This window comes from Nonomuraea sp. NPDC003804, from assembly GCF_040610675.1.
GTDB lineage: Bacteria > Actinomycetota > Actinomycetes > Streptosporangiales > Streptosporangiaceae > Nonomuraea.
Genome location: NZ_JBEXMT010000033.1, coordinates 57,672 through 111,674, shown reverse-complemented (window position 1 = coordinate 111,674; position 54,003 = coordinate 57,672). Strand labels below are relative to the sequence as shown.

Here is a 54,003-nt window from a genome sequence, read left to right as displayed (position 1 = left end):
AGAATGCTGCCATGCGGCAGCGTGACCTCGACTCGGGCGCCCCCGCTTCCTGGTCCGATCGCCTTGGGTGCCGTGGAGCGAGGTGGAAGGGGCCAGGCGGTGCTGGGCCGACTTCTTCCACACCCGCAGCTCGGCCGCCGACGTGGCACGGCTGACCTCGGCGCCGCGCATGGCCTGCCACAAGGACCAGCCGGACACCGCCCACCCCTTCCGCCTGTGCGCCGGCTGGCCGGCCGTGGTCGGACCGGAGCACATCGGTGTCCGGATGAGCCTGCTGCGCGGACGGCTGCCCGGCGGCGCCGTCGATCCGGACCGGCGCGACTGGCCGCCGCTGCACGCCTCGCTGCACGAACTGCTCGCCCGCCGCGATGCCCAGTTGGCCGCCGGTCCGGCCCGGCGTGACACAGGGGGCGGCACTCGAGCAGCCGGGCGGCCCCACACCGCCCAGGACAACAGATGATCAGCCGATCCGGGGCACCGCCGACCTCGGCCGTCATCTCCGCCGCGGCGCCGACGGGTCCGGCGAGCGGCGATGTGATCGAGCCGACCGCGGTACATGCCCCCGGCAGCGCTCCGGAAGCTGGGGACGGCCCCCCTCCGGATCCGACCACCCGCCGGACCGTCAACCTCCAGCCAGCATCGGGACTGGCGCCGCCGGCGCCGCTGGTGGCCGGCGTCGGCGACATCGCCGGGCTGCGGCCGCGCCGGGCCCGGCGCGACGGCGGCGAGGTACCCGGCGCCGACGTCGACCTCGTCGACGCCCTGGACCGGCTCACCTGGAACGTGGTGGCCGCCTGGCTGGCCGACTGCCCGCTGGCCAGCACCCGGCGGACCCGGCTGCAGGTGCTGACCGCGTTCCTGCGCTGGCTGCTGGGGTGCCGGTAAGAAACGTGTCATGAGCCCCACATGAGCGTGATCCGGACCTCGCCGCCGCCTGAGAACGACCTCGTTCAGGGAGAACCAGTACGTGTACCCAGGTCGTATCCGGTGGGCCGGGGTCGAGCAGGCTCGTCTGGTCATCACCACCTACAAGGGCGGGGCGAGGCTGCGCCAGAGCCTCGCCGTCGCCGGCAGCCCCTGCCGAGCCACCGGGCGCGCAGGTCGCGACCGGCTGGCCCGAGCACCGCGGCGACCTCGAGGACGCGTCTCACGCTATCGCCTGGCCGACGCTGTCACACATGCTGCGGCCGGTGGCCGGATGAGGCCACGGGACGGAGATGTTCACGGCAGTCCTCTTTCGAGGCTGATGGGGCGCGAGTGGCGGAGCCGATGCGATCTCCCCCGTGCGACCAGGCCGAGGCTTAGGCGCTTTCGACCCGGACCTCGCGGTTCGCGCCAAGGAGACAAGTCCGTGCGGGGCGCTGCTGGTCGCGGCCGAGCGGAAGGCCGAGACGTAATGGGCGGCCCGCAATTGAAATGTGAGTCCCACTCTGTTTGTTTCGGTCCAGCCTGGCAGATGGTGACTATTGTGAGCGCAGTTGTGGCTCTTTAACGTCAGCGGCGTGGGCCCTCCCGGGCCCCGGTCAGGAGGCGCAACGGTGGGGCTTCTACGAGAAGACGGCGGCGACGTAACCGGCCTAGTGAAGGGATGACGTCGCGTGTCACAACCAGACGAGAGCGTAATGGTCAAGAGTCTCGGCTCGACATACTGGCGCTGGCGTCAATACCAGGAAAAGACACTCTGGTGTTGGAACGCGACGACGATCAGCATCGCGAACTTCTACGCCAACGCGCAGGTTTGGACCCAGTGCGGATTCGCCGCCGCAGTCCTCAACAGGGACGACTCCAGGCTCGCCGACCAGCGACCGTTCCGCTGCTGCCCAGATGGCGAGTTACGCGGGGACTGCAACCAGGGCTGGTGGCCGGATTTCGGGCCGCTGCAGCAAGCCGGGGTCCAGGTCCCTGTTGCCGACGGTGACAGATATTCCGTCGACGCGACGTGGGTGGGCAACAGGTGGGTGGAGGTCAGAAGGCTCAGGGAGTTGACGAAGAACGAGGTCAAAGCGGAGATAGACGCCGGACGCCCAGTCATGATGAACATCGGCTGGGGTGGCGGCCTCTCCGGCCACATCGTCAACATCTGGGGGTACAGCTACCGTCCGGAGACCGGTGAACTGGTGCACGTATGGGTGCATGACCCGTGGGAGGGTACTCACGGGACATACGCGGGCCAGGAGAACGATCCCATCATGTGGGTCGCATGGGAGACGCTCTTCGGCGGCTACCCGGGCGGCCCGAACGGCACCTGGAACAGGACCTTCAAGACTCGGCGAAACTAGCCTCAGGGAGCATGCGATGCCGTTGAACATGCCTGAACCGCCGGGACGGATTCGGGACGAAACACGGTCCCAGCTCGGCCTCATCGCCAGAGCCGGCGGAGAGGGCCCCAAACTGCTGGGCGAGGTCTCCCCGGATGACGTGGAGGTGTCCACCCCACACCGGGTGTTCGCCCTGCTCGTCAAAGACATCGAGGCTGGCGGCGGCCTGGAAGTGGCGCAGCCGGTGGGCTGGCGATTCCTGCTGGAGTCCGGCGGCAATGTGCTCGCCGGCGCCGAAGTCGCCGAAACACCGGACCGCACCTTCCCGCCAACGTTCTACAGAAGCTCATCCGTTGGAGCCACCGCGACCGCGGTCAGAGCCGCACGAGCCCTTCCGCAGCTCCAACTGGCCGGGTTCGATCTCCGACTCCTGCGGATCCCCGAGCTCTACCAGGTTGCCCTGTGGTTGCACTCACCCAACACCGATCTACTCATACCGCTGGCACCCTCCCCGATCGGGCGCGAGGGCCAGGTCACGCCACCACCGGTGTTCTTCCGGGAACTCGCTGCCCGTGCCCAGGAGTACAGAGCCCGCCAGCCCCGCGACCGGGAGCCGACCTAACGCCATACGCTTGACTTTCGGGCCTACGCTGTCGTGCCGGCGTGCCGGGCGCCTCTCGCTCAGACCGTGAGGTCCTGTGCGAGAGGCGGTGAGCGGTGGCCGGGCCGGGCCAGAAGCTCTGCTTGCGGACGCGCATGTAGCGGTCGCCCTTGACGACGTAGAACGCGGTGAAGGCGCCGACAAGGCCGGGAACCAGGCACGCGGCCGACAGGCCGGAGTCGAAGGTGGTGTCCTTCAGGTCGGGGAAGGCGACGGAACTGTCCCAGGGGTCGCCGTGGAGCACCGTTTCATTCATCAGCGGCCGCTCTGCCAGCGCGCCGAGTTTCTCCAGCCGCAGCCGGCCGCCGACGAACTGCACCGCGGTGTTGCCGCCGAGCCCGTCCAGCACTCGGGTGTAGGCGGCCTCCAACGCGCCGGCGAGCTCGGCCAGATGCCCGGCGGGCTTCCAACTCGTCAGACGAGCAGGCCGGCCGCGCACCACGTGCGGGAGGCGCTGGAGCCGGTCACCGAGGGGCCGGGTTCGGCTCAGCGAAGATCGCCGGTGATGATCCACAGATGGCCGAACGGGTCACGAATGCGGCCCGAGCGCTTGCCGTAAGGCCGGTTCTCGATCGGCACGACCACTTCGGAGCCGTGTTCGATCATGCGTTCACCGACTGCGTCCGGGTCGTCGACCTCGATCTCGAGGAGGACCGCGGAGCCGCCGAGATCGTCTGGCGACAGCCACCCCCACGAGGAGACGGCAGGCGAGACGCGGAAGGACGAATCACCGATGCGGTGGTCCACGACGGAGGGCCGGCCATCATCACTCAGTGGGGCCCGGAAACGCCAGAGCGGATTCGCCGGCACCGGCGGCCACGAGCCGGCCCCGGGCGGTCTCGAAGCGGACGAGCCGCTGGTATTCCTTCGGCGTCACACCGAACTCGGTACGCACCATGCTACTCAGGTGCCGCCGGGAGCACCCGAGCAGTTCTGCGGCTTCCCGCACCCGGGAAGTGCTGGACAGGGCCGCGAGCGTGGCCCGCATCCTGTAGTGGTCAGCGCGCTCGCCGTGCCGGGCCAGGCCGGCGAGCAGGGAGTGTTCGACAAGGGCGCGACGTTGTGGCCAGGACCGGCAGGCCATCAGACGCTCTGGCAGGTCGGCCATCGCCGGGACGACGTCGGCGAGGTCGATGACATGCCCGGCCAGCGCCGCCGCCGGGACTCCCAGCAGTGCGCTGACACCCGGTGGGCGGAGTGTCAGCCACACGCCGCGCGTGCACCTCTCTTGCCTGAGCTCGGCCGCGTTCAGATGGAGTCCGGCTACAACGGCTCGGAGCCGTGTGGAGGGCCCGGGCCGCCCGACCCATGCGATCTCGAGCGATTCCTCCTCGGGGATCGTGATCGACACCGTGGACGAGGGAAGCCCGCGATGAACGCCGACCGGCTTTGACCCGAGATCGTACGAATCCAGTGTCGCCACGAACGGCGCCAGGGCCGTGGACATCAGATTGGCACGCACAGTCACTCCGTCACCATATGTGCCGGAATCCATGGGGGGTGATCTGTGAGCGGTCGAGCGGTGTCAGTTCCGGATTGATCTCGCCCCTGATCGTGCTCCCGACCTGCAACTGGTCACTTCATGGCGGACGGATCGCGGCCAACTCTCCCCATGGATGTGGCCATTTCCTGGAGCCGAGTGGCTCGGCAAGCGCTCCGTCTCGATCCCGCGGCGAAGCCGTACATGTCCGGGCCGCGCGACGAGAAGGTCCTCGCCAGGACCGTCGCCCGGTACGGACGCGTTGACCTGCTCTGCATCGACGAACTCGGCTACGTGGGACTCGACCGGCACGGCGCCGCACTCCTCTTCCAGGTGCCTGGCCGCGGGTGTCGCGCAGGAGGGGCCAGGCCTGCTCGCCGCCGCCGTTGGGGTCGCCGGTGGTGGCGAAGCGGATCCAGGCGCTGATCAGCCGGTCACCGAGGTCGGCCTGCCGGGGCGACAGCTTCTCGAACAGGGCCAGGCCGAACAGGTACGGCAGCTCGGCCATGTGCTGGGCGGCGGCCGGGAAACTGGGCTTCGGGTAGCCCGCGAACCCTCGTCGTGGTTGGCGCCCAACAGCACGGGGACACGGTTGAACCGGCCTGTGCGCAGAGCCTCGTCGGCCGGGAGCGGCAGCGCGGGCGTCCCGCTGACCGGGCGCGGCTTCCGCGCCGTGCCGTAGACCTCCAGCAGCTTGCCGATCGGGACCTCACGCAGACAGGCCGCCACGTCGGCCACGTCGGCGCAGCCCGCCTTCTCGATCACCTCGTCGCTGTCGGCCTGGGCCGCGGCCTTGATACGGGAGGCGTTGCCCGGGGTGCCGCAGGGGGCGCGGTGAACACGGTCCCGACGGCCTGGTGACCAGAACGACAAGAGCCGTGTAACGAGAGATTGTTACGCACGGTTCTGTAGGAGCCCCGGGCTGAGACGCCCGGGGCGACCCGACCGGTGGCACCCCTTCAGTGCGCGCCCGTGGGCATCTCCAGGAGGTCGTCGACATCGCGGACGATGGGCGGTTCCTTGATCCAGGTCATCGTGAGGGCGGCGACCGCGAGCAGGACGCCGGCGAACATGATCGCGTTGGTCGGATCGCCACCGAGGAGGTTCTCGAAGATCCAGCCGAAGGTCACGGTCTGGATGAGCATCGGCACGACGATCATCATGTTGATGATCCCCATGTAGACGCCGTAGCGCGTGGACGGGATCATGCGCACGGCCATGATGTACGGCACGCCCATGATCGAGGCCCAGGCGATGCCGAGACCGATGATCGGGAGGAAGAGCAGGTACTTGTTCGTGAGGTTGGCGAAGATCAGCAACCCGGTCGCGGCGCACAGGAGGCAGAAGATGTGCACCCACTTGGCGCCGCGTCGGCGAGCCAAGGCGACCAGCGGGAACGCGACGCAGAAGGTGACGATGTTGTACCAGCCGTTGACGGCACCGGTCCATGAGACGGCTTCCGCGTACCTCGGATCGTCGGCGGTCACGCCGTAGACGGATTCGGCGATGGAGAGGGAGACGTACTGCCAGTAGCAGACCATGGCGTACCACTGGAACAGGTACACCAGCGCGAGCTTGCGCAGCTCGGGGGGCATCTCGACGATCGCCTCCCAGATCTCTCGAACAGCGCTGCCGAGGCCGCCCTTCTTGGCTCGGATCGCCGCCAGCTCCTCCTTGCTCGGAGGCAGCTCCGGTGTGGTCAGAACCGACACCAGAACGGTCGCGATGGAGCAGACCGAACCGAGAAGGAACGAGGCGACGACCCAGTAGGGGATGCCGGCGGACGTCGCTCCGCTGATGACGGTCTGGAAGACGAACAGCGAGACGTTGGCAAGAGTGATCCCGAACCCGGTGAAGAAGCTCTGCGCGAGAAAGCCCTTGGCCAGCTGCGACGGCGGCAGCCGGTCGGCGATGAACGCCCGATAGGGCTCCATGGCCGTGTTGTTGCTGGCGTCGAGGATCCACAGGAGCAGCACAGCCGTCCAGAGGGCGGCGACGAACGGGAACAGGAACAGGCAGACACTGCAGCCGATCGCCCCCACGATGAAGTACGGCTTGCGCCGCCCCCACCGCGGGCTCCAGGTGCGGTCGGACATCGCTCCGATGAGCGGCTGGATGAGCAGTCCGGTGACGGGTCCGGCGAGGTTGAGCAGCGGCAGCTCCTCAGGAGAGGCCCCGAGGAAGTTGTAGATGGGGTTCACCGCGGTCTGCTGCATGCCGAAGCTGTACTGGATGCCGAAGAATCCGACATTCATCAGCAGGATCTGCCGCATGGTCATCAGCGGTTTCTGCCGCACGATGGTGATGTGCGCAGTGGGGGCTTCCGTCGCCGTCATCAGGCCCCCTCTCGGGTCCGCCGCCGGGCCAGGTAGTCCTCGAGGCGGTCGAGTTCCAGCTCCCAGCCCTTGCTGTGGTAGCCGGCCACCTCAGGCTCGAAGGGGCCCTGGACGACGCGCACCAGGGTGTGGTCGCGTCCGGTCTTGGTGAACTCGACCCGCAGCTCCAGCGGCACGTCAGGGTCGATGTCAGGGTCACCCGTGATCCGCTGGCGTGCGACGAAGACATCCGGCTCGAAGTACTCGATGAACACCGCATTGGTCGTCACCCGGGTAGTGGGATCGTTGTCACGGACCTTGACGTGGTGGTGACGTCCGCCGAGCCGCAGATCGGACGTGACCGTATCCGGCTCCACGTGCCAACCGGGACTGCCGCGCCACTGCGCCATCTCCTCTGGAGCCGTCCAGGCGCGGAACACCTCCGGCCGCGGGTAGTCGTACTGCCTCTCCACCACAACCATCACGTTGGCGGCCATGGGGCCCTCCAGCCCGACAGTGACCGGCCATCGGTCGGATCGGCTCGGCCCCGCCCTGCATTCGTAGGATCCCTCCGGGTTGCGAAATCTGTCCAGCCCGCGAATGCCGTGGTCAGGGGGTTGGCGGACGGGCGAACGGCACCTTCGTCACACCTTGGTGTCGCCTCCGGACATGCCCCTTCCTGGCGGCGACACGGGCAGTATGAGCCGGCTGTCCAGGCGCATGCATTCCGAGCGTCGCCGCAGCTTCTGCCCCCTGAGCTCCGGAGCGAGCCGGCGGTCACGGACGGACACCGACAGGGCGGCCGTTCCGCTGCCGCAGGCGGGCTACAGCACCTCGTACATGCGGATCGCGACGACGTCCTCGCTCTCGCCTTCGGGGCGGGCGAGTCCGACGAACACGGTCTCGGCGAGCCATCGGTGGGCGGCGGCGTCGGTACGGAAGACGGGCGAGGTCCGGTAGTAGAGGCCGGCGTGCGTCACCTGGAGGCCCTCGTCGTGCTGGTCCAGGCTTTGCGGACCTGGCCGGTAGTAGCCGCGGTTGACGATGTCGATGACCGCGCCGTCGTCGGCCTGGATCAGGTAGCGCGCGTCCAACTCGCACACCTCGCCACGGGTGCTGTGCCAGTCACCGCCTCCGGAGAGCACCGTGCCGCGCAGCCGCGGGCCGGTGACGGTTCCGCCGACGATCGGGGTGAACTCGGTGCGTTCCCCGTCGCCGTGGCCGATGTGCAGCGTCGGCGCGATCTGGGCCCGAATCTCGAAGGCGAAGGCAAGCGACGGCGCGAAAGACACGGTGGAGACTCCCCGGCGTTGGACGTGCGAATGAGCACCCCAGGGTATTCACAGCCGCCGGACGCCCCCTCGCCGCACCCCCCGGGGCGATGTGCGGTGTGCCCCCGCGGTCCCTGGCCACCTGGAACCTCGCAGGCAGGCCGATCCTCCGCGCGAGATCGACGAGGTGCTGCGCATCTTGCCGACCCCGCGACAGCTGGCCGACACACCAGGGGTGATACCGCGATGCGGTCCGGCCAGCGAACGTGTGTGAGCCGTACCGACATCCACTCCGCGGGGCACTGACATCAGCTGAAGATCCCGCTGGTGGGAGTCGGCGCCCGGGACGCCTACCTGGCGATGGGAGAACCGGTTTGAGCCGTTCGTCCTGCCGCGATGGCAGACCGATGAGGAGGCGCGGTCACTGCTGGCCGGCTTCGCCGCGGCGTTCCGCTGCGCTCGCCGTCGCCGATCGCCACACCGGAGATGGCCGAACGCCTCATCACCCGCAGTGAAGGCACGATCGGTGAGCTGACCGCGCTGCTGACCAGCGCGGCCGCCCGGCGATCACCTCCGGCGAGGAAGCCGTCAACGACCGGACCCTGCTGCTGGCCGGCTCCAGCGGATCGAGCGAGCGGCGGAGGCTGTTCGAGCGTGAGCTGGCGTGATCGACCTGACGCTGCGGCGGTGGCCGCTGCATCCGGCACCCGCCCCGGGAAAGGCTCTGACCTCCTGGCTGGAGCGCCTGGCGGGGTGGCTACGAGATACAGGTCTCCTATCTGCCCCGGTACGGTCTCGGCGTGGACCCGCGGGTGCTCCAGGACTCGGCGTTGTGACCTGGGGAAACGTCGCTCATCGCGTTATCGCGCAGCCCTGGGCCGGACTCATCCCCGAACACCTGGCCCGAAACCCGGCCCCGCAGTGAGGATCGGTTACACGCTGCGACCTGTTGGGAACGCCCCTGCCCTTCCTTCGGTGATAGCTATCCGAGCAGTGGGTCTCCTTCTTGGTGACGCCGGTGAGGGGACGACGTGGCTCAGGTCCTGCGCCTGCTCACGTGGTGCACGATGAGGACGGCGACGCACACGATGGCGACGGCGCCCGAGACCAGGCCGAGCGACCAGGCACGGCCGATGCTGTTGGCGATCAGGTTGACGACCGAGCTGGCCATCAGGACGAGCCAGAGCAGGGCGCGCAGCGCGAGCGCGCCTTTGCTCAGCGGGGGCCTGCGCGCCGCGTGCCGGGAGGTGGCCCGCGGGGTGGCGGCGTCGGGCTCAGGGCTGGAGATGCGATAGGGATCGGTCATGGCCAGAACCCTAGAAACAGGCCCGATCTGCGGACATCCCGCACGCTAGCTGGCCGTGGTACAGCGGGCTGGAGCAAGCCGTGTCCCCTTTCACCTACTATGGCGCCAGTGTTGCGAGGAATCCTTGAAAGTCTGGAACGGCTGGCCGGCGGGCTGGGCACCGCGTTCATGGCCGTCGTCGTCGCGCTGTGCTGGCTGGTGGTGGCCGCGTTGAGCCTGGTCGGGGTCGGGCTGGCGCTGGTGCCGGCGATGGTCGCGATGACCAGGGGCGCGGCCGAGTGGGAACGCAGGCGCCTGGCCGGCGCGGGTGTCGAGATCGTCAGCCCGTACCGGCTGCCTGCCGAGCAGCTGCCCCGAGGCTGGGCGGCCAGGATGCGGGCGGCCCGTGCCGATCCGGCGACCTTGCGCGACCTGGGCTGGCTGGCCCTCTACGCCGTGGTGGGCCCGGCCTGCGGCCTGCTCGGGCTGGTCATGCCGGTGGCGGCGCTGCGGGAAGTCACCTACCCGCTCTACTGGCAGATGCTGGCGCGCGAGGATCAGCTCACCAACTTCGCCGTCCCGGTCACCACCTGGCCGGGCGCGATCGCCACCTCGGTGATCGGCCTGGCCGTCGTGGTCGTCCTGGTCCGCCTCTTCCCCGCGCTGGCGCGCCTGCAGGCGCTGCCCGCAAGGAAACTGCTGGTCCCGCACGCCTCGATCGACCTGTCGCAACGCATCGCGCAGCTGACCGTGACCCGCGCGGGGGCGCTGCGCGCGCACGCCGTCGAACTGCGCCGGATCGAGCGGGCCCTGCACGACGGCGCGCAGAACCGGCTGAACGCGGTCGTGGTCACGGTGGCCGCGGCCGAACGTGCTCTGCAACGCGATCCCGCCCTGGCGGCGCACGCTCTGGAACGCGCCAGGAACGCGGCCGAGCAGGCGCTGGCGGAGCTGCGCGGCGTGGTGCGCGCGATCCTGCCGCCGATCCTGGAGGACAAGGGGCTGGCCGGCGCGCTGGACGCGCTGGCCGCCGGATGCTCGGTGCCCTGCCGGGTGCGGGTGGGTGAGCTCGCCGTGGTGCCGTTGTCGGTGGAGAGCGCCGCCTACTTCACCGTGGCCGAGGCGCTGACCAACGTGGGCAAGCACAGCGGCGCCCGGCACGCGGAGGTCGTCGTCGAACGTGCGGGCCCGGTGCTGCGCGTCCAGGTGCGTGACGACGGCAAGGGCGGCGCCCGCGATGACGCGGGCACCGGGCTGGCCGGCGTGCGCCGCCGCGTCGAGGCCCATGACGGAACGATGACGCTGACCAGCCCCGACGGGGGGCCGACTGTGATCGAGGTGGAACTGCCGTGCGAGTCGTGATCGCTGAGGATGACGCGCTGCTGCGCGAGGGCCTGGTGCTGCTGCTGAGCGGGGAGGGCATCGAGGTGGCCGCGGCCGCGAGCGACCCCGAGGGGTTTCTGGCCGCGGTCGAAGAGCACCGGCCCGATGTGGCGGTGGTGGATGTGCGCATGCCGCCCACCCACACCGACGAGGGCATCCGGGCGGCCGTGGCGGCCAAGCGCCTGCAGCCGGGCCTGGGCGTCCTGGTGCTGTCCGCGCACGTCGAGCAGGCGTTCGCGACCGACCTGCTGGCCGACGGCACGCACGGGGTCGGCTATCTGCTCAAGGAGCGGGTCGGCAAGGTCGAGCAGTTCCTGGAGGCGCTGAACCGGGTCGCCGACGGCGGCACCGCCATCGACCCGGACGTCGTGGCCCAGCTGTTCACCCGCCGCCGCGACCCCCTGGCCGAGTTCACGCCGCGTGAACGCGAGGTGCTCGCGCTGATGGCCGAAGGGCTGGGCAACCTGGCCATCGCCGACAAGATGGTGATCACCGAGGGAGCGGTGCACAAGCACATCCGCAACATCTTCGCCAAGCTCGACCTGGCTCCCAGCGACCGTATGGACCGCAGGGTCGCCGCCGTGCTGCGCTACCTCGGCGCCTGAAGCCGGCCTCTGCCACCCGGCCTCCGGACGACGGCCTTGTGAACTGGACCGCGGGCGGCGTGCGGTAGCCAGCACCACCATCGACCGGCCAGCGGGCGGGATCGAAACCGTCCACGCCGCTCCCTACGTTGGTGATTGCTTCATCCGACACCCAACGTAAGGACCTGTCTTGTCGAGCAACACTCTGCGTCGTACCGTGCCGGTCACCCTGGCGCTGGCGGCCTGTCTGACGAGCCTGAGCGCTCCGGCATTCGCCACCTCCGCCTCCGCCGCCGCCGGCGTCTCCACGATGGCCGCCGACGCCGGCCAGAAGCGGGTGGTCGCGGACCTGGAGCGCAACGCCCAGGAACTGCGCAGCACCGTCCCGGGCGGTGAGTCCGGCGACCTGCGGGCGTTGTCGGCGATGACCAAGGGCGCCACCATCGTCGGGATCGGCGAGGTCACGCACGGCTCGAAGGAGCTGTTCACGCTGCGGCACCGGATGTTCCGGCACCTGGTGCAGACCCAGGGCTTCACCACGCTGGCGCTGGAGGCGACCTGGTCGGCCGGCGTCCGCCTGGACGCCTACGTGCGTACCGGCAAGGGCGACCTGCGCACGATCATGGCCGAGGAGTTCCAGCAGTCCTACGGCGCGTGGAAGACCCAGGAGTGGATGGACCTGTACGAGTGGATGCGCGACTACAACCGCACCGCCTCACGCAAGCTGCGCGTGATGGGGTTCGACATCGGCGACGTCCACCCCGAGCAGTACCGGCGCATCCTCGCCTGGGCCAAGAAGCACCAGCCGTCGCTCGAGCCCGAACTGCGTCGCCGCTACGCGGGCCTGCTCGCCCTGCCCGCCGGCGTGGAGCAGCGGATGAACACCCTGGCCGAACTGCCGGCCGAGCGGCGCGCCGCCCTGGCCGGTGACGCTCAGGCCGCCTACCGCCTGCTGGATGACAGCGGCAAGGTGAGCCCGACGGTCCTGCAGGAGGCCCGCGTCATCGTCCAGATGACCACCATGTACGCATCGGAGGGGTCGGCCCTGCACCGTCACCGTGACCGGGCCATGGCCGAGAACACCGTGTGGTGGCAGCGCCACACCGGCAGCAAGACCGTGGCGGCCGCGCACAACGGGCACGTCGGCTACGTCTCGGCCTGGCCCGACCTCTACCCGGTCACCCAGGGGGCCGTCCTGCGCTCGCTGGCCGGCACCTCCTACGTGGCCATCGGCACCACCATCCACAGCGGCCGCTTCCGCGCCATCGACCCCAAGACCGGCAAGGTCGCGGTCTTCGACACCGGCACTCCCGTCCCGGCCAGCAGCGAGGCCGTCCTGGACCGGGTGCGCTACCGCGACTACTACGTCGACCTGCGCCGCGCCGGCCGTACCCCGTCCACCCGAGCGTGGCTGGACACCGCCCGTCCGACCTTCACCATCCCGGCCACCTACGTGCCCGAGCAGTTCAACCGGCCGCTGGCCCTGGGAGCGGCCTTCGACGTGATCGTGCACCTCAACCGGGTCGAGGCAGCCACCCCGCTGCCCTGACCCTCCTTCCTGCGGGCCGGCCGGCCGATGGTGGTGCGGTAGCCAGCACCATCGGCCGGCCAGCCCGCGGGATCGAACCGCGCCCCCGCCCATCCCTACGTTGGTGATCACTTCACCCAACACCAGCACAAGGAAATTGTCAGATCAGTGAACTGGACTTCGGGAATCAGTGCAGAGGACTAGATCGCTTCCCACAGACGGGGTGATCGTTTCCCACCGCCGATCAGCTGTGCAGACGGCTTGCCGGAACAGGCCGTCGCCGGGCACGGGATGCGTGCCCGGCGGTGGCTCGTTCATACGGTCGGGGCTTCGACCAATGTCCGAATGGTCAGGGGTTCGGCGAGGATCTGGTCGAGTACCTGCTGAGCGTGGTGGAGGTGGGGGGTGGTGAAGTGTTCGTCGAGGGCTTGCCGGTTGGCCCATTGCTCGACGACCACCATGCGGGCGGGGTTGTTGGGATCGGTGTAGGGCTGGTAGGCCATGCAGCCGGGTTCGTCCAGGGATGGTTCGATCATGGCCTCCAGCGCTGTGCGGAGCCGGTCGTGTTGCCCGGGTGCGGCGAGGAACTCAGCGATGACGAGGAGAGACATGGCCCCGGTCTCCTTCATGCGTGGCGGGCGGGGCCGCTGCCCGCGCCGGAGACCGTGATCGCGGTGGCGATCTCCTCGATGTCGGCAGAGGTCAGCTCGAACGATCCCGCGCCGATCCAGCCGTCCACCTGGGCGGTCTTGCGTGCGCCGACGATGGCTCCGGTGATGCCGGGCCAGGCGAGCACCCAGGCGATGGCCACTTCGGCCACGGTACGGCCATGGCGTTCGGCGATCGGCCACAGCGCCTCGGCCAGCTGGAGGTTGGCGGTCAGGCCGGTCGTGAAGTCGGCGTGCGCGGTCCGCCAGTCCTCGGCGGGCAGGCCGGCCACGCGCTCGGCGGAGAAGGCCCCGGTGAGTAGGCCGGACTGAAGCGGAGAATAGGTGATCACGCCGGTCTCATGCGCGCGTGCCCAGGCGATCTCGGCCGCGGACGATCGGTTGATCGCCGAGAACGGGGGCTGGATGACGTCGACATGGGCGATCTGCTCGGCGGCTTCGAGCAGGTCGGGCGCGTGATTGGACAGCCCGATCGCCCGGACCTTGCCCTCGGCCTTCAAATCGGCCATGACCTGCCAGTACTCCTCCAGAGGCGTGGCGTTGGGCGACACCGCCCCGAAACCGCCACCGGCGTACTCCAGCGACTCGCCGGTGTCGGGGTAGTGCACCTGGTACAGGTCGATGTGGTCGACGCCCAGCCGCCGCAGCGAGTCCTCGAGTTCGCGACGGACGCTGGCGGGCTTCATGATCCGCCGAGGTGCGGCCGACGGGTTGTCGGGGTCCCAGACCAGGCCGACCTTGGTGAAGATGTACGGGCGGTCGGCTTGGGGCAGGTCGGCGATAGCTTTGCCGACCAGTTCCTCCGAGTGGCCCAGGCCGTACACCGCGGCGGTGTCGATCCAGTTGACGCCCGCGCCCAGCGCGTGGCGGATCGCGGCGACCGACTCGGCGTCGTCGGTGGCGCCCCAGCTGAAGGTCCAGCCCGAGCCCGACACGGCCCACGAACCAAAGCCCAATCGGGTGATCTCCATGCCGGTACGGCCAAGTAGGACAGTCATGAGTGATGCGCTCCTGTGAATCGGAAAGCCGGAACCGTTCCGGTGGGTTCCCACCCTCGGCGTTTCACGGCGGCTCAGACAGTGCCCAGCACTGCCTAGGCACACCCTGACCAGGATCACTTGGGTCTCGGCCGGTGATACTAGGAGGCATGGTCTTGGATCGACGCGCCGAGCTGGGGGAGTTCCTCCGATCCCGTCGGGCCCGGCTCCGGCCCGAGGAGCTCGGCCTGTCCTCCTACGGGGCGCGGCGCCGGGTCCCTGGACTGCGCCGCGAGGAACTGGCCCAACTGGCCGGAGTAAGCGTCGACCACTACATCCGGCTGGAGCAGGGACGCACCCTGCATTTCTCAGTGGAGGTCCTCGACGCGGTAGCCCGTGCGTTGCGACTCGATCCGGCCGAACGCGCGCACCTGCACCGGCTGGCCCGCCCTGCGCCCGCCGCGCCCCCCGAGACCGCGGACGACCGCCCGCCCCTGCGGCCGAGCATTCGCCGGTTGCTGGCCTCGATCGACAACGCCCCTGCCTACCTGGTCGACCGCAACACCAACGTGCTGGCCTGGAACCGACTGGCGACAGCTTTGATCACCGACTTCGGCGCCATCCCCGCCGCAGAGCGCAACATGGCCCGGCTGGTGTTCCTGGACGAGGGCGTGCGCAACCTGTTCGCCGACTGGCGGGCGCGGGCCCGCGACGTCGCGGGCTTCCTCCGGATGGACGCTGCCCACCGACCGGTCCCCCCGTCCACCCAGACCCTGATCGACGAGCTTTCCAGCGTCAGCGCCGAGTTCCGTGAAATCTGGGCTGAGCATGAGGTGAGGGACAAAAGACACGGGCACTACCGGTATCGGCATCCGCTGGTCGGCGAGATCGAGCTCACCTACGAGACCCTGCGGCTGCCGGACGACCCCGGATTGGCCCTGATCGTGCACACCGCCGAGGAAGGATCACCCGCCGAAACAGCGCTCCAGCTTCTTGCCGTCTGGGCCGGGCAGGGCGAAGAAGAAGGTCACAGATCGGGGTCCGGTGGCTCGTGATCGGTCGGGGTGGGCGTGAGGAGGTCCGCGCACGGCTCGCACACCGAGACGCGGACCGGGTAGACGAGCCCGGCACGGGCGGGCTGGAGGGTGACCAGGGTCTGCCCGGTGTGCAGGCACACCTCGGCAGTGTCGGGGTGCAGGGTGACGGAGACGAACGTCTCCTGCGGCGCGGTCGTTGCCGTGCGAGGCGCCTGGAGGTCCGGGAGCTCTCGTGCTGGCCAAGTCGGCGTCCACCTCTGCGAGTCCTGGCTTCGGCGCGTCCGGACCCACGGCCAGTCGGTCACCTGGCTGGGGTCGCGTCGAGCGCCGCGACCGGGTCGCCTCCGGCGGCTACCGCTTCGACCACGGCGGCGGGGCCTTGTTCGGCCGTACCGCGACCCGGGCCGATTCCCGCCAGTGTCTCGGCGAGCTGCCCACGCATTTCTCATCGCGGCCAGGCCGGCGTCGACCTCGGCTGGCCAGGCGGGGCGCTCCATCGGGGGGCGTTCACCGCGGGGTAGAGGCGGGCGTACGCCTGCCACTGCTCGGCGTAGTGGCGGGTGCCGGCGTCGGTCAGCCGCAGCAGGTACGGGCCCTTTGAGCAGTCCTCGGTGCGCTCGGCGGCGACGTACGGGGGTTCCCGCTCGGTGAGCCGCTCCCACGCGCCATCGGCGTACCGGTGTGCCAGCCCGTCACTTGCTGGTCAACACGCGGAACCCGCGGGCCGCCCGGCCAGACAACGAGGTGACCAAGGGCTGGACGACCTGGCGGCCCCGGGCACGTCCACGGCCCAAACTCCGCCCGGCGTCGTGCGCTGAACCCCTTTGCGGAGGGCATGTCGTCAGATTGGCTGTGGGCGGCCGAACAGCAGGTCGTAGCCGGGCGGGAGCTGCAGCAGGATCCGCTTCATCAGGTCCTCGCCCGCGGTGTCGGCCACGACGCTCAGCACGGCGCTGACGTCCCACGTCGCGGTCTTCTCCGTGGCGCCCTCGATCCAGGCCGCGGTCGCCCGGACGAACCGCTCGGGCGTCAGCGGCTCGTAGGCCGGCAGGGGGTTGAGCAGGACCAGCGCCAGCGTCTCGGGGAGCCAGGCGGCCAGCTCGTTGCGCACCTCGCCCACCAGGTGCGCGCCCAGCAGGGCCAGGACGACGCGGGAGGCCTGCTCCGCCTCCTCCCGCGAGGGATATTCGCCGCGCTCCTGGATCGCGGACAAGAACGCGTCCCACCGCATCCGCATGATGCCCCCTTCCGATCCGACGGCCGCCGCAGCGGCGGCCTGGCACGCGGGACGGGAGCCCCCATCCTCGGTTCCGGCCCGTCACGGCTGACCGGCACAAGCCCGCACAGTAACGCCGAGCCATCACCCAAGTCCGATACGTCCCCTCACCGGTGACCGCTAACCGCTACCGACCACATCACCCTGTCCACCGTGGCCGGCGACGTCATCCGCCGGGCCTGCGCCGACCTGGAATTTGGTGCCGCGGTCGTCCTGGACACCGAGACCACCGGCCTGGACGGCGTCGGCATCGAGCTCGCGGTCATCGACGCTGCCACCGGTCACGTCCTGCTCCGACCTTCACCGCGGTCAGCAAGCACTACGGCCGGGTGCGCGCGCTGAACGACGTCACTTTCCACGTGGCCCCAGGCGAGACCGTGGCGCTGCTCGGCCCCAATGGCGCAGGCAAGTCCACCGCCGTCGACCTGATGCTCGGCCTCGCCGGGCCCGACGCGGGCGAGATCACCGTCCTGGGCGCGGCGCCGCGCCGGGCGGTGGCCCAGGGCCGGGTGGGCGCTCGCCGCAGTCTGGAACGGCACCGTCTTCACCGTCACCAAGTTCGACCGGTTCGCCCGCAACATGGCCGAAGCCAACGACATCTTCAGCATTCTGCCGGCGATCACTGCGGCGATCGCCGGCAGCGTGAAGTCGTACGGACCAACCACCGCCACGCCATCCGTGATCCCCTCGCTGTTCGGCTGGCGGATTCTTCGGGAGCACGGCCCCAGGTTTCCGGACCATCCAGCCACGCGAGGCCCCGGGGCCGGCGCCCCTGAAGGAGGGCCATGCCCGAGGACCTCCTGACGGCCTTGGTCCAGCATCACCCGAGGTCATCCACGTGTAGGCGGGCCCGAACCGTCACAGGGGCCGCGGGCGTGACGGCTCGGCGTAGCGGCTGTGTGGCCGAGGAAAGGCGTCGGCGGGCCCGCCAGGCCGCCGTACGGCACGGCGGCGAGCAGTACACCGCGTCCCGGCGAATGCCGACGCCGGGCGCGAACCAGACACCGCAGACCGGCCAGCGCCGCCCGACCCGCTCCTGCAGGTGCGTCCTGATGGTGGCGATCATCTCGGCGGCGAACACCTTCTGCCAGTACCGGCGGTGCCGGCGGGCTCTGGCCCGGCAGGCCGGGCCGCACTAGCGTGCATCGGCCCTGGCCGTGGCGCTGTCCGGTGGTTCCAGCTGCCCCGTACACCTATGGCCTATGGCTCACAGCGACAGCGACCAGGCCCCGCGTGCGGCGCTCGCCCCGCACGCGGGGCCCAGGTCGTCCTCGCCAGGCGACGGGCCCGCTGCTTGTCAGCACTCGATGAACATCCTCGTCCACCCAGTGGTCAGTAGCAGTACCAGGAGAACGCGTCGTTCACGTTGTGGAAGGCGGCTCGCGTGAGCCTGCCGTCGTAGTGCCACCGGCAGGCGTCGTGCATGTTGATTCCGTGATGTTCGCCCCTGTGCCCGACGCACCTCCAGCTCCATACCGAGCCGGGGTCGGTGGCCACCGAGTTGAGGTGCCCCAAGTGCTGGCAGTAGGCGTGCATCCGGGGCAGGCCAGGAGGAGGGCCGGCCTGAGCCCCGGCCGCACCGGCCGCCATGAGACCGGCTCCCGACCAGAGGGCCGTGGCAGCAAGGGCGATCATGGTCTTGGTGGCGAGGCGCCGCAGTGTGCGTGATGTGTTCACGGTCTTCTCCTTGTACGAGGGAGTCGTGGGCCGCCAGGCTGACCGAGGGCCCCCTGGCTCCTGACTGATATCGGGGCCGGTTGGCCGCCATACGAGTCAGCAAAGCCATGCAGCCGAGGTGTCCAACAGTGACTCGGACAGACTCGGACGGACTCGACCACCGGCCGGCCGGCCGGGACCGGACGGCAGGCAGCCGCCGACACCACCCCTCGAACACTCTCGGTAATCACTCATACACTTTGCGACAGGAAGAGGTTGGTTGAGTGAGGCCGAACGGCCCGAGGCGGAAGGGCAACGGTTGAGGGTGATGCGCGAGTATCCGGAACGCGGCGAGGATCCCCGGGCCGTCACACCGGTGGCCCGACCCGGGGTGGAGACGGTGATCTGTCACGAGGGTCTGGTGAGGGCCCTGGCCGAGCAGTTCGCGCGAGCCGATACCTCCCTGCGTGAACTGGAGATGCGGGCGGACAAGGCGGGCAGGACCCGGCTGCCACGGACGACCTGTGCGGACATGCTGGCCGGCCGACGCTTCCCGAAGAAGGCCGTGATGGTGGCCTTCCTGCGGGCGTGCCAGGTGCCCGAAGACCAGCTTCCGGCATGGGAACAGGCATGGGAGCGGGTACGGGTTGCCCGCATACCCGCCAGGCCGGAGGAGAACCCCGGGATCGAATCTTCCAGCGGAGCGCCGTCCGCCGCCGCCCAGACGGCCGAGCCGAGCCAGGCCGGGCCGGCCCGCATCCCCAGCAGCGGTTGGCGCCAAGCCTTCATGCCGACCGTATTGGTGACGCTGGCAGTCGCGGCGGCTCTGAGCGTCATCATCCATCAGCGGAAGACGCCTGAACGGATCACGCCGGACGGTTTCGGCAGCCCTGTGGATCCCGGCCACATCATCAGCGATGACGGTCGTGCGTTCGGCCCTGGCGGGTCAAGCCGGTTCACCGCGAGCATCGATCCATCCAACACCGGAGTACGGCTGGTCCGCCGCCTGGACGTAGGGGTCGCCTGGCAACACGCCAGCATCACCGTGAACGGGAACCTCGCCGGAGTGTGGCGACCACTGCCCGGTGACAGCATCTACAAGTGGAGGGACCAAGTCGTCGAAATCCCGCGAACTCTCACCGCAGGTCGACGCTCTCTCACCATCGCCAACACGTTCGTGTCCTCCTCCCAGGGCTTCAACGAATTCCGCTACGTCATCGAGCAGAAGGTCAACGGAACCTGGACGACCGCCGACAGGCTCGACGTCGGCCACCTGCACGCCGCCAGCGAGGCCGCACACGACTACCACATCGTTGCGCAGGGCTGGGCCGACACCCAGACATTCGCCTATCCACCGCGCAAGCAAGACTGGAGAGTCGACTGAAGTCGAAAGCCCGCGGCACAGATCAACCGCGCCGCCCGTGAGCCGGGGTGGCGGTAGGTGCCAAGTCAAGTGCGGCGGAAAACCTGCATCCGGGTGTAGAGGTCGGCATGGTCCGGGTCGATGGGCGTGACGTTGAGCTCACGCCCGTAGCTGCCTGTCCAGCGGGATGCCGCGCTCCCGTAGCGGATTGAAGGTCATCAGCCCAGCTGTCGTCCCGCCCGGGTCCGATGGTTCACCCTGATCGCGAACCGGGTGACCGTGGCCGACGTGGAGCGCCCGCCGTGGCCCCAGCGCAGCGCCCACGTGGTCCACTGGAGCAGGATCTTGTCGCGGCGACCGGGCTCCCGCGCGCGGCCACGACCCGGTCGCGCCTACCTACTCGAGCGCGCGCTCGAACTGCCTCTCGGCCGATCCGTGCTGCTCTACCCGAGCGGAGCACCGACACCTTCCGGAACCCGCTCGGCCTTCGCCTGCACTTGACCGTCGCCCATGGCGTGAATTTCTTCCGTCCGCAGCGCCAGCCCGAGAGCGAAGAACGTGGGCGCCCACTCGCCGACGAAGATGCCCCACCTGTCGGCCCGCTCGATACCCGCCGGCTCTGCGCTCGCCGACAGCCACCACGACGCGAGTGACGCGGCAATGGAAGCGAAGCCCGCGGCGTACATGTGCGAGGACTTGATGCCGATCTTGTGTAGGGTGCTGATCACGTTTCCCCCTGTGATGGCGATGGTGATGGTCCCGCCTGCTACCCCCAGCGCGAGAAGCGATACGACGCCGCGACCGGTTTTGCCACCTCTTGCCCTGGCCACTGGCAGCCTGACGGTATGACCCACGACAGGGCCACCATCCACGACCTACTGGCGAAAATCCGAGCCAACGCCGCCGTACTCGCATGGCCGGACGCTCCCGTGGAGCCAGGCGACGAGACCTCGGTCAACCTGGTGGGCGAGTTCGGCGACGACAACTTCATCCTCGAGGTGTCCGTGCATCGCGGCAGCAAACTCGTCCGCCACGTCGCATTCCCAGGCTGGGACGGCATCTGGTTCCTGCTGTGCTGGCTCGACGTAGCTGAGTAGCAGCGGCCTTCTACCTTCATCCTGGACGCCGTCTTGAACCTGGACGGAGGGTGATCGCCGCAGCCGTCACTGCCATGCTCGGACGGCTCGGCGCGGCCCTCAGGGGCGGGCAGACGACTACGACGACGGCGGCGGCTACGGGCAGTTCCCGGCGGGGGGACGGCCGGTGCCGGGAGAGCGGTGGATCGATGATGCCGCTCCGGCAGGGGGCAGGCCCGATGCGGGTTGAGCGCGCCGCGGTTCGGACGTGCCGTACGAGAACATTCCCATCCCGATGATCCGTCAGTGGGCCGGAGATGAGATCGCTGACATGTTCCAGAGTTTTGAGGACAACCGGGTACACGCCGACATCGCCGCGCTGCATGCGGAGTTCCCGGAGGTGGGCTGGCACTCCTACCTGGAGTGGGCGCAGACGGTCGACTGGGACCGGGAGCTCTCTCAGCAGCCTGGCCGGGGCTGAACCCCTCGAAGACGGAGACCCGGCCGTGCCGGCGATCGTACGCACAACGAACGCGCAGGGGCGTACCGTCGGACGCATCTACGTGGCCACCCAGCACGCCCTCTACGCAATTGGCGCCGGACAGCCCTTGTTGTATGACATCCCGGACGGAGGCCGACAGGGCCAACCCCGGCCAAAGATCTCTAGCCGCGGCCACCGACATCCAGCGGCGGGTCCACAGAACGGCGAGAAGACCCCAGCGCTGGGAGCTTCGTTTTGTCGGCCGTCCATGCTGTGTTCCGGGGGTTGAGCAGCGGCTTGGCGTGACATTCCGTTCCTGATCGGGCGTCCGAAGGATCGGACCGAATGGGCCCAGCTTTTGGGTACGGCCCACCACCCGAGGCCTCGCCTTCCCCTACCAGGCCTACAGCCGCGCCGCAGCTTCCGGCCACCCCAACCAAACCGGAGCAGGTGTCCGGGGACACACCCGTTACGATCTCCGGTGAGCTTCACCTTTCCGCCGAATGCCTTAAAGCCCAAGAACAGGACAAATGACCCATGAGACGGTGGCTTACCCTAGCGGTCGCCGTGCTGATCGCGTCCGTACCGGTTGCCACGAGTCCCGCCGCCGCGCAGGCAAGCGCTCCCGATCCGGCGCGCGCGCTCAAGCGGCAGCTCCGGAACGAGCATGGCGTTCGGATCGCCGAGACCAACCGCTACTTCTATGGCAGGAAGTCGAAGATCTCCGGGAGCGGGATCCGGATCAGCGGTAGTCTCCAGCTCGCCCCCACGGGCCCGGCGGCTGCGGATTTCACCTGGTGGGACCTTCCCCTGCCGAAGGTCGAGGGAGTCCCGCCCAAGAAGCCGGATCCCTACCATGTGATCCGCGTCGGTGAAGACGTGTACGACGACGCCGACCAGTACCCCGGGCCGGTCCCCGACGGCAAGAAGTGGATCCGGTTCCCGAACAACCACAGGGGACGCATGGCCCGGGACATGGCCCAGGACGCCAGCCTGCAGCCGATCAACGTGTACGACCCGTCCATGATGAAGGCCGTGCTGAAGCGCTCGACGAGCAAGCCCGTCTCCGGCGGTTTCGTTTACCGGGGCACCATGAGCTACCAGGAGCTGAACACGGTCTCCAAGGGCCACGTCAGCAACTGGAGCTCGGGTAGGCGCATCGACGAGAAGAGCAAAGGGAAGATCTCTTGGCAACTCTGGGCCAACCGTGACGGTGTCCTCCAGCGCCTGATCACCGCTGATACCGTGGGAGAGGGGAAAGATCCGCTGGTCAAGCGGAGCGACACGCGCTACACCGACTGGGGATTCGACCTCGTCATCGCCGCTCCGCCCGCGGGCGAGGTGATCGACGAAGAAGATCTGCTGGAGTACAGCCGTATGCAGAACACGCCCGTTCCGGCAGACGAGAAGAACACCTGAGGCGTCCCGGTAGCAGGGCCTGAGCGCCCCCGCCGGAGGCGACCGCTGACCGCCGGCGCGCACGACCGCCTGTCCCTCCCGGGCAACCCGAACGACGGTTCCAGCGCGCGACCAGCCAGGCGCGGATGTCCGCGCGGCCGCGCACCAGATCCGCGTCTGCGACCGTGTGCTGCATGGGTGGGCTGATCGAGCGGGTGGATGAACAGGACCGCGTGCTGGAAGTCGTGGAGCGCGCGGAGGCGGTGCGTCGGCGGTGGGTGCATCGGATCGCGACGACGATCTGCCGCGATCCGAGGGGCGGATTTTCGTGCTGTGCCGAGCCGAGGGGCATGTTCGCTTTCCCGGCCACTATGACGTGATGGTCGGCGGCGCGGTGGGCGTAGGCGAATCGTATGAGGACGCGGCGGCCCGCGAACTGGTCGAGGAACTGGGCGCCGGCGTCCCGGTCCGCTTTTTGTTCACGTTCGTGTGCCAGGACGGGATCAGCCCTGTGTGCCGGAGGTGTCCTTGTCCTCCACGTAGGTCAGCACGTGCAGGCGCTTTGCGGGCGAACTGCTCGGCCATCAGCAGCAGGAAGCCGGCCACGGCGCCGCGGCTGGGAATCTCGGCGAAGATCGCCCGTTTGGGGCTGGCGACATGGGATACCGGCACCCAGGTGGTGCCGCGCGAGCGGGTGGCGGGCGCGGTGGAGACGGTGGTGGAGTTCATGCGCGCGCAGGGGGTTTCCCTGTCACCGACGAGATGGCGCGACGGACCGGATCAGGCGAGCAACCGGTCGACCAACCCCTCGAGGTAGTCAGGGGTGAGCGGGCCCGCGCCGAACAGGACGCGCATGTAGATCGGCGCCAGGAGATGGTCCAGCACCTCCAGTGCGTCGGGCGGGTCCTCACCGCGGTCGCGGGCGCGGTCGAGCATGGCCTGCAACTGCCTGGTGCGGTCGGCCAGGAGCTCGTCGCGCGCCTGAAGGCCCTGTTGACCCTCGCCTGACAGCGCGAGGGTCAGCCGCACCAGCGCCAGGCCGTCGGGGCCGGTGACCTCGCGGGCCACGTTGGCGGCGTGGGTCCGCAGGTCGCCGGCCAGGCTGCCGGTGTCAGGCATCGGCGACCGCGCGTTGAGCCGGGTCAGCAGCACATCGCTGAGCAGGGCCTGGAGGTTGCCCCACCGGCGGTAGAGGCTGGTGTCGGCCACGCCCGCGCGGGCCGCGATGTCGCCGATGGTGAAGTTTCCGTAGCCGCGCTCCCTGACCAGCTCGGTAACGGCCTGGTGCACTGACGCGCGGACCCGGGCGCTGCGCCCGCCGGGCCGCCTGGCCCGCCCCTGCTCATCCATGCCCACCACCTTAACGCAGTCGAGACTTGCGTTAGAGCCTCCGTGGGTCTACGTTAACGCAGTCACGAACTGCTTTTAGAGGGGATGTACGTGAAAGCGTTGCTCGCCCTGACCTGCGCAGGTCAGTTCATGGTGCTGCTCGACAACACGATCGTCGGCGCCGCCCTGCCCGACATGCAGCAGCGGCTCCACACCGGGCTGACCGGCCTGCAGTGGATCGTCGACGCCTACGTGCTGCTGGTGGCCATGCTGCTGCTGTCGGGCGGCGTCTTCGCCGACCGGTTCGGCCGCAGGCGGGTGTTCCTGGCCGGGGTGGTGGTGTTCACGGCCGCGTCGGTGGTGTGTTCGCTCGCGCCCTCGATCGGCTGGCTGATCGCCGGGCGGGTGCTGCAGGGCGTCGGGGCCGCGGCGCTGAGCCCCGCCTCACTGGCGCTGCTCACCGCCGCGTATCCCGCCCCGGGAGAGCGCGTCAGGGCGATCGGGTTGTGGGCCGGATTCAGCGGCCTCGGCCTGGCCGCCGGACCGCTGGCGGGCGGAATACTGGTGGAGTCCTTTGGCTGGCCCGCCATCTTCCTGGTCAACGTGCCCATCGGGGCGGTCCTGCTGCTGGCCGGGCTGCGCGTGCTGGGGGAGTCCCGCAACCCGAGCGCACCGCCGATCGACGTCCCCGGCACGGTCCTGTCCGCTGCGGGCGTGGGCGCATTGACCTACGGCCTGATCGAGGGCGGTTCCCGAGGCTGGACCTCGCCGGTGATCCTGGGCAGCTTCGCCGTCGGCCTGGTGCTCCTGGCCGCGTTCGTCGTGGTCGAGGGTCGTGTGTCGACGCCGATGCTGCCGCTCCGGCTGTTCCGCCAGCGGCTGTTCACGGTGTCCAACACGGCGATGGTCGTGGTCGGGTTCGCGCTGATGGGGTCGTCGTTCTTCTTCTCCCAGTTCTTCGTCCACGTCCAGGGCACTTCGATCCTGACCGCCGGGCTGCGGACCCTGCCCACCTCGCTGGCCATGGTGATCGTCAGCCCGTACGCGGGCCGGTTCGCGGCCAGGTACGGCTTCCGCGTCGTCGTCAGCATCGGCCTGGCCCTGGCCGGGCTGGGGCTGTTGGCGCTGGGCTTCGTCCACGCCGATACCGGCTACGGGAACGTGTGGTGGCGGCTGGCGGTCGTCGGCATCGGGTTCGCTCTCACCATGTCGCCGCTGACCGGGGCCGCCATCCAGGCGGTCAGCCCGCAGGAGGGCGGCCTCGCCTCGGGCGTCAGCAGCACCACCCGGCAGATCGGCGCGGTGCTCGGAGTGGCGGCGCTCGGGGCGATCGTCCACACGCGGGAGTCCGGCGGCGCCTCCTTCGAATCCGGCCTCAACAGCGCCTTCCTCGCGGCGGGTGCCGTGACGCTGGCCTGCGCCGTCTTCACCGGCCTGTGGCTGACCGCGGCCCGGACGCCGAGGGGCGTCCGGGCCGAACAGCCAGGAGGCCAAGCAGTCAGTGAGCCGCCGCTGACAGTTCCTCCCAGTCGGCCCACGTCTTGAGCCGCTCGACGTAGGCCTGCTTGGTCATCCGCAGCCCCTCGGTGCCGAAGAACATCCGCAGCGCGGAGCGAGCCGCCGGTTATGGGGCGAAGAGGACTCGGGACTCGAGGTCGAGTCGGGTGGTGGGGTTGGCGTGCCGGTTGGGTCAGATTGAGGATTTAGTTGCCGAACCGGCGGATGACGTGGGTGATGGACGAGATGCCGGCCAGGTCATCGAGGTCGACGGGGTGGCCGTCGGCAGCGATGGCGTTGGCGAAGTCCTCGACTGAGCCGTCGATGCCGCACCTGTCGTGGAGCCGGTCTGCCTGCTGGAGGAGAGGGGGGCGTGCGCACCGCCGCCGTGCGGGAAGTCCTCGCACGCCCCGCTGCCCGTCTGACGGCGGCCGACCTGGCGCGGTCAGGCGAGCGGCTTCTCCGTGACATCGGTTTCGAGCCGGCGCTGGTGGGACGCGTTGGAGCAGGCGCTGCCCTCGCGCCGATGCCGACCGGCGCGAGGGCGCCGCCTACGCCAATCTGATCGCCTGCGTGGGGCAGCCCGTCGCGGCCCGCCGTACCTGCTGGCCCGTGGCCTGCTCGTCGAGCAGCACCACGCGCCCGTCCTCCTCGTCCTGCGCGAACACCTGCGGCGCGGACAGCACGCACTGCCCGGACGAAGCGCACCGCCCCTGGTCCACCGTGATCACCACTCCACCTCCAGTCGGTGCACTCCGTAGACCGCCACGTCCTTCTTGAACGGCACCTCCGACAGCGGTACGGCCAGCCGCAGCTTCGGAAGCCGCCGGAACAGCGCCGGGTAGGCGATCTCCATCTCCAGCCGGGCGAGGTTCTGGCCCAGGCACTGGTGGGGCCCGAACCCGAACGCCACGTGCGGCGTCTTCGGCCTGGTCACGTCCAGCTCGCCGGGCCGCTCGAGCAGGGCCGGGTCGCGGTTGGCGGAGGCCAGGGAGCAGCTCACGAAGTCGCCCTCGGGAATCACCTGTCCGTCGAGCTCCAGGTCGATGGACGCTCTCCTGAGCATGACGGTGTCGATAATCGACAGGTAGCGCAGCAGCTCGTCCACCGCGGTCCTGGCCGTCTCGGGGCTCTGCCGTACCAGGGCGAGTTGTTCGGGGTGCTGAAGGAGCGCCAGCGTGCCGAGACCGAGCATGTTGGCCGTGGTCTCGTGACCGGCGATCAGCGACACGACCGCGATCCCGACCAGTTCTTCGTCACGCAACCCGCTGTCGAGCAGCTCATCGATCAGCCCTTCGCCTGGTTCGGCCCGTTTGCGGGCAATCAGCTCCAGGAGGTACTCACCGAGCCGCAGCATCCCAGCCTCGAGCTCCTCCGGGCTGCCGGTGAGGTCCACCAGCAGGGCGGCGGCGTGCTGGAACTCCTGGCGATCCTCGTACGGCACGCCCAGCAGCTCACAGATCACCAGCGACGGGATCGGCAGCGCGAAGTTCGCCACCAGGTCCGCGGGCCTGGGCTGCTGCTCCAGCACGTCGAGCTGGTCGGCGACGATCTGCTCGATCTGCGGGCGCAGCCTGTTCATCCGCTGGACGGTGAACCGCCCGGTCAGCATCCGTCGCAGCCGCGTGTGCTCGGGCGGGTCCATCTGGATGAACATCCCAGGCTCCGGCCGTACGGCGTGCAGCGGCACACCGCGCAGACCTCCGTCGAGCTCCGAACTGAAGCGGGTGTCGGCCAGCACCTGCCTGACCAGGTGATGGCGGGCCACCAGCCACACGTCGTCACCGGTGGCCAGGCGTACCTTGCCGAGCGCCTCGTCGGCCATGCCGGTGGGCGGGTCGAACGGGCAGTCGCCCCTGTCGGTGGGAATCGGTCTCATCGGTCATCTCCTTGTCTTGTCGCGATCACTTCTGGCCGGTGCGGTTCCACAGGCCGGCCGGAGGGGCGGACGTCACGGTTGCAATTGGTGGCCGCGCATCTTGGCCGCGGCGCCCCGGAGCAGCCCGGGCGCCAGTCGGCGATGGACGGCGGCCAACTCGGCGTGCCTTGCGGCGGCGCTCGGCAAGGCCGCGCTCGGATCGCGGGTAGGGGAAGGCGACAAAACCGCCGGTCATCTCACTGTCTCCGTTCGCGTATACGCAACCGTATAACTGGAGGATAGACCGAATATACGGTGGCGTATATGCGGTGGAGAGGTGAGGCGGGACACATCGTGGGCCCAAGATCTGCGCCGGACCCCTCGGCATCAGAGAAGGTCAGGCCAGGGCTCGACCGCTTCAGTCCTGATCGGAGTCCTGTCCAGCAGTTCGACCGGGGCAATCGCGGCGGCGCCAGCTGCCGCAGTAAATCCGGAATCTACTGCGGCAGCGTCACGCCGCCGGCTGAACAGCCTGGGTCAGACTCCAAACGCCGCCGGGTAGCGGATGGTGCCGGACGGCACCGACCTGGCGGGATCGAAGACGAGCGCCATCATGTACTTGTCCTCGACGTCGAAGGGCGGCCGGATGGAGTGGCCGGAGGCCGGGACGAAGCCGAAACGCGGGTAGTAGTCGGCGTGGCCGAGCACGAGCACGAGGTTTTCGCCCTGCTGCCGGGCGGCGTCGAGGGCGGCGTGGATGGCGGCGGAACCGGCGCCGCGCCGCTGGTGCTCGGGCCTGACGGCGCACGGGCCTAGGGTGAGCGCCGGAGAGCCGTTGACGTGGCAGCGGGTGAGCAGCGCGAATCCGGCGATGGAGCCATCGGGCGCCTCGGTGACCCAGGACAGGCCGGGAATCCACGCCTGCTGATCGGCGCGCAGGGCCTCGACCAGGTCGGCCTCGTGCGAGGTGGGGAAGGCCGCGAGGTTGACCTCGCGGATCTGGGCGAGGTCGGCGGCGGTCTCGGTGCGGGTGATCCAGGAGGTGGTCATGGGGTGTTCGAGTCCGTTTCTGTGCTTGCCTGGGGGCGCAGGACGTAGCCGGTGTACTGGTAGTCCGTGCCGTGCTCGTGGCGCATGGTGATCTCTTGCAGGGTGGCCGCGACCGCTTCGCGCATCCCGGCCACGGTCAGGTCGGCCGCGTGGGCTCGTTCCGACAGCGGCGTGTAGTACTCCTCGAACCAGTCGCTGTCGGGGAGCGGGTGCAGCGCGGCGACGGCGTATCCGGCAGCGCGCGCCGCGGCGGCGTTCTGATCTTGGGTGCGCAGCCGGTAGTGCCGGTCCCAGAACGCCCGTACCTCGGCGGATGGGGAGTCGGTGGTCCATTCGCATTCGGTGACGACCAGCGTGCCGCCGGGGGCGAGCAGCCGCCGCCAAGAGTGCAGCGCGGTGTCGAAGCCGATGTGGTAGGCGGATCCTTCAGCCCAGATCAGATCGAAGCTCTCACTGGGGTAGGGCAGATCCGCCATCGATGCCCGGACGGTGCGGATGGCCTCGCCGACGCCACGGGTGGCGGCGGCTCGGGTCAGCTCGTCGAGGAACGGCTGGTGCAGGTCGAGCGCGGTGACCTCGGCGGCGGCCTCTTCGGCCAGCAGCAGGCTGGCGCGGCCTGGCCCGCAGCCGATGTCCAGCGCACGCGGACGCGGCGGAAGCGGGCCGGCCAGGGCCAGCAGGCGGCGGGTGGTCGCGTCGGAGCCTGGGCCCTGGCGGGGCAGGCCGTGGTGCAGGGCGAAGAACGCCGCCACGACGGGGTCGATGATCACGTCGTGCGGGGCGTCGCTCGCGGCGGTGACTGTTCCTTGCGGGGAAGAGTCCGGCCCTGGGCCGCGCTCGGCCGGCGGGTGGGTCTGTGGCGTCGGTGGGATGCGGTCGGTCATGATTGCTGATCCCTGAACTTGTAGGTCGAGCGCAGACGGCTGGTGATGGCCTTCTGCCGATTGGTGCGTTCACCGCGCAGCCGGGCACCGGCGCGCGAGGCCGCCCACACGTTCTCGCGTTGCAGCTTGTGGTGGCTGCCCAGGCGGCGCTCGGTCAGCTTGCCCGCCTGGATGGCGGACCGGACGGCGCGACCTGGTTCGGTGTCGTGGGAGCAGTCGCCGAAGCGGCAGTCCCGGGCGAGGCGTTCGATCTCGGCGAAGACCTGTTCCAGGCCGTCGGCGGCGTCGTAGAGGCTGATCGCGCGCAGGCCGGGCGTCTCGATGAGGACACCGCCACGGGGAAGGGGGACCAGCTCTCGGCGGACGGTGGTGTGGCGGCCCTTGCCGTCCTGCCCCCGTACCTCGCCGATGGCCAGAAGCTCGTCGCCGAGCAGCGCGTTGCCGAGGCTGGACTTGCCCGCGCCGGAGGATCCGAGCAGGACCGTGGTGCCGCTCAGCAGCGAGGTCAACGCATCGATGTTCTGACCGGTGGCCACGCTGGTGACCAGGATGTCCGTGCCCGGCGCCGGCGCGCCCGCTTCGGCATGTACGGCGGCGGGGTCGGTGGCCAGATCCGCCTTGGTCAAGACGATCAGCGGCCTTGCGCCGCTGTCCCAGGCGATGGCCAGCAGCCGCTCCAGCCGGGCCGCGTCCAGCGGAGCGGCCAGTGAGACCACGACGACGACGGTGTCGATGTTGGCGGCCAGCACCTGCCCCTGGGAGGTGCGTGACGCCGACGAACGCACGATCGCGCCATGACGTGGCAGCAGGGCCACCAGTTCCGGTTCGCGGCCCGGGCGCAGCGCGGCCCAGTCGCCGGTGCAGGGCGCCAGGAGCGGGTCGGGGGAGTACAGGGCCGTGAGGGCGGCCCACGCCGGGCCTGACCCGGTGACCGCGTCACACAGGCCGCGATCCGCCCGTGCGATCCGGGCCGGTACCAGGCCGGCCTCGCGGTGTTCGGCGAAGGAGTTGTCGAGTGTTTCCGTCCATCCGAACCGGGACAGGACGGCGGAAGGATCCGTGAGGAGATTTGGCAACGTGAGACACCTTGCGGGAAGGGGCCCCGACGAGACGCAGACACCACCCTCGCCTCGAAAACCGGACGGCTACGGCGAGGGGAAGAAGTGGGTCAGACCGGGGCCCGGGACGTGAGGAATGTCCGGGCGCTGCACACAGCAGCGGTCTTCACCGCGGTCATCGAACCTCACCTCCCTCTCATCCGGAAATCCAACACCAAACGATCAGCAGCCTAGCACTTTTGGCAGGATGCACGGGTTCTTGCGCCGACGTCGACGCCGGAGCCTTGCGAACGCCGAGGAACTAGCCGGGGCACGCTGGGCCGAGCTCAAGGAGCATCTCGACGAGCCGGCCGCTGAGCTGGTGGCCGACACTGAGTACCAGCAGATCGTCGACGCGGTCGGCACCTACTGGCCAGAGGTGCTGTACCCGCAGGACACCTCCCAGCTCACGGTCAGTGCAAGCTGCTGGCGGCTCGTACGGGCTGCTGGTAGTTGCCCAAGAGGGTGAAGTGTTCCCGCGACTCTGCCGGGATCGGGCCGATCTCCACGGGCTTCGAGGGGGAGACCAGGCTGGCGCGGTACAGCTTGGCCGTGGCGGTGCTGTTGTTCTCGTCGGCCGCGATGATCAGAGAGCGGCGGTCCCGGGAGACGGCCACCGAGATGATCGCTGTCTCGGTGGCGGGGGCGATCTCAGCCTTCACCTTCACCTCGGTGGACTGCACGTACTCCAGGTCGTTCCGGGCGGTCTTGGGGTCGATCTCCACGGTGTAGAAGTCGTTGCTCGCTCCCGTGCAGAGCAGGTCGGTGGTGTTGATCCAGGCGACGGGGTTGCAGTCTCGCAGGTCACCGCCGTCGCGCACGGCGACCTTCATGCCGAACGGCAGGTGGATGGGAGCGTCGGCGTACCGGTCCACCGTGTTCGCCAGGATGTCCAGCTCGACTCCTTGGACCAAGGCCATCCCTACGGCCACGCCACCAGGATCGGCCGCGAACCTCCCGGAAGGGTGGACGATGCCTGGGCATAGCACGGCGACCGACCGCACGACGCGGTAGAAGGTGTCCTCGTCCCTGTTGCTGAAACAGGCCAGGCTGAGCCGGCGCGGGGTCAGCCGGCCGTTCGGGTCCGCCGAGAAGTACTGCTGGGAGTCGCGCCGGAACCAGAACGACCCGTCAGGCGCGAATCCGGGGTCCTTGTCGGAGAACGTCTCCTTGACGTACCCCTTCTTGCTCGACCTGTCGGTGAGGTCCGTGAATGTCCCCGTGCTGAGGTCCAGCCAGCCGACGTGCGTCGGGTCGCCGCTGGACGGGAAGTCCACCTGGACGGCGACCCGGCGGCCGTCCGGCGAGACCGGGCTGATGCCGGGATCTCCCTCGGCACCACACAGGCTGCGGACGAACGCCTCCTCTCCGCCCACCTTCGTGGCGATCTCGGTCAGGAGAGGCGCGAGCGTGGTGCTGGAGATGGTCGCGGTACGGGTGCGGAAGGCCTCGTCGTAGGCCGTGGCCTGCCACTGATCGTCATTCCTCGAGCAGGCGACCGGCCCTGGGGCGGAGAGCACGGCGGGGAGGCTCTTCGCCGCCTCGGCCAGTGCCGTCTTCCTGACGTCCGGAGTGGCGGTGACGCGCGGGCTCGGCTGTGATTGAGCGGCGGGGCCGGCGTGCGTCGCACAGCCGGTGGCCGCCAGGAGAATCGCGACGACCGTCGCCGGCCAGCCGCCTCTGCGGGTACCCATCGAAGGACTCCTTCACGCCGTTTCAATGATGATCCATTAAATAGTGAATACCATTAACCATGTGTTGCCTCTTCACCGCAAGTGGCCACAGCCGGCGAGACCGGAGAAGATAGGCGAGTGACAGCGTTGACGCGACGGGAACGAATGCGGGCCGAGCTCGAACGCGACGCCAAGGTCGTGGCCCGGAGGATCGCCGCGGAGGAGGGCGTCGAGGGCCTCACCGTCGCCGCCGTGGCGCGCAGTGTCGGAGTGACGCCCCCCGCCCTCTACCGTTACTTCAACGGCAGGGCAGGCCTCGTCCGCGCCGTCTACGACGACGTCACCGCGGAGTTCATGGACACTGTCGCCCGGGCCGTGCATCGCCAGGACCCCGACGACATCAGCGCCCGGCTGCACGCCGGCACCCGGGCCGTGCTCGACTGGTCGCTGGCCAACAAGGTCGAGTTCGACCTGCTCATGGGCGCCGGCTTCCCCAAGGTCGCCGCGTCAGAGGAGGGCATCCCGATAGTCATCGCGCGCGAGCTGGGCGGCCTGTTCGGGCGGCTGTTTGCACAGCTGTGGCACGAAGGGCAGCTGACCTGCCTCGCCGACGAGGACATCGACCCCGTCCTGGCGGCGCAGTTGCGCACCTACCGCACAACCGTCGGCCTGGAGTTCCCGATCGGGGTCGTGCTGCTCATGGTCATCTGCTGGCGGCAGATCTACGGGCTGCTCTGCATGGCCGTCTACGGACACCACAAATTCGCCTTCGAGGACCCTCTGCCGCTGTTCGAGCACATGATGGACGATCTGCTCGGCCTCCTCGGCCTCACGCGGAGTCCAAACCTGCACGTGGCCTGAACGGCTCCTCCGGCAACGCCCCGCGCGCCGGGCACGAAGGCGTCTGCCGTAGCGGTCAGCCCTCTAGAGATGCTGTTGCGCAGCAGCGGACCGTGAACGGCTGCGAGATAGGCGCTGGCGGTGCCGACATTGCCGAGCCAGCGGTACGTCACGCGGGTCATGTGGACCGCGGCCTGGGGGGTTCGCCGCGCGGGATCTCAAGTCGCCCCACACGTCCGTGCCACCTTCAGGGCACAGCGGAAAGGCCCTGATCGGCTGGCACTGCTCGGCCATGACCCGATCGATCGCGCATGCGGTCCTTCTCGGGTGTAACGACGTTGAACGGCCACTAACGCCCAGGTGGGAACGTTCCATGTGCGGGTCTCGGCCCGTCGCATCGCTCCTTCCGTTGACGACGCCCGCCAGCGCCGCCCGTGATCCGGCACCTTCTCCATCCCCAGTGAGCAGTGAGTGCGCCAGAACCCATGGAGCTCCGCGCCTCACCGGCTGAGTGCCCAGGCCACCCGCGGTCTCACGGTGCCCAGGCAGGAACTGGCCGGCCGCCGGGTGGCGTCGCCGCTGTGGAGTCCCGCATCTCTGGTGCGTGCGTAGCGGCTGACCTGCGTTCAGCCCCGTTTCATGGCCAGGAGTTCGCGTCCGCGCTCCGGCGTGATCAGGCGGGCGGCCCGGGGTCGGCCAGCAGGGCGATCGGCGCGAGATGGTCCTCATGCAGCGGCCGCCAGTGGACGAGGGCGTCGCGCAGGCGCGGCCAGGCATCCTCACCGTCGTCGAGAGCGGCGTGCGTGGCCACGTCGAACTCCGGGTTGCCGAAGCAGAGCCGGAACCCCGGCTCCTTCCGCCGCGCCTGATGACTGCCGATCAGGTGCTTGATCCGCTGTGGGCCACGGTCTGCGCAGGAAGATCTTGACAGATCGAGGTTTAGTGGCCATTTGTTTAGCTGTATATTCAGCCGTCTTTCGGAGATTGAGGAATCCACTTTCTTGTTTTCTGTCGACCCTGGCGCGCTAGGATTGGTATGCGCTGGTTTCGCTTGAATGGCGTAGCCTTGCGGTTTGGAAATGAACGGCGTCAGACGGTAAGTCCAGAATGGGCGTGCTTTCCCGTGGGTCCTGCAAAGGGTTATCGATCATGTCTCTGACTGCACCCAACCCCGTCGCATTCAACGGTCCCGTGGACAGGTTCGTGGTCGTGCATGACATCGGACTCGGCGGACAGATCATCGTCATCACGGAAAGCGGCGACGTCTGGGGTCATGATCTCCAAGGCAACGCCATCGGGCCGGGCTTCAAGTTCGACGGAGCCAAGGTCGCCTTCAACGGCCCCGTCGACCGGTTCGTGGTCACGAAGGACGACCGCATCTTCGTCATTACGGAAAGCGGCGACGTCTGGGGCCATGAGATCGCCGGCAGGACCATCGGGCCAGGCTTCAAGTTCGACGGAGCGAGGGTCGCCTTCAACGGCCCCGTAGACAGGTTCGTGGTCACAAGTGGCCTCAAGAATGACAACCGTATGTTCGTCATCACAGAAAGCGGCGACGTCTGGAGTCATGAGATCACCGGTAGAACCATCAAACCGGGCATCAAGTGCGGGGGAGCGAAGGTCGCCTTCAACGGCCCCGTCGACAGGTTCGTGGCCACGCTGGGCTCCCGCATGTTCGTCATCACGGAAAGCGGCGACGTTTGGTGCCATGAGGTCGATCCGGGTGGCGTCATCAACAACACCATCGGACCAGGCTTCAAGCTCGACGGAGCGAAGGTCGCGATCAACGGTGCCATGGACAGGTTCGTGGCGCCGAGTGTCAACCGTCTCATCGTCTTCAGGGGTGACGGTGACGTATGGGGCCATAACGTCATCGGCAACACCGTTGGCCCGGCTTTCCCGATGAACTTCCGCCTCCTGCACTTTACTTTCGCGAACGACATCTCCGAGGCGAACCGGAACAGGTTGATCGACCGACACAGGTTCGCGCTGAGACGTATCGCAGGATGTGACAACCTGTCGGCGGAGGAGAAGAAGAATCTCCTCCGGGCCTACGATTTCTCCATTCATCACACGACGCTCGACAAGCCCGGGACGCTCGGCGCCCATCCCCCGGGGAGCACAGAGGTGAAAGTCAACTTTCAACTTCTTTTCCCGAAGGGTGATGCGGAGATCTCCCAGACTCTCATTCACGAGATGATGCATGTCGCGGGTTTCGGGCACCCCGAAGACAAGCGCAAGCCTCCACCGGGAAGCAGCTGCGAAAATCCCAACCCCGCTGTATTCGACTGCCCCGGCGACAACGGCCCGTACTACGGCGCGCCTCCGCTACGAGCCGAGTTGTGCATCGCGGGTGACCAGAGCGACCTACGCGGCCGACTCGAGCGCAAGGCTCTCGACGAACATTGCGTCATCGATGAGCAGGGCATGGCCACGATCTACACCGAAGGCGCACCCGGTCGGTGAACCCCGTGCCGACGTGCCCCACGTACTCCAGCCGCCCCTGCCCGGCGGGCACACCGAGCCCACGATGCCCTCCAGGCCCAACTGCAGGCTGGACTCCAGCGCCGCGTCGGCCTGGTCGGCACATCGGAACACCGACGCGGCGCTCCCTGCTGGTGCGCCGAGGGGCGCTGAAGGCCCCTATGGCCCCGCCGGCTACGGGTAGACCCGTGTCATCCCCGGCGGCCACGGATACCTGACCTTGAAGATGGACAGGAAGACCATGATCTCGACCGCGCGCACGCCGGGCACCGTACGGATGCGGTCGGACACCAGCCGATGCAGATGCTCCGCGTCCAGGTGGCTGACCTCCGCCATCAGATCGAAGCCTCCCGCGGTGGCCATCAGCCACTCGACCTCGTCGACCTGCGTGATCGCCGCGGCGATCACGTCCAGGTCGCCCTCGCAACGCAGGCCGATGGCGGCGCGGTGCAGGAAGCCCACCTTCCTCGGGTTGATAATGGCCGCGATCTTGATGACGCCCGTGTCGATCAGGCGCGCCACCCGCTGCCTGGTCGGCGCGAGGCTGAGCCCGACCGCCTCGGCGATCCGCCCGTAGGTCCGCCGCCCGTCCTCCTGCAATTCGGCGACGATCCGCCGGTCGGCCGCGTCCAGCGTCACCTCCTCGCCGCTGTCGGTCAGCGCAGGCAGGACCGGCGGGCATCGCCGGGCGCCGGCAGGCTCGTCCGGCACCCGTCTGCCCGAGCCGGGGGGCCAGGAGTAGGAGGCCTTGAACAGGTTGAGATACAGGAGGGTCTCGATGTCGCGCACCCCGGGGACCGTGCGGATGCGCTCGGCGAGCAGGCCGTACAGGTGCTGCTCGTCCACGCAGCGGAGCTCGGCGATCAGATCGTAGCGGCCCGCGGTGGCGACCAGCCAGTCGACCTCGTCCACCTCGCTGATCGTGGCCGCGATGGCGTCGAGGTCGCCCTCGCAGCGCAACCCGACCGCGACCCGCAGCCGGAAGCCGAAAGCACCGGGGTTGGTGATGGCCACGATCTCGATCAGTCGGGATCTGGTCAGGCGGGCCACCCGCTGCCGGGTCGGCGCCTCGGTGAGCCCGACCGCCTCGGCGATCCGCCCGTAGGTCCGCCTGCCGTCGTCCTGCAGCTCGGCGATGATCCGCCGGTCGATCTCGTCCAGCGCGGGCGAATCCTGCGGTTCGCGGCTGTCGTGGAGGGCATCGGTCACCCCGCAATCGAAGCATGACCGTCGCCTGTCCGCCACGCGACCCCCGACCCGCCGGATCAGCGGAAATAGTATTACTTGTCGCGTGAGGCTGTGAAAAACAGTTGTCCGCAAGCATCACATCAACTATTTTGCGGTCATGAGCGAATCCTATGACGCCGCTGCGGTAGCGCTGTCGGACGGCATGCTCCGCCGCGAGTCCGGCCGCCTGCTGATCGAGGACGTGCCAGTGGACGCCCTGGTCGAGCGGTTCTCCGCACCGCTGTTCGTGCTGTCCGAGTCCACCCTGCGACGGCAGGCGCGCCGCATCCGCGCCGCGTTCGAGCGGGCCTGGCCCCGGGGAAAGGTCGTGGTGCTGCCCGCGGTCAAGGCCAACCCTGTCCTCGCGCTCCAGCGCGTGCTCGCGCAGGAGGGCATGGGCGCCGACCTGGTCGGCGCGGGCGAACTGGAGGTCGCGGTCCGTGCCGGGACCGACCCCGCCCTGATCTCGCTCAACGGCACCAGCAAGGACCGGGCCACGATCGAGCGCGCCGTGGCACTCGGCGCCCGCGTCACCATCGACGACGTGCGGGAGATCGAACTCTCGGTGGCGGCGGCCCGCGCCGTCGGCAAGCAGGCCAACCTGCGGATACGGCTGCGGCCCTACTACGAGACCGACGCCCGCATGGACGCCTTCGGCGTGTCGATCGCCGACATCTACGGCACCTACAAGTCGGGCGTCCCCCACGACGACCTGGCTGAGGCCGGTCGCGCGCTGTCCGCGCCGGAACTGCGGGTCACCGGCGTGATGATGCACATGGGCCGCTACACCACCGACCTGTCGGTCATCGGCGGGTTCAGCAGGCGGTTCGGCGAGCTGACCGCCGAGGTGTCGGAGCTGTGGGGCGGCTGGACGCCGGACACCATCGACGTCGGCGGCGGATTCGCGCCGCAGGTCGACGGGTTCGGCCGGGCGAACCCGAGCTTCGTCCCCCCTGTCCCGCCGTCGATCGAGCGCTACGCCGAGGTCGTCTGCGAAAACCTGACCAAGGGCCTGGCGTCGGGCGGCATCGGCGTCGAGGGCCGTACCCTGGAGGTCGAGCCGGGCCGCGCGCTGTTCGGGCCGTGCGGCATCCACGTGGCTACCCTGCTCAACGTGAAGCGCCAGACCCAACCCTTCCCCTTCACCTGGTATGAGACGGACACCACGCAGATGTTCCTCTCCGAGATTCCCCACCAGGCCGGCCGCCCGCCGGTGACCCCTGTACGGCTACCGGAGACCGGGACCGCGGTCGAAGTACGGGTCGTCGGCCGCTCCTGCATGTCCGACGTGCTCGCGCGCACCGCCACGCTGCCCGCCATGAGCGCGGGTGACCTGCTGGCCTTCTGCTTCACCGGCGCCTACAACGACGCGAACGCGAGCAACCTCAACCTGCTGCCCCGCCCCGCGACCGTGCTGGTGAACGGCACGCAGGCCCACCTGGTACGGCGGGCCGAGAGCATCGAGGACCTGCTCGCGCGCGACACCCTCCCCGACCACCTCCACCACACCTTCACCGGAGCCGCCCGATGACCATCACCACGCCCGTACTCGACCACGCCGGGCTCACCTGCGCCGACCTGGCGGCCTCGCTCGCCTTCTACCACGACCTGCTCGGCATGCCGCTGCTCGACCAAGGCGAGGCGCAGGCCCGCGCCGCGGGCATCGAGGACGCCTGGCTCGCCTTCGCCATGCTCGACGCGGGCCGGGGGCAGATGATCGAGCTGCTGGAGTACCGCAGGCCCAAGAGCGCGCCGTCGGTCGCGCCGCCGGTCAGCAGTGTGGGAGGCGGGCACGTCGCCATGGGCGTCCAGGACCTCGACGGGCTGCTCGCGCGCCTGGCCGAGGCCGGGGTCCACCCGCTCACCGAGGAGCCGGTCACGGTGTCAGGACACGGGCACTGGGACGGCGCGCGGCTCGTGTACGTGCTCGACCCCGACCGCCACGTGGTCGAACTGATCCAGTTCGCCGCCGGGCGATAGGACCGGCGCGGCCTGTCGATCATGGCGGAGGCCGTACGGTTCCCGACGCCGCACGCCCCCGCGCAGGCCGTCTTCATCCTGGGACACGCCCTGGCCCAGGTCGGCACACCGCCCGGTCGCGAAACCTCCAGCCGGCCGACTCCGGCCACTACGACACACCTGGTTCGAGGTACTCAAGACCGGCTCACTGACGGTGTGCGGCCAGGGTGTAGGCACCCCGGGTGCAGCCGGTGATGCGCCAGCCGCCCGGTGCCCGCCGGGCGGCGACGCCCGTTACTCCGGTACTGCGGACGACCGGCCGGACGCTGCCGGGGAACCAGACGTCGAGGCCGCACCCGTTGCCTTCGCCCTGGGCGGTGAGGCTCGCCTGGTCCGACGTGAGGCCGGTCAGGCGGCCGGGGGCGGAGCGGGGGTAGGGGCGCGAGAGCTCGGCAACGTATTCAGGAGGCGGGGGCAGGTCCTTCCCGGTGACACAGTCCTCGATCATGAGGTTGCCGCCGGTCTTGGACTCGGCTCCGGCGTGGGCGTCGCCGCAGGACTGTTTCCAGACCCAGAACGCACCGCCGATGCGGTGCCGATCCTCCTGGTCGGTGTATCTCGTGATCGGGGCGGAGGCGGGGTCGCCGAACCAACCCCACTCACCCGACCAGAGCCCGGCACCGTAGTACGCCGCCGCCCGGCTCGCCAGGTCGAAGCCGCGCTCGATGCTCGTGATCGTGAGGCCGGTGCCCTGGTCGATGGTGATCGACTCGTTGTAGAGGTGGGGGGCGAAGACGAGCAGCCGGTCGTCGGTGAAGTCCTTGGGCACCGAGGCCTCGAAGCCGAGACCTGACCAGAGCACGGACGGCTCGAAGAAGACCAGGTGCGGGAAGCCGCGCTTCTCGCCCGCCCTGATGGCCTTGATCGCTCGGTCGTAGTAGCGGCCGAGCAGGACGCCGGAGGTGATCGGCGGGGCCTCGCCGAAGCCGGGCTCGTTCAGCAGGTCGTATCCGGCGACCATCGGCTCGTTCGCGAACCGCTCCGCCAGCATGCCCCAGGCGGCGACCAGGCGGGTCTGGATGCCGTCCCTGTCCTGGTAGAAGTTGGTGAAGGCGCGGGCGACGGCCGGAGAGATATCGCGTCCGGTGAACTCGCACTTGGGGGCGCCGTCGAAGCGGTCGGCCCAGGTGGGGGCGCCGTCCCAGCCGTGCATCGGGGAACCGTTCTCGCAGGTGGTGCCGGGGGCGGCGTTGACGCCCTTGCCCCAGGCGTCCTGGTGCATGTCGATGACCGTGCGCAGGCCATGCTTGGCTGCGGTCTCGACGGCCCAGGAGATCCTGGCGAGGTAGGCCGGGTCGTAGTGGCCGGGCTGGGGTTCCAGGGCTGACCAGGACACGGCGAGGCGGATGACGTTGAAGCCCATCTGCTCCATGCCGGCGAAGTCGGCCTCGGTGAGCGGTCGCGTCACCGCCCGGTCCGGAAATTTCTGGAAGTAGTCTTCGAGCTGGTTGACGTTCACGCCGCGCAGTAGCACCTCGTTGCCGTCGGCGTCGACGATCCTGCGGTCTGCTGAGAGCGTCAGGCCCTTGGTGCGTGGTGGCTGCGAGGTGGTGGTGCCGGGCTGCAGGAGCGGTACGGCGAGCGCCGCCGCAGCCACGACAGCCGCCATCCGTATCGGCGCAGAAGAGGCGACGCCCTTACGCGCCGGGAGAAGGACGGTTCTTCGCGCGGGGAGGAGGGCGACGATGGCTGCGGTTGCGAGGGCGAGGAGGGCGCCGAAGGAGAGCGCGGGGGCGAGGCGGAGCATGATCGCCGGTGCCCAGAACGTGTCGCCGCCCGCCAGGTCGCCGGGGAGCCCGATGGCCACCTCGACCACGCCCAGCGTCGCGGCCGCTCCCAGCGCGGAGATCCCGGCCACGACGGCTCGCGGCGAGGTGGTGGCACTGAGCCAGCGGTTCAGTGCCCAGGTCATCACGCCCAGCAGGGTGACGGCGGCGAGGCAGCCCAGTGGTCCCGCCTCGGGCGCGGGGGCCAGCGGGGAGTCGCCGATGGCGTACCCGACGGGTGAGCCGCCCCACCACGCCCCGCCGACCGACGCGCCCAAGACCACGGCCACCCCAGCCGCCACCCACCCCGGTCCCCAAGCCGGTGGTAAGAACGACCCCGAGGCCGCAGCGGGTCCAGCGCCCGACACTGGGGGCGGCGGGGAGGTCGAGATCGAAGGGGGTGGGGTGGGGAGGCGGCGTAGGAGCTGGGTGAGCCAGGTGGCTGCCAGGACCGGCAGGCCGAAGACCGCCGCCTTGACGCCGGTGAAACCGGTTGACCACGTCAGGTAGACCACATCGCCGAAGGCCATGACCAGCGACATCAGCAGCTTGGCCGCCATAGCCGACCACACCACCGCGCCCCACACCAGCAGCGCCGTACGCAGCGGGGTACGCCCGCGCGCGACCGCCCACGCCAGAACCCCGACCCCCGCCAGCAGCAGCGGCACGTAGACGGCCGGCGCGGCCACCTGCCAGAGCCCGGCGACGGGTAGCAGGTCGGCTCCTGTCCAGGTGTACGGCGCGGCCAGCCCTGACGGGTCGAACGCCGCTCCCAGGACGATGACGGCGGCCAGCACGGCGACGGCGATCGGCGACAACCAGCGGTTCCTCATAGTGTCGGCGACCATACATGAGCATTGTTCACAAATGAAGAGTCAGATTCACAACAGTGCGGAAGACCAGCCGAACCCGCTCGTGGCCCGCTCAGCCTTGGTCGCGGTGAACCGCCGCCCGTAGACGACGGCGATGTCGCTCATCTTGCGGGACAGCGCCTCTCTCACAGCAGGTCGCCACAGCGCTCTGGAAGTCATCGCGTCCGCGGGCAGGTTTTCGCGATGACCGACATGTCTGGACAACCCAGGAATGCTGGTACGGGGGACCGAGAGGTGAAATCCCTCCTGGACACCCGACCACTGTTGAGGCAAGTTGTAAGATCCTTCTTGCCTCACATGGATCAGGGTGCCGATGGGGCCGACGCTGTGCGGCATCCCAGGTCCCGGTCTGCTCATTGCCAGGCGAGCAAGTCGTAAGCTCGCGCCAGGTCATCGGCCCACGGCGTGTCGTGATCACGCTCAAATGCGCTGTACAGGCGCTCTCTGACCCGGTCGCGATGCAGCCAGGTGAGGACCGCGGCGGGCAGATGCACTCCTCTGACCCACCCGGTCACCAGATCGGCGAGATGACGGTCTGCCGCTGGTCCGCGAATGGCGTCCCAACCGTCGAGGAACAGGCTCACGCTGTCGGTGAACTCGCCGACCACGCTGAGGAATTCGGCCGTCTCGCCGAACGAGCCGACCTGCGGCGGATACTTCGCCAACAGCGACCGCCAGACCGCCATGAGGTAGCCGTCGACAGCCTCCTGCTCAGCTGCGGGCCAGATTCGCCAGCCCAGCCGGACCAGCAGGCCCAGGACCATACTCGGGTACAGCTCGTCTCCCGTGACGAGCCGCTCCAGCAGCAACGGCAGCAGACTCTTCACGTCGTCGTCGGTCCCGACCGTGTTCCCCAGGCTGATCGTCAGTGAGAACAGGTCATGCTCATCCACCAGCACCGACCCGCGACAGTGCGGACACCCTTCGAGGACCGCCCGACGCGGGTAGCGGGCGAACACCTCCCGAAGCCGTCCCACCGCCACGCCCGGCCCCTCGTCCACCGGCCAAGTGTCGCACCCGGTATCCGCAGGTGCAGAACCAGCGATCGCTTCAAGTGCGCCCAGAGGCCCTCCATCGGGTTCAGCTCGGGGCGCATAGGCCGGCAGTCGGACAACCGTCAGCCAGGAACGCCGCCCGATCAGCTCCTGCATCGTGGCACCGACATGCGTGTTCAAGATGTTTCAGATCAGGCGCCGGCGGCCCCAGGTGGCTCGCCCGCCGGGCGGCGATGGAGGACACCCACATGCCCCGCGCCGCTACCGACTACCGTCCCCTGCTGCCTGGCAACGGCACCCGCCGAAGTCCTCGGTCTTGCGTGGGCAGCCACGGCACGGCTCGGGTATCCAGTCCGTGCCGCGGTAGGCGTTGAAGGCAGGCGACTCGGACCAGATCCACTCCAGCTGGTGGTCGCGCACGCTGGGCAGGTCGAGCGGCAGGCCGTACGCCGCCGGGCAGGGCAGCACCCGGCCGTCCGGCGCCACTGTCAGCGAAATGGCTCCCCCAGCCGCCCATGCACGGCTTGGCCACGCCGTCGAAGTAGTCGGGCACCACCCAGATGAGTTCGACGTCGGTACGGTGGCGCCAGGACTCGACCACCCGGGCGCCCCGGGCGAGCTGTGCGCGGCTGGGCATCAGGGCTCGCCGGTTGACCAGGCCCCAGCCGTAGAACTGGATGTTGGCCAGTTGGATCCTGGCCGCGCCCCAGGCGATGCCGAGCTCGATGATCTCGTGGACCGTGTCCAGGTTGTGCCGGTGCAGCACGACGTTGAGGCCCAGCGGCAGGCCCGCGTCCTTCACCACGGCGGCGGCCCGTTCCTTGGCCGCGAACGACGCGCTTCCGGCGATCCGGTCCGACGCGGCCGCCGTATGCGCCTGGACGGAGAGCTGCACGCTGTCGATCCCGGCCGCGGCCAGTTCGGCCAGTCGGGCGGCGGTCAGCCCGACGCCGCTGGTGACCAGCTGGCAATAGATCCCTTCCGCTGCGGCGACGATCTCGGCGAGGTCGCGTCTGACCAGCGGCTCGCCGCCGGAGATGTGCGCATGGACCACGCCGAGCGCAGCCGCCTGCTTCATCACCCGGCTCCAGTCCGCGGTGTCCAGCTCGGCGGACCTGCGGACCAGCTCGGCGGGGTTGGAGCAGTACGGGCAGCGCAGCGGGCACCCGTGCGTGACCTCGGCGAGCATGGCCCAGGGCGGTGGCACGGTCGCGTTCATCGCAGCCACCCCTGGCCTCGGAGGTCGTCGAGGAAGTCGGTGACGTCGTCGGGGCCGGCCTGGGGGAAGTGTCGCGAGATCTCGGTAGCCGTGCGGGCGCCGTCGCACAGCCGCACGATGGCGGCCGCCGTGTCGTTCAGCACCACGATCCGCTCGGGCACGATCAGGAGCTCCGCCTGCCGGATGTCGCAGTGACGCAGCCGGGCCGCGGGAGCCAGCGTGGGCTTCCAGCTCATGTGTACGCCCGGTCGACGGCGTCGAGCAGCGTCCACAGCACCTCGCACTTGTACTCCAGCGCCTTGATCGCTTTCGTCCTGTCCGCCTCGGTACGAGCCCAGTCGAGGACCAGCGCGAGCGCCTCGCCGCTGTCGCGGCGGCCTTGGCCGACCCGGGCGCGGAAGTAATGCAGGCCTTCCGGGTCGATCCAGGGGTAGTGCTTCTCGAACGCGGCGATCCTGGTTCGCATCAGGTCGGGCGCGAACAACTCGGTGAGGGAGGAGGCCACGCACTCCAACGGGCTGCCGGTGCGGCACAGGTTCACGTAGCCGTCCACCGCCAGCCGTACGCCGGGCAGGACGCCGGCGCCGGACCACAGGTCGGCGCGCGGGATGCCCGCCGCCTCGCCGAGCTGCAGCCAGCGCTCGATGCCGCCCTCGCCGGGCTCGGAACCGTCCTGGTCGATGATCCGGTGGATCCAGATACGGCGCAGCGCCGGGTCCTCGAGCTTGGCGAGGATCAACGCGTCCTTGATCGGGATGTGCCGCTGGTAGTGGAACCGGTTGAGGATCCAACCGCGCAGCTCCTCCTTCGACAGCAGCCCGTCGTGCATCCGCCGGTTGAACGGGTGCAGGTGGTGGTAGCGGCGTGCGGGTACGGCGCGCAGCGCCTTCTCGAACTCGTTCACAGATCGATCACCATTCCGTCTCGCGCCACCTCGACGCCCAGGCCCTCGTGCAGCGGCGAGCCCGGGTCGACGAGCGGATTGGTGTTGTTCAGGTGCGTGCCGTCCTCAAGGGGAACTCCGTCCTCGACGGCCCGTCCGTGTACGGGCACGGCTGGTCCGCCTCGGTGCTCGCGCCGTTCACGCTGCGCTCGGGCACCCAGCCGCAATCGGCCGACGACGTCGTGCTCGACACCGGCCTCGCCAAGCGTGCCGGGGTCGCCGAAGGGGGCACGGTCACGCTGGTGATCGGGTCGACGCCGGGATCGTACCGGGTCAGCGGCGTCGCCGAGCCCGCCGCCTCGCTCGACCGGCAGTCTGCGGTCTTCTTCACTGACGACCAGGCGGCGCGGCTCCACGGCGAGCCCGGCAAGATCGACGCAGTCGGCGTGCTGGCCGCAAACGGGGCCGACGCGGGCGACCTCGCCGACCGGATCAAGAAGGCTGTGCCAGGCGTGGTCACCTATACCGGCGACGACCGCAGCGACGTCGAGACGCTCGACGTCGGGCAGATGCGGTCGTTCGTCATCGAGGTGGCCAGTGCGTTCGGCGCTACCTTGATCCTTCTCGTGATCATAGTGGTCGCCAGCACGCTGGCGCTGTCGGTGCAGCAGCGCCGCCGCGAGCTGGCCCTGCTGCGGGCCGTTGGTGCCACGCCTCGGCAGGTGCTGCGCATGATCGGCGGTGAGACCGTGCTGGTCGGCGGGATCGGTGCCGTGCTCGGCGCCATCCCCGGCGTCCTGCTCGCCATGCTGCTGCACGCCGTGTTCACGGCGGCCGGCGTGCTGCCGTCCGGATTCTCGCTGGTGATCACGCCGTTGCCCGTGCTGTTCGCCCTGCTGACCTGCGTCCTCGCGGCCCGGCTCGGCGGCTGGCTCGCGGCCCGGCGCGCCGCAAAGGTCAGTGCCGTCGAGGCGCTCGGCGACGTGGCCGTGGAACCGAAGAAGCTCGGCTGGTTCCGGCTCGCGCTCGGCCTGCTGCTCGTGCCCGCGGGCCTGGCCGTCGCGATCGTTCTGCCGATCGTGCTGCCCGGTGAATCGGCCATCGACGGCGCCGCCGGCTCCGCCCTGGTCCTGGTGGTCGCCGTCGCCCTGCTCGGACCGCGGTTGTTCGGCGGCGTCGCGACGCTGCTCGGCCGTCACCCGGGCGGCGTCACCCGGTTCCTCGCCATCGCCAACTCCCGGGCCAGGGCCCGTCGGCTCAGCGCCGCCACGACCCCGCTGATCATGGGCGTGACCATGGCGTCCGCGCAGCTCTTCAGCGGCACGACGCTGGCCGCGACCGCGCACGACCAGGCCGCCGACGGCGTGATCGCCGACCACGTGGTGACCTCCGACAGCGCGGGGATCTCATTCGATCTGGCCGGGGTGCTCCGCGGCGTCCCGGGCGTCCGCACGGTCGGCCCGGTCGCCCGAACCTCGGCGATCCTCACCTGGCCCGACGGCGACAGCATCCAGTACAGGGTCTCCACGGCGCAGGGCGTCGACCCGGCGGCCGTGCCGGACACCATGAACCTGGACGGCTGCGCGGCGACCTGAGCGGTCTCACCGGGTCCACGGTCGCGCTCAGCCGCCTCGTCGCCGGCACGGTCGGCGTCGACGTGGGCGGCAGCGTCGACGTGCACCTCGGGGACGGTACCGTCGAGAAGGCCAAGGTGGTCGCGGTATACGAGAACGGGCTCGGCTTCGGCGACGTCACGCTGCCCCACGACGTGGTCGTCGCGCACACCACCGACCATCTCGACCGGTGGCTGCTGGTGCACTCCGACCGGGGCGAACCTGAGCGCGGCGCTGAAGACATACCCTACGGTGAGCGTGCGCGACGCCGCGGCGGTCACCGCCGCACCGACCGATGACACCGGCGACGGCGCGATCAGCCTCGTGCTCAACGCCGTGCTGCTCGGCTATCTCGCGATCGCCGTCGTCAACACGCTGGTCATGGCGACGATCTCACGGGTACGCGAGTTCGCCCTGCTGCGCCTCGTCGGCGCTCGCACCAGCCAGGTCCAGTCGATGATGCGCCAGGAGGCGGGCATCATCGTGATCTGCGCGGTCGTCGTCGGTACGATCGCCGCGCTGCCGTCGCTGATCGGGATCAGCTACGCGATACGCCACTCGGTTTTCCCCTCCGTCCCACCCCTGATCTACATCGGTATCGTGATCGTGGCCGCGATGATCGCCTGGCCTGCCGTGATGCTGCCGACCCGGCTCGCGCTGCGGCCGCCGGCCGTGGAGGCGATCGCGCCCCGAGTGACACACGACCGTTATCGCAGGTGAGCCGTGGCTCGGCCACGCCTCAAAAGCGCAGGCCGCGGCCGCCATCACCAAGAGACGCTCTGGCGGCACCAAGGTCACCGTCTTCCGCGGCGAACCGCGCCGGCATGTGCCGGACCTGGGCAAGCTGAAGGCGCCGGACAACCGGAAGGCGCTGCACCAGGCCGCATCAGCCGGTGCGGCGGGATCGGGACACGGCCAGCCCGCCGAGGGTCATGGCGATCGCTCCAACCACCAGGTCCACGAAGCCTCCGACGATTCCGTAGCCGGTGCCGGGACCACCCTCGGCAGCGGCCACCACCAGCCCGCCGATGACCGCGCAGGTCAGACCGGCCACCACGGCGGCGATGGCGGGATTCCTCTTGCTTCCGGCGCCGGAACGAGGGGCGGAGCGGGCCAGAGCCAGCCCGCCGATGACGACGCCGGCCAGCCCCAGCAGCGCGGCCACCGCGGACCAGATGCGCCCGGCGGTCAAAGCGTAAGCACCGACGGGCTGGACCAAAACGTGCGCGGCCGCCGGTGTGGCGAGCCCCACAATTGCGATCAGGGTGGCTGCGGCGGTGGCCAGCAAGTGACGGACGGACATGGGGAGCCTTTCTGTCGAATGACGGGCGTCGGCAGCGTGTGCAGCGCGGTGGATCGCGGTGACTCGGCCTATGCCGGCCGAGGCTCCAGTGACGAGCGTGAGCGCCTGGGAGGGGCTTCACGGACTCGATCATCGCGCCGTCGAGGCAGCCGTGGCCTCCGACAGCGGATGGCTGCGTCTACGCAGTTCTGTGTAGACGCCTCGTGCCTCGATACGCCCGTCGACGTAGGCGGCCGCGCGTCTGGGCGGAGTGTTCTCGCGGGTGGCAATCGTAGGATCGCGGCATGGAACACCGCGTGGTGTCGTTGCGCCTGCCGGTGCTGGCGCAGGACGTGCTGCTCGCGCTCTTCATCACCGTGATGCAGGTTCAGGGCACGATAGTCCGCAATGCCGGCGAGGTGATACAGCGCCGCTCACCGACCTCGGAAAACTGGGATATGTCCTGCTGATCGTGAGTGGCGTGGTCGTCGCCGTCCGCCGCCGGTAGCCGGTGCCGGTGTACGTCACCGCCGCGCTGCCAGCCTGGTGTACTACGGCCTCGACTTCCCGGACGGGCCCGGCTGGCTCGGGCTCTTCGTCGCCCTGTACACCCTCACCGCCTACGGTGACGGGCGCCGGTCGCTGATGATCGCCGGCGCGGGCGCGGGTGGACGCCGAACGGCTGCGGATCGCGCGCGAGGTTCACGACACGGTCGCGCACGCCATAGCGATCATCAACGTCCAGTCCGGTGTCACCGCGCACGTGCTCGACAAGCGGCCGGAAGTGGCGCGCGAGGCGCTGCGGGTCATCGAGCAGACCAGTTCTCGGGCGCTGCGGGAGATGCGGGCCATCACCGGGGTACTCCGTGATGACGACGGTGACGACAACGAGGGACGGGGGCCGTACCCCGGGCTGGGGCAGATCGGCGAACTTGACCGCCAAGGCACGCGAGGCCGGACTCGACGTCAAGCTCGAGGAGAGTTCGCCCGCGGCGCCGTTGCCCAGCGCGGTGGGAAGTGCCGCCTACCGGATCGTTCAGGAATCGACCTCGAGGACGACATCACGGTGGTGGGGGAAGCCGCCAACGGCGCCGAAGCCGTCGAGCGGGCCCGTGCCACGCGACCCGACGTCGTCCTCATGGACATCCGCATACCCAAGGTGGACGGGATTCAAGCCACCGCCCAGATCGCCCTCAAAGACGCCGGACCAGCCGAACTCCTCCACGCCATCCGGGTGATCGCCGCCGGAGAGGCGCTGCTCGCACCACGGATCACCCGGCGCCTCATCGGCCAGGTCACCGCACATCGAAGAGCCGCCAATGTCGCGGAGGACCGGCTCGCGGTGCTGAGCCAGCGCGAGCGTGAGGTGCTGGCCCTGGTGGGCCGGGGGTTGAGCAACGACGAGATCGGCGGGGAGTTGGTCCTCAGCCCGGCCGCGGCGCGGACACATGTCAGCCGCGCGATGGCGAAACTGGGAGCGCGCGATCGAGCGCAGCTGGTCGTCATCGTCTACCAGACGGGCCTGGTCAGCCGCTGACCGGGGGAAGCGCCGCAGCGAGGGTGACGACCTTGCCGCGGCCGGGCCGCCGGTGGGTGACGAAAACCGGGGCGCGGGTGCGGCCTTTGAGCAGCGGCGGCAGGGTGTCCAGGAAGGCGCCGGCCACGGCCCGGACCGTCAGCCGGTTGCCGACGGGCGGCTGCACCACGGCGGGCACCACGTCCCCTGGCAGGGGAGGCGACGTGGTGCTACGGCTTGGGCGAGATGATGTAGATCCCAGCAGCGACTGCTTGTGGCGCCTACGCCCGGTGGGGTTCGGCGAACAGCCGTGCGACGAGTTCACCGCGACTGGAGATCCCCATTTTACCGAAGACAGCCTTGAGGTGACCGCGAACGGTGTGGGGAGAGACGAACAAGGCTGTGGCGATCTCGGCGGTGGGCAGGCCCCGTGCCACGAGCTGAGCGACTTCGAACTCCCGTGGCGTCAGGCCGTATGCCTGGGCGACGATGACCGCCAGATCGGCGGGGGGCGCGGGCTCGATGACGAGCGCTGTCGGACCTGGCCGTCCGCCGGGACCGCTCAGGCACGAGGCGTGGCAGGTCAGCCACTGCCTGTCGAGGGTTCGGATGCGAATCCTGGCGCTGCCGCGATCGTTGCCTTGGGCAATGGCCCGCGCCTGCAGAGTCGTGCCGATCAGCCAGATGGGCAGCCTCAGCCCGAGCGCCGTGGGCGTGGATGGCCCGTCCGGCAGCAGCGCGAGATAGCGCCGAGCCTCCTCGTTGATCGACATGGCCTCGCCGTGCTCGTCGAACAGCAGGAGGCCGGGTGCGGGGGCGCCGGGCCCGCCGTCCGATCCTGACGGGCGGGCGAACCGGCGCAGCCGGTGGGCGAGCGGTCCGGACAGATCGGCGAGCAACGCGATCTCGTGCGGGCCGAACGCCGGGCCGCCCCGCATGCGAAACAGGCTCACCGAGCCCCACGGCCGCTCGCCGATCCGCAGCACGGCCCGCAGTTCGTCGTCCACGCCCTGGCCGCCGAGCAAGCGGCGGAAGCGGGCGCTGCGCGCGGGCAGGTCGCCGGTGGCCGCGCGGAGACCGGCCACGGGGACGGCCGCGCGGGCGAGGTCACGGAACGGCAGGACGTTCTCCTCCAGGAGCTCGCTCTCCCAGTAGGTGGCGCATGCTTCACGGGAGCCGAGGTTCTCCACCAGCATGGGGGCGGTGACCAGGCCCGTTTCCGGGTCGGTGGCCGTCCACACGGCGGCGTCGAACGGCATGTCCCGCCGCAGCCTGGCGGAGGTGCGGCTGAAGAGTTCCAGCGCGTTGGAGGCCCGCTCGGCAGCCGACAGGATCTCGGCGTGGCGGTGCGGGTGGGTCATCGAGCTTCCTTCTGGCGCTGGGTCACTTCCGAGGGTTGGACGCGGGTCAGCTTGCCTGTTCTCCCTTCCTTCGCCAACCCCTCATTCGAGGGGGTCATTCCTCCGCTGATCCCCCCAAACGGGGAATGGAGTGCGGTTATGGCCGCCACGAGGCTCGAAAGGACCTCATCTTCTGGGCGAACAAGGGAGAACGTCGTGCGTATCGCGATCATCGGGGCCGGTGCCGCCGCGGTCGGCCTGCTGGACGCGCTGGCCGTCAGCGAGGCGGGGATGGGGGCGGGGGAGGTCACCGTGTTCGAGCCGTCCGCGTACCTGTGGCGGGGACGCCCGTACGGGCCGGATCTGGACAGTGTTCTGGTCAACGCTCCGCCCGCCATCATGTCGATCCGCCATCTGGACTCAGGGCACTACGCCTCCTGGCTGGGCCCGGAGCGTGCCGCCGCCCACCTGGACGACCTGCTGGGGCAACCGCTGGTGCCGCGCGCGCTTTACGGCGAGTATCTGGCCGACACCGCCGAGGCCGCGCTGGCCGCGCTGCGCGAGCGCGGGTGGCGGACACGGGTTGTGGCCGCCCGGGTCGTGGCGGCGGCACGCCGCGCAGGCGGCCTCCGGCTGACGCTGCGCACCGAGGACGGGCACGACCACCCGGTAGACCGGGTGGTTTTGTGCGTGGGCGGGGGGATGCCGCAGGACCACTACGGCCTGGGCGGCGCTCCAGGGTTCGTGGGTGATCCGTATCCGCTGGCGTACACGCTCGACCGGGTCCCGGCCGGGGCCGAGGTCGCGGTGATCGGCAGCGGGCTGACCGCCGTGGACGTGGTGGTGTCGCTCGCCGCGCGCGGGCATGCCGGGCGGATCACGCTGGTGTCGCGGAGCGGCATGCTGCCCCATGTCTGGCAGCGTCCCCTCGGCCACCGGCCCGTGCACGTGATCGTCGAGCGGGTGGAGGCGCTGTGCCGCGAGCACGGTGGCGTCACTCTGGACGACCTCGCCGGGCTGCTCCGCGCCGAACTGGCCGAGACGGGCGAGGACTTCGCGCGCTTCACGGCCGAGTTGCCGGCCGCGGGGTCGGAGGAGCCCGTATGGCGGTTGCGGCGGCAACTGGACGCCGTCGACGACCCGCGGATCGGGCGGCGGGTCCTGCAGGAGACCGCCCACACCGTCGGCCCGTACGTGTGGCGGCTGCTGCCCGAACCCGACCGCGAACGGCTGCGCAGGCACTTCCGTCTGGCCACCAGCATGGCGTCGCCGATGGTGCCGGTGAACGCCGCCGCCCTGCTGCGGCTGTTCGAGTCCGGGCAGCTCACCATGGTGGCAGGCGTACGCAAGATCGAGGCTGTGGAGGGCGGGTTCCGGGTTCGGGGCGACGGTGGCGACCTGAACGCCGACGTCGTCGTCAACGCCGTGAACCCGCCGCCCCAGGCGGTGCCCCGCGCGGCCGAGCCGCTGGTCACGTGCCTGCTCGCCGATGGACTGGCCACGCTGCACCCGTCGGGCGGGCTGGTCCCCGCCGACCCACGCCTGCACGTGGTGGGCGACCTCGCGGGCGGCGGGCCGTTCATCACCTCGGGCATCCCCGGAGTCGCCGCGGCGGGCGCCCGTACCATCAGCGGACTGCTGGCCACACATACCGGCTGATCAGTCGCGGGCGGGGCGCGTCGTCCCCTGAGGGGCGCGCCGAGGGCGTGGAGTGCGCTTGCGGGTCGCGGCCGACCGTTCGCTCATACATGCACCTTGCCGTTCACGTGCAGGTAGAAGATTGTCATCATCGCCGATCAGCACTGCCCTGGGCCATCTGACCGACCAGGGTCCGCTGGTCGCCTCCGCCGCTGACTGCGGCGGCCTGCTGGAATGCTTCCAGCGCAGTCACCCGGCCAGGGAGTAGGTCGCCCGCGCGGCCTCGGGGATCAGGCCTGGCAGGTCGATCCACGCGGTCTGCGGCATCTGCCGCAGCACGTCCGCGAGCTGCTGGCCGACCCCCTTGAGGAAGTGCCTGGCGTCCTCGTCGTCGCCGTTCCACAGGTCGGAGAACTCCCAGCCGCCCTTGTTGACCACCGTGTCGAGGCACTTTGGCTGATCGCCTTGAGGAGTGATGCCCTCGGTGCCTTAGCTACGGATGTGGCCTTTGCAATACAGGGAAGCGTGGGCAGACTTGACCCGTGATCAAGACGCTAAGGCCGCAGGACTACAACGAGGTGCTCCACGTCGGGCACTATTTCCGCAAGGGTGTCCCTGTCCTCATAGATCTGACGCAACTGACCGATGACGTGGCCAAGCAGTTGGTGGACTTCTGTGCTGGGCTGATCTGCGGGCGGGGCGGCGAGATGGAGCGAGTGGACCGGAAGATCTTCCTCCTCCAGCCGTCGCCCAAGCCCCGGATCGCTGCTGCGCACATCCCCGATCTGGCCCACATCGTCGATTGATCGTCCAGGGATCAGAGACAGCCGCTCAGGCCAGAAGCCCCAGGGTTTCGGGCGTCTCCCAGGCGGTCAGCTGCCGCTCAGGGTTGGTTTCTTGGTGCGCGAACTGGTTGATGAACTCGGCGAGGGCTCGCCGGTCCTGCTCGGGCAGGTCCTGCAGGAGGGCGATCACCGGCTCCAGCAGCTGCATCGAGGCCTCGGCGATGGCGTCGTCTTCGCCCCATTCGGATCATGGGGCGCGATACGGCAGCAAGCAGTTCGCGGACCTGTGCGCCGAGCTGGGCGTCGTCCAGTCGATGGGAGTGGTCGGATCCAGCGCCGACAACGCGGCGGCCGAGAGCTCCAATGCCACGCTGAAACGCGAGACACTCCAAGGCCGCACCAGCTGGCCGACCGCTCGCCATACCCGCCTTGAGGTGTTCCGCTGGGCGAGCCGATACAACAGCCGACGCCGCCACTCCGGGCTCGGGCACCGCAGCCCCCAGAACGAAATGGCCCTTCACGCAACATCAACTACGCTGGCACCAGCCGCATGAGCCGTGTCCAGTCCTCGGGTGGAAGCCTCTTCCGTCCATTCTGCGCCTGTGCCCGTAACGGGCCTCGTCGCGACGCTCGCGGAGCTCGGCCTCGGCCGTCCAGGGCGCGCACCCGGGGAGGGGCCGTGGCCGGCGCTGCCCGCCGTCCACATGATGGTCCACGGCGACGGCCGCCGTCGGCTTGATGGTCCACGGCGACGGCCGCCGCTGAGCCGGGGCTCGCGCGCACCGGGACGACGAGAGCCCACGGAGCGTTGATTTGTCGCAAGGTATGACGCACTATGTTGCTACAAAGCTTGCGACAAAGGAGCCGCCATGACCCGTGAACCTTTACCGCACGCCGACCCGCCGGCGCGTGCGGCCGATCTGCGACTGGCGAGCGCGTGGCTGGCCCAGCACGACCTGGCCGGTGCCCGCCCGACCCCGCTGCTGGCCAGCCGGCTGGCGGTCAGGAGGCGCGCCCGCCTCGCCGCTCACGTCATCCTGGCCGTGCTGATCCTTGCGAGCGCGCTCGCCGCCGCTTCCACCTTCGGCGACCCCTCGCCGTACCGCCCGCTGCCGCTGCTGGCCCTGACCGCGCTGGTGGCCGCGCTGCTGCTGGCACAGTCGCTGCTCGACTGGTGGGTGCGACGCGTCGACCGGCGGGCGGGCGCGACGCTGTCCCGAAGGGCCGCCCACCTGATCCAGCCGGGCTGGCGGGCCGTGCTCGGCCAGCCGTACGCCGTCTTCGCGGTCGCCACGTTCACCGGTGGGATGGTGCTGGTCGGGAGCGCCCTGGCCGTTCCCGACCCCACCGTGCGGCAGCTGGCCGTCGTCCTGCTGATCGGCCTGCTCGGCGTGACAGCCATCATCGCCATGCAGCTGCGCCACCTGCTCAGGCACCCG

The 54,003-nt window shown here is 69.5% G+C and carries 63 protein-coding genes and 6 pseudogenes (1 of these 69 cut by a window edge); 34 read left to right on the top strand and 35 right to left on the bottom strand.

Annotated features, from left to right (window positions below; genetic code table 11):
* The first annotated feature begins 67 nt into the window (after positions 1-67).
* From ABZX22_RS36070 to ABZX22_RS36055, 4 genes are all read left to right on the top strand, one after another.
* Entirely contained in the window at positions 68-460 is a 393-nt protein-coding gene (locus ABZX22_RS36070; RefSeq protein ID WP_354918464.1) for a DUF6283 family protein, read from the top strand.
* Positions 457-885 carry a hypothetical protein gene (locus ABZX22_RS36065; protein ID WP_354918461.1) on the top strand — a complete coding sequence of 143 codons (429 nt, stop codon included), beginning with the start codon at positions 457-459 and terminating at the stop codon, positions 883-885. Before ABZX22_RS36070 ends, ABZX22_RS36065 begins: the two co-directional genes overlap by 4 nt.
* 737 nt (positions 886-1,622) lie before the next feature.
* Entirely contained in the window at positions 1,623-2,279 is a 657-nt protein-coding gene (locus ABZX22_RS36060) for a papain-like cysteine protease family protein (protein WP_354918458.1), read from the top strand.
* A gap of 16 nt (positions 2,280-2,295) precedes the next feature.
* Positions 2,296-2,880, top strand: coding sequence for a hypothetical protein (locus ABZX22_RS36055; RefSeq protein WP_354918455.1), 585 nt, complete (start codon positions 2,296-2,298; stop codon positions 2,878-2,880).
* Here the strand turns inward: ABZX22_RS36055 and ABZX22_RS36050 are convergent.
* From ABZX22_RS36050 to ABZX22_RS36040, 3 genes are read right to left on the bottom strand one after another with little or no spacing between them, the layout of a single operon-like run.
* Entirely contained in the window at positions 2,792-3,361 is a 570-nt protein-coding gene (locus ABZX22_RS36050) for a hypothetical protein (RefSeq protein ID WP_354918452.1), read from the bottom strand. The genes ABZX22_RS36055 and ABZX22_RS36050 overlap by 89 nt on opposite strands.
* A 44-nt stretch (positions 3,362-3,405) precedes the next feature.
* Positions 3,406-3,666, bottom strand: a complete 261-nt coding sequence (locus tag ABZX22_RS36045) for a VOC family protein (RefSeq protein ID WP_354918449.1) — start codon at positions 3,664-3,666, stop codon at positions 3,406-3,408.
* Positions 3,667-3,685: 19 nt separating this feature from the next.
* Positions 3,686-4,381, bottom strand: a complete 696-nt coding sequence (locus ABZX22_RS36040) for an AraC family transcriptional regulator (RefSeq protein WP_354918446.1) — start codon at positions 4,379-4,381, stop codon at positions 3,686-3,688.
* A gap of 237 nt (positions 4,382-4,618) precedes the next feature.
* Here ABZX22_RS36040 and ABZX22_RS36035 point away from each other — a divergent pair.
* Positions 4,619-4,735, top strand: a pseudogene (locus ABZX22_RS36035) (ATP-binding protein); the annotation flags it as partial.
* Between the two features lie 70 nt (positions 4,736-4,805).
* Here the strand turns inward: ABZX22_RS36035 and ABZX22_RS36030 are convergent.
* From ABZX22_RS36030 to ABZX22_RS36015, 4 genes and pseudogenes are all read right to left on the bottom strand, one after another.
* Positions 4,806-4,907 (bottom strand): annotated as a pseudogene (locus tag ABZX22_RS36030) (hypothetical protein); the annotation flags it as partial.
* Between the two features lie 451 nt (positions 4,908-5,358).
* Positions 5,359-6,735: an MFS transporter gene (locus ABZX22_RS36025; RefSeq protein ID WP_354918443.1), complete on the bottom strand. Its 1,377-nt coding sequence runs from the start codon at positions 6,733-6,735 to the stop codon at positions 5,359-5,361.
* Entirely contained in the window at positions 6,735-7,211 is a 477-nt protein-coding gene (locus ABZX22_RS36020) for an SRPBCC domain-containing protein (RefSeq protein ID WP_354918440.1), read from the bottom strand. Before ABZX22_RS36020 ends, ABZX22_RS36025 begins: the two co-directional genes overlap by 1 nt.
* A gap of 327 nt (positions 7,212-7,538) precedes the next feature.
* On the bottom strand, positions 7,539-8,006 hold the full coding sequence (locus tag ABZX22_RS36015) for a DUF3237 domain-containing protein (RefSeq protein WP_354918437.1): 468 nt from the start codon (positions 8,004-8,006) through the stop codon (positions 7,539-7,541).
* 285 nt (positions 8,007-8,291) lie between these two features.
* Here ABZX22_RS36015 and ABZX22_RS36010 point away from each other — a divergent pair.
* A pseudogene (locus tag ABZX22_RS36010) lies at positions 8,292-8,653 on the top strand (transposase); the annotation flags it as partial.
* A 368-nt stretch (positions 8,654-9,021) separates the two neighbouring features.
* Here the strand turns inward: ABZX22_RS36010 and ABZX22_RS36005 are convergent.
* The gene (locus tag ABZX22_RS36005; protein WP_354918434.1) at positions 9,022-9,291 is read right to left on the bottom strand and encodes a hypothetical protein; all 270 of its coding nucleotides are present in this window, start codon (positions 9,289-9,291) and stop codon (positions 9,022-9,024) included.
* A gap of 108 nt (positions 9,292-9,399) precedes the next feature.
* On the opposite strand from ABZX22_RS36005, the gene ABZX22_RS36000 reads away from it, so the two are divergent.
* The 3 genes from ABZX22_RS36000 to ABZX22_RS35990 all read left to right on the top strand — a co-directional run bounded on the left by ABZX22_RS36000 (position 9,400) and on the right by ABZX22_RS35990 (position 12,786).
* Complete coding sequence (locus ABZX22_RS36000) at positions 9,400-10,632, top strand: sensor domain-containing protein (protein WP_354918431.1); 1,233 nt, start codon at positions 9,400-9,402, stop codon at positions 10,630-10,632.
* A complete protein-coding gene (locus ABZX22_RS35995) occupies positions 10,620-11,258 on the top strand; it encodes a response regulator transcription factor (RefSeq protein WP_354918428.1) in 639 nt (212 codons plus the stop codon). Before ABZX22_RS36000 ends, ABZX22_RS35995 begins: the two co-directional genes overlap by 13 nt.
* Positions 11,259-11,427: 169 nt before the next feature.
* Positions 11,428-12,786 (top strand): erythromycin esterase family protein, encoded by a 1,359-nt coding sequence (locus ABZX22_RS35990; RefSeq protein WP_354918426.1) that lies wholly within the window; start codon positions 11,428-11,430, stop codon positions 12,784-12,786.
* A 293-nt stretch (positions 12,787-13,079) separates the two neighbouring features.
* Here ABZX22_RS35990 and ABZX22_RS35985 read toward each other — a convergent pair whose 3' ends face one another.
* Positions 13,080-13,376 carry a putative quinol monooxygenase gene (locus ABZX22_RS35985; RefSeq protein WP_354918423.1) on the bottom strand — a complete coding sequence of 99 codons (297 nt, stop codon included), beginning with the start codon at positions 13,374-13,376 and terminating at the stop codon, positions 13,080-13,082.
* Between the two features lie 14 nt (positions 13,377-13,390).
* Complete coding sequence (locus tag ABZX22_RS35980) at positions 13,391-14,431, bottom strand: aldo/keto reductase (RefSeq protein ID WP_354918420.1); 1,041 nt, start codon at positions 14,429-14,431, stop codon at positions 13,391-13,393.
* 149 nt (positions 14,432-14,580) lie between these two features.
* Here ABZX22_RS35980 and ABZX22_RS35975 point away from each other — a divergent pair, with 149 nt between their 5' ends.
* A complete protein-coding gene (locus tag ABZX22_RS35975; RefSeq protein ID WP_354918417.1) occupies positions 14,581-15,465 on the top strand; it encodes a helix-turn-helix transcriptional regulator in 885 nt (294 codons plus the stop codon).
* Here ABZX22_RS35975 and ABZX22_RS35970 read toward each other — a convergent pair.
* The gene (locus ABZX22_RS35970; protein ID WP_354918414.1) at positions 15,438-15,587 is read right to left on the bottom strand and encodes a hypothetical protein; all 150 of its coding nucleotides are present in this window, start codon (positions 15,585-15,587) and stop codon (positions 15,438-15,440) included. The two genes, ABZX22_RS35975 and ABZX22_RS35970, sit on opposite strands and share 28 nt — an antisense overlap.
* A gap of 701 nt (positions 15,588-16,288) precedes the next feature.
* Entirely contained in the window at positions 16,289-16,684 is a 396-nt protein-coding gene (locus ABZX22_RS35965) for a DUF2267 domain-containing protein (protein WP_354918411.1), read from the bottom strand.
* Between the two features lie 192 nt (positions 16,685-16,876).
* Between ABZX22_RS35965 and ABZX22_RS35960 the strand changes: the two genes are divergently transcribed.
* From ABZX22_RS35960 to ABZX22_RS35950, 3 genes are all read left to right on the top strand, one after another.
* Positions 16,877-17,065 (top strand): hypothetical protein, encoded by a 189-nt coding sequence (locus tag ABZX22_RS35960; protein WP_354918408.1) that lies wholly within the window; start codon positions 16,877-16,879, stop codon positions 17,063-17,065.
* Positions 17,053-17,499, top strand: a complete 447-nt coding sequence (locus tag ABZX22_RS35955; protein WP_354918405.1) for an ATP-binding cassette domain-containing protein — start codon at positions 17,053-17,055, stop codon at positions 17,497-17,499. The genes ABZX22_RS35960 and ABZX22_RS35955 overlap by 13 nt, the downstream gene beginning before the upstream one ends.
* Positions 17,500-17,598: 99 nt before the next feature.
* A complete protein-coding gene (locus tag ABZX22_RS35950) occupies positions 17,599-17,862 on the top strand; it encodes a hypothetical protein (RefSeq protein WP_354918402.1) in 264 nt (87 codons plus the stop codon).
* Between the two features lie 193 nt (positions 17,863-18,055).
* Here ABZX22_RS35950 and ABZX22_RS35945 read toward each other — a convergent pair whose 3' ends face one another.
* Positions 18,056-18,400, bottom strand: coding sequence for a hypothetical protein (locus tag ABZX22_RS35945; RefSeq protein WP_354918400.1), 345 nt, complete (start codon positions 18,398-18,400; stop codon positions 18,056-18,058).
* A gap of 259 nt (positions 18,401-18,659) precedes the next feature.
* Here ABZX22_RS35945 and ABZX22_RS35940 point away from each other — a divergent pair, with 259 nt between their 5' ends.
* A complete protein-coding gene (locus ABZX22_RS35940) occupies positions 18,660-19,763 on the top strand; it encodes a hypothetical protein (protein WP_354918397.1) in 1,104 nt (367 codons plus the stop codon).
* A 422-nt stretch (positions 19,764-20,185) separates the two neighbouring features.
* On the opposite strand, the gene ABZX22_RS35935 is transcribed toward ABZX22_RS35940, so the two are convergent.
* The gene (locus tag ABZX22_RS35935; RefSeq protein WP_354918394.1) at positions 20,186-20,470 is read right to left on the bottom strand and encodes a hypothetical protein; all 285 of its coding nucleotides are present in this window, start codon (positions 20,468-20,470) and stop codon (positions 20,186-20,188) included.
* A 117-nt stretch (positions 20,471-20,587) separates the two neighbouring features.
* On the opposite strand from ABZX22_RS35935, the gene ABZX22_RS35930 reads away from it, so the two are divergent.
* From ABZX22_RS35930 to ABZX22_RS35910, 5 genes are all read left to right on the top strand, one after another.
* Positions 20,588-20,839 carry a hypothetical protein gene (locus ABZX22_RS35930; protein WP_354918391.1) on the top strand — a complete coding sequence of 84 codons (252 nt, stop codon included), beginning with the start codon at positions 20,588-20,590 and terminating at the stop codon, positions 20,837-20,839.
* Between the two features lie 247 nt (positions 20,840-21,086).
* Positions 21,087-21,299 (top strand): hypothetical protein, encoded by a 213-nt coding sequence (locus tag ABZX22_RS35925; RefSeq protein ID WP_354918388.1) that lies wholly within the window; start codon positions 21,087-21,089, stop codon positions 21,297-21,299.
* A 567-nt stretch (positions 21,300-21,866) separates the two neighbouring features.
* Complete coding sequence (locus ABZX22_RS35920) at positions 21,867-22,718, top strand: hypothetical protein (RefSeq protein WP_354918386.1); 852 nt, start codon at positions 21,867-21,869, stop codon at positions 22,716-22,718.
* Positions 22,719-22,891: 173 nt separating this feature from the next.
* Positions 22,892-23,077, top strand: coding sequence for a hypothetical protein (locus tag ABZX22_RS35915; RefSeq protein ID WP_354918490.1), 186 nt, complete (start codon positions 22,892-22,894; stop codon positions 23,075-23,077).
* The gene (locus tag ABZX22_RS35910; protein WP_354918487.1) at positions 23,026-23,514 is read left to right on the top strand and encodes an NUDIX domain-containing protein; all 489 of its coding nucleotides are present in this window, start codon (positions 23,026-23,028) and stop codon (positions 23,512-23,514) included. The genes ABZX22_RS35915 and ABZX22_RS35910 overlap by 52 nt, the downstream gene beginning before the upstream one ends.
* On the opposite strand, the gene ABZX22_RS35905 is transcribed toward ABZX22_RS35910, so the two are convergent.
* Entirely contained in the window at positions 23,478-24,047 is a 570-nt protein-coding gene (locus tag ABZX22_RS35905; protein ID WP_354918383.1) for a TetR/AcrR family transcriptional regulator, read from the bottom strand. The genes ABZX22_RS35910 and ABZX22_RS35905 overlap by 37 nt on opposite strands.
* Positions 24,048-24,137: 90 nt before the next feature.
* On the opposite strand from ABZX22_RS35905, the gene ABZX22_RS35900 reads away from it, so the two are divergent.
* On the top strand, positions 24,138-25,571 hold the full coding sequence (locus ABZX22_RS35900) for a DHA2 family efflux MFS transporter permease subunit (RefSeq protein WP_354918380.1): 1,434 nt from the start codon (positions 24,138-24,140) through the stop codon (positions 25,569-25,571).
* Positions 25,572-25,729: 158 nt separating this feature from the next.
* Here ABZX22_RS35900 and ABZX22_RS35895 read toward each other — a convergent pair whose 3' ends face one another.
* The 7 genes from ABZX22_RS35895 to ABZX22_RS35865 all read right to left on the bottom strand — a co-directional run bounded on the left by ABZX22_RS35895 (position 25,730) and on the right by ABZX22_RS35865 (position 32,106).
* Complete coding sequence (locus tag ABZX22_RS35895) at positions 25,730-25,930, bottom strand: hypothetical protein (RefSeq protein WP_354918377.1); 201 nt, start codon at positions 25,928-25,930, stop codon at positions 25,730-25,732.
* Between the two features lie 144 nt (positions 25,931-26,074).
* Positions 26,075-26,254, bottom strand: coding sequence for a ferredoxin (locus ABZX22_RS35890; RefSeq protein WP_354918374.1), 180 nt, complete (start codon positions 26,252-26,254; stop codon positions 26,075-26,077).
* Positions 26,251-27,402, bottom strand: coding sequence for a cytochrome P450 (locus ABZX22_RS35885; protein ID WP_354918371.1), 1,152 nt, complete (start codon positions 27,400-27,402; stop codon positions 26,251-26,253). The genes ABZX22_RS35890 and ABZX22_RS35885 overlap by 4 nt, the downstream gene beginning before the upstream one ends.
* Before the next feature lie 516 nt (positions 27,403-27,918).
* Positions 27,919-28,431, bottom strand: a complete 513-nt coding sequence (locus tag ABZX22_RS35880; protein WP_354918368.1) for an N-acetyltransferase — start codon at positions 28,429-28,431, stop codon at positions 27,919-27,921.
* On the bottom strand, positions 28,428-29,315 hold the full coding sequence (locus ABZX22_RS35875) for a class I SAM-dependent methyltransferase (RefSeq protein ID WP_354918365.1): 888 nt from the start codon (positions 29,313-29,315) through the stop codon (positions 28,428-28,430). Before ABZX22_RS35875 ends, ABZX22_RS35880 begins: the two co-directional genes overlap by 4 nt.
* Positions 29,312-30,391, bottom strand: coding sequence for a ribosome small subunit-dependent GTPase A (gene rsgA / locus ABZX22_RS35870; RefSeq protein WP_354918362.1), 1,080 nt, complete (start codon positions 30,389-30,391; stop codon positions 29,312-29,314). Before rsgA ends, ABZX22_RS35875 begins: the two co-directional genes overlap by 4 nt.
* Positions 30,392-30,825: 434 nt before the next feature.
* A complete protein-coding gene (locus ABZX22_RS35865; protein ID WP_354918359.1) occupies positions 30,826-32,106 on the bottom strand; it encodes a hypothetical protein in 1,281 nt (426 codons plus the stop codon).
* 117 nt (positions 32,107-32,223) lie between these two features.
* Between ABZX22_RS35865 and ABZX22_RS35860 the strand changes: the two genes are divergently transcribed.
* Positions 32,224-32,946: a TetR/AcrR family transcriptional regulator gene (locus ABZX22_RS35860; RefSeq protein WP_354918356.1), complete on the top strand. Its 723-nt coding sequence runs from the start codon at positions 32,224-32,226 to the stop codon at positions 32,944-32,946.
* A 652-nt stretch (positions 32,947-33,598) separates the two neighbouring features.
* Here ABZX22_RS35860 and ABZX22_RS35855 read toward each other — a convergent pair.
* Positions 33,599-33,736: a hypothetical protein gene (locus tag ABZX22_RS35855; RefSeq protein ID WP_354918353.1), complete on the bottom strand. Its 138-nt coding sequence runs from the start codon at positions 33,734-33,736 to the stop codon at positions 33,599-33,601.
* Positions 33,737-34,074: 338 nt separating this feature from the next.
* On the opposite strand from ABZX22_RS35855, the gene ABZX22_RS35850 reads away from it, so the two are divergent.
* Positions 34,075-35,391, top strand: a complete 1,317-nt coding sequence (locus ABZX22_RS35850) for a hypothetical protein (RefSeq protein WP_354918351.1) — start codon at positions 34,075-34,077, stop codon at positions 35,389-35,391.
* 192 nt (positions 35,392-35,583) lie between these two features.
* Here ABZX22_RS35850 and ABZX22_RS35845 read toward each other — a convergent pair whose 3' ends face one another.
* A complete protein-coding gene (locus ABZX22_RS35845) occupies positions 35,584-36,618 on the bottom strand; it encodes an Lrp/AsnC family transcriptional regulator (protein WP_354918348.1) in 1,035 nt (344 codons plus the stop codon).
* Positions 36,619-36,754: 136 nt separating this feature from the next.
* On the opposite strand from ABZX22_RS35845, the gene ABZX22_RS35840 reads away from it, so the two are divergent.
* Complete coding sequence (locus ABZX22_RS35840) at positions 36,755-38,167, top strand: hypothetical protein (RefSeq protein WP_354918345.1); 1,413 nt, start codon at positions 36,755-36,757, stop codon at positions 38,165-38,167.
* Positions 38,164-38,616, top strand: a complete 453-nt coding sequence (locus ABZX22_RS35835; protein ID WP_354918342.1) for a VOC family protein — start codon at positions 38,164-38,166, stop codon at positions 38,614-38,616. The genes ABZX22_RS35840 and ABZX22_RS35835 overlap by 4 nt, the downstream gene beginning before the upstream one ends.
* 184 nt (positions 38,617-38,800) lie before the next feature.
* On the opposite strand, the gene ABZX22_RS35830 is transcribed toward ABZX22_RS35835, so the two are convergent.
* From ABZX22_RS35830 to pqqC, 6 genes and pseudogenes are all read right to left on the bottom strand, one after another.
* On the bottom strand, positions 38,801-41,254 hold the full coding sequence (locus tag ABZX22_RS35830; protein WP_354918339.1) for a cellulase family glycosylhydrolase: 2,454 nt from the start codon (positions 41,252-41,254) through the stop codon (positions 38,801-38,803).
* 392 nt (positions 41,255-41,646) lie between these two features.
* Positions 41,647-42,444, bottom strand: coding sequence for a hypothetical protein (locus ABZX22_RS35825; RefSeq protein ID WP_354918336.1), 798 nt, complete (start codon positions 42,442-42,444; stop codon positions 41,647-41,649).
* A gap of 105 nt (positions 42,445-42,549) precedes the next feature.
* The gene (locus ABZX22_RS35820) at positions 42,550-42,756 is read right to left on the bottom strand and encodes a hypothetical protein (RefSeq protein ID WP_354918333.1); all 207 of its coding nucleotides are present in this window, start codon (positions 42,754-42,756) and stop codon (positions 42,550-42,552) included.
* A gap of 262 nt (positions 42,757-43,018) precedes the next feature.
* Positions 43,019-43,477 (bottom strand): annotated as a pseudogene (locus ABZX22_RS35815) (radical SAM protein); the annotation flags it as partial.
* 26 nt (positions 43,478-43,503) lie between these two features.
* Positions 43,504-43,743 (bottom strand): pyrroloquinoline quinone biosynthesis peptide chaperone PqqD, encoded by a 240-nt coding sequence (gene pqqD / locus ABZX22_RS35810; RefSeq protein ID WP_354918330.1) that lies wholly within the window; start codon positions 43,741-43,743, stop codon positions 43,504-43,506.
* On the bottom strand, positions 43,740-44,411 hold the full coding sequence (gene pqqC, locus ABZX22_RS35805; RefSeq protein ID WP_354918328.1) for a pyrroloquinoline-quinone synthase PqqC: 672 nt from the start codon (positions 44,409-44,411) through the stop codon (positions 43,740-43,742). The genes pqqD and pqqC overlap by 4 nt, the downstream gene beginning before the upstream one ends.
* Before the next feature lie 92 nt (positions 44,412-44,503).
* On the opposite strand from pqqC, the gene ABZX22_RS35800 reads away from it, so the two are divergent.
* The 3 genes from ABZX22_RS35800 to ABZX22_RS35790 all read left to right on the top strand — a co-directional run bounded on the left by ABZX22_RS35800 (position 44,504) and on the right by ABZX22_RS35790 (position 46,723).
* On the top strand, positions 44,504-45,985 hold the full coding sequence (locus ABZX22_RS35800; protein ID WP_354918325.1) for an FtsX-like permease family protein: 1,482 nt from the start codon (positions 44,504-44,506) through the stop codon (positions 45,983-45,985).
* Between the two features lie 62 nt (positions 45,986-46,047).
* Positions 46,048-46,302 (top strand): hypothetical protein, encoded by a 255-nt coding sequence (locus ABZX22_RS35795; RefSeq protein ID WP_354918322.1) that lies wholly within the window; start codon positions 46,048-46,050, stop codon positions 46,300-46,302.
* Positions 46,262-46,723, top strand: coding sequence for an ABC transporter permease (locus tag ABZX22_RS35790; RefSeq protein ID WP_354918319.1), 462 nt, complete (start codon positions 46,262-46,264; stop codon positions 46,721-46,723). The genes ABZX22_RS35795 and ABZX22_RS35790 overlap by 41 nt, the downstream gene beginning before the upstream one ends.
* A 166-nt stretch (positions 46,724-46,889) precedes the next feature.
* Here the strand turns inward: ABZX22_RS35790 and ABZX22_RS35785 are convergent, their stop codons facing one another.
* On the bottom strand, positions 46,890-47,291 hold the full coding sequence (locus ABZX22_RS35785; protein ID WP_354918317.1) for a DUF6223 family protein: 402 nt from the start codon (positions 47,289-47,291) through the stop codon (positions 46,890-46,892).
* 299 nt (positions 47,292-47,590) lie between these two features.
* Between ABZX22_RS35785 and ABZX22_RS35780 the strand changes: the two genes are divergently transcribed.
* The 3 genes and pseudogenes from ABZX22_RS35780 to ABZX22_RS35770 all read left to right on the top strand — a co-directional run bounded on the left by ABZX22_RS35780 (position 47,591) and on the right by ABZX22_RS35770 (position 48,822).
* Positions 47,591-47,755, top strand: coding sequence for a hypothetical protein (locus ABZX22_RS35780; protein ID WP_354918314.1), 165 nt, complete (start codon positions 47,591-47,593; stop codon positions 47,753-47,755).
* Positions 47,756-47,952: 197 nt separating this feature from the next.
* A pseudogene (locus tag ABZX22_RS35775) lies at positions 47,953-48,099 on the top strand (histidine kinase dimerization/phosphoacceptor domain-containing protein); the annotation flags it as partial.
* A gap of 228 nt (positions 48,100-48,327) precedes the next feature.
* Positions 48,328-48,822: a response regulator transcription factor gene (locus tag ABZX22_RS35770; RefSeq protein WP_354918484.1), complete on the top strand. Its 495-nt coding sequence runs from the start codon at positions 48,328-48,330 to the stop codon at positions 48,820-48,822.
* Here ABZX22_RS35770 and ABZX22_RS35765 read toward each other — a convergent pair.
* Together ABZX22_RS35765 and ABZX22_RS35760 are read right to left on the bottom strand one after the other, a co-directional pair.
* Complete coding sequence (locus ABZX22_RS35765) at positions 48,812-48,991, bottom strand: hypothetical protein (RefSeq protein ID WP_354918311.1); 180 nt, start codon at positions 48,989-48,991, stop codon at positions 48,812-48,814. The genes ABZX22_RS35770 and ABZX22_RS35765 overlap by 11 nt on opposite strands.
* Positions 48,992-49,082: 91 nt before the next feature.
* The gene (locus ABZX22_RS35760; RefSeq protein ID WP_354918309.1) at positions 49,083-50,162 is read right to left on the bottom strand and encodes a helix-turn-helix transcriptional regulator; all 1,080 of its coding nucleotides are present in this window, start codon (positions 50,160-50,162) and stop codon (positions 49,083-49,085) included.
* Positions 50,163-50,357: 195 nt separating this feature from the next.
* Here ABZX22_RS35760 and ABZX22_RS35755 point away from each other — a divergent pair, with 195 nt between their 5' ends.
* The gene (locus ABZX22_RS35755) at positions 50,358-51,800 is read left to right on the top strand and encodes an FAD/NAD(P)-binding protein (protein WP_354918306.1); all 1,443 of its coding nucleotides are present in this window, start codon (positions 50,358-50,360) and stop codon (positions 51,798-51,800) included.
* A 228-nt stretch (positions 51,801-52,028) separates the two neighbouring features.
* Here ABZX22_RS35755 and ABZX22_RS35750 read toward each other — a convergent pair whose 3' ends face one another.
* Positions 52,029-52,217, bottom strand: coding sequence for a hypothetical protein (locus ABZX22_RS35750; RefSeq protein ID WP_354918304.1), 189 nt, complete (start codon positions 52,215-52,217; stop codon positions 52,029-52,031).
* A 104-nt stretch (positions 52,218-52,321) separates the two neighbouring features.
* Between ABZX22_RS35750 and ABZX22_RS35745 the strand changes: the two genes are divergently transcribed.
* Complete coding sequence (locus tag ABZX22_RS35745; protein ID WP_354918301.1) at positions 52,322-52,585, top strand: cell division protein SepF; 264 nt, start codon at positions 52,322-52,324, stop codon at positions 52,583-52,585.
* Between the two features lie 25 nt (positions 52,586-52,610).
* Here ABZX22_RS35745 and ABZX22_RS35740 read toward each other — a convergent pair whose 3' ends face one another.
* On the bottom strand, positions 52,611-52,772 hold the full coding sequence (locus tag ABZX22_RS35740) for a hypothetical protein (protein WP_354918298.1): 162 nt from the start codon (positions 52,770-52,772) through the stop codon (positions 52,611-52,613).
* Positions 52,773-52,803: 31 nt separating this feature from the next.
* Here ABZX22_RS35740 and ABZX22_RS35735 point away from each other — a divergent pair.
* A pseudogene (locus ABZX22_RS35735) lies at positions 52,804-53,118 on the top strand (integrase core domain-containing protein); the annotation flags it as partial.
* A gap of 315 nt (positions 53,119-53,433) precedes the next feature.
* Positions 53,434-54,003: the 5' portion of a hypothetical protein gene (locus tag ABZX22_RS35730; protein WP_354918295.1), read on the top strand. It continues 246 nt past the right edge of the window; only the first 570 of its 816 coding nucleotides appear in the window; its start codon is at positions 53,434-53,436; its stop codon lies off the right edge, out of view.

What these genes read in the sequence shown, in the direction of transcription:
- ABZX22_RS36065 (WP_354918461.1), top strand. Translation starts at nt 457, where the DNA reads ATGATCAGCCGATCCGGGGCACCGCCGACCTCGGCCGTCATCTCCGCC.
- ABZX22_RS36060 (WP_354918458.1), top strand. Translation starts at nt 1,623, where the DNA reads ATGGTCAAGAGTCTCGGCTCGACATACTGGCGCTGGCGTCAATACCAG.
- ABZX22_RS35850 (WP_354918351.1), top strand. Translation starts at nt 34,075, where the DNA reads ATGTCTCTGACTGCACCCAACCCCGTCGCATTCAACGGTCCCGTGGAC.
- ABZX22_RS35780 (WP_354918314.1), top strand. Translation starts at nt 47,591, where the DNA reads ATGGAACACCGCGTGGTGTCGTTGCGCCTGCCGGTGCTGGCGCAGGAC.
- ABZX22_RS35830 (WP_354918339.1), bottom strand. Translation starts at nt 41,254, where the DNA reads ATGAGGAACCGCTGGTTGTCGCCGATCGCCGTCGCCGTGCTGGCCGCC.
- ABZX22_RS35865 (WP_354918359.1), bottom strand. Translation starts at nt 32,106, where the DNA reads ATGGGTACCCGCAGAGGCGGCTGGCCGGCGACGGTCGTCGCGATTCTC.
- ABZX22_RS36025 (WP_354918443.1), bottom strand. Translation starts at nt 6,735, where the DNA reads ATGACGGCGACGGAAGCCCCCACTGCGCACATCACCATCGTGCGGCAG.
- ABZX22_RS35840 (WP_354918345.1), top strand. Translation starts at nt 36,755, where the DNA reads ATGAGCGAATCCTATGACGCCGCTGCGGTAGCGCTGTCGGACGGCATG.
- ABZX22_RS36020 (WP_354918440.1), bottom strand. Translation starts at nt 7,211, where the DNA reads ATGGCCGCCAACGTGATGGTTGTGGTGGAGAGGCAGTACGACTACCCG.
- ABZX22_RS35885 (WP_354918371.1), bottom strand. Translation starts at nt 27,402, where the DNA reads ATGAGACCGATTCCCACCGACAGGGGCGACTGCCCGTTCGACCCGCCC.
- ABZX22_RS35875 (WP_354918365.1), bottom strand. Translation starts at nt 29,315, where the DNA reads ATGACCGACCGCATCCCACCGACGCCACAGACCCACCCGCCGGCCGAG.
- ABZX22_RS35825 (WP_354918336.1), bottom strand. Translation starts at nt 42,444, where the DNA reads ATGCAGGAGCTGATCGGGCGGCGTTCCTGGCTGACGGTTGTCCGACTG.
- ABZX22_RS35880 (WP_354918368.1), bottom strand. Translation starts at nt 28,431, where the DNA reads ATGACCACCTCCTGGATCACCCGCACCGAGACCGCCGCCGACCTCGCC.
- ABZX22_RS36005 (WP_354918434.1), bottom strand. Translation starts at nt 9,291, where the DNA reads ATGACCGATCCCTATCGCATCTCCAGCCCTGAGCCCGACGCCGCCACC.
- ABZX22_RS35965 (WP_354918411.1), bottom strand. Translation starts at nt 16,684, where the DNA reads ATGCGGATGCGGTGGGACGCGTTCTTGTCCGCGATCCAGGAGCGCGGC.
- ABZX22_RS35740 (WP_354918298.1), bottom strand. Translation starts at nt 52,772, where the DNA reads ATGCAGCTGCTGGAGCCGGTGATCGCCCTCCTGCAGGACCTGCCCGAG.
- ABZX22_RS35835 (WP_354918342.1), top strand. Translation starts at nt 38,164, where the DNA reads ATGACCATCACCACGCCCGTACTCGACCACGCCGGGCTCACCTGCGCC.
- ABZX22_RS35975 (WP_354918417.1), top strand. Translation starts at nt 14,581, where the DNA reads ATGGTCTTGGATCGACGCGCCGAGCTGGGGGAGTTCCTCCGATCCCGT.
- ABZX22_RS35980 (WP_354918420.1), bottom strand. Translation starts at nt 14,431, where the DNA reads ATGACTGTCCTACTTGGCCGTACCGGCATGGAGATCACCCGATTGGGC.
- ABZX22_RS35985 (WP_354918423.1), bottom strand. Translation starts at nt 13,376, where the DNA reads ATGTCTCTCCTCGTCATCGCTGAGTTCCTCGCCGCACCCGGGCAACAC.
- pqqD (WP_354918330.1), bottom strand. Translation starts at nt 43,743, where the DNA reads ATGAGCTGGAAGCCCACGCTGGCTCCCGCGGCCCGGCTGCGTCACTGC.
- ABZX22_RS35915 (WP_354918490.1), top strand. Translation starts at nt 22,892, where the DNA reads ATGGGTGGGCTGATCGAGCGGGTGGATGAACAGGACCGCGTGCTGGAA.
- ABZX22_RS36055 (WP_354918455.1), top strand. Translation starts at nt 2,296, where the DNA reads ATGCCGTTGAACATGCCTGAACCGCCGGGACGGATTCGGGACGAAACA.
- ABZX22_RS35760 (WP_354918309.1), bottom strand. Translation starts at nt 50,162, where the DNA reads ATGACCCACCCGCACCGCCACGCCGAGATCCTGTCGGCTGCCGAGCGG.
- ABZX22_RS35930 (WP_354918391.1), top strand. Translation starts at nt 20,588, where the DNA reads ATGACCCACGACAGGGCCACCATCCACGACCTACTGGCGAAAATCCGA.
- ABZX22_RS35905 (WP_354918383.1), bottom strand. Translation starts at nt 24,047, where the DNA reads ATGGATGAGCAGGGGCGGGCCAGGCGGCCCGGCGGGCGCAGCGCCCGG.